We start from the raw sequence: 55,634 nt of genomic DNA on the forward strand, positions 1-55,634 counted from the left end.
ACGCAAGTAGGTTATTGATCGCTGCATTGTTGGCGGCTTGTTGTTGCTTAGAATCGACAGTGGTGGTCACAATCATACCTGATGTGTAAGCCTCTTCACCGTAGCGCTTAACCATCCACGCTCGGGCAATTTCAGCCACATAAAGTGCGTTTAGCTCGATTTCTGCACCGTGATATTTCGACATCAAAGGTTCATTACGCGCTTGCTCATATTGTGTTTGGGTGATGTATCGTTCATCGAGCATTCTCTGTAGTACAACGTTGCGGCGGTTGGTGGCTCGCTCAACAGAGTAAATAGGGTTCATGGTGGATGGGGCTTTTGGTAGACCTGCGATCAGTGCAATTTCACTCAGCGTCAAATCCTTCACTTCTTTACCAAAGTAAACCTGCGCAGCCGCGCCAATTCCATATGAACGGTAACCAAGGTAAATTTTATTAAGATAAAGCTCTAAAATTTCTTGTTTGCTCAGCAATTGCTCAATATGAATGGCAATAAAAATCTCTTTAATTTTTCGCATAATCTTCTTCTCATTTGAGAGATAGAAGTTGCGTGCAAGTTGTTGAGTAATCGTACTTGCCCCTTGCTTAGCACTGCCTGATGCGACAACGGCAATTGCGGCACGGGTGATACCTATTGGGTCGAAACCATAGTGTTCATAGAAACGACTGTCTTCGGTGGCAATGATTGCTTCGATAAGTTCGGGTGGCATCTCTTCAAGGCGCAATGGAATGCGGCGCTTTTCACCAAACTGAGATATGAGCTTGCCGTCTTGGCTATAGACTTGCATTGGAGTCTGTAATTGAACATCGCGCAAAGTCGCGACATCAGGAAGATCTGGCTTCACGTAAAAATAGAAGCCAAATATTGTAGTGACTCCAAGAATAATGCAAATCAATGACAGTATGAACAAACGCTTTATGAACTTCACCGGATAATCCCTGTTTAGTAGAGGTTGCCCTAATGCAAACCCTTGTACTCTAGGCTAAAAACTTAGCTCTAAAAATAAATTATTGCTTATTTAACCTCAAAATAAGCGCGTCGAGCCGAGCATAGTCACTGGAGCTAAGCCGCATGGGTAAATCATTAGTTACGGGTATAGATATTGGCCACCATAGTATTAAAGCGGTGGTCTTAAAGCCAGTGAGTGGGTCGTATGTACTGGTTGGGTACAACGAATTACCTATTACTGAAGACATTTTCTTCGATAACCACACACTGAATTATCAGAAAATTGTAAAGAAACTCAAAGAACTAAGAAAGGGGTTACCGTTATTTAGTCATAAAGTCGCAGTTTCAGTACCGGACAATGCAGTAATTAGCAAAGTATTACAAATAGATAGCTCTCTTGATGTTCGTGAAAAAGAGTTCGCCATTTATCAGGCATTTTCTCATCAATCTCCTTTTCCAATGCAAGAGTTAAGTCTCGATTTTGTCAAAGTAGCAGAAAAAAAACATTCTTGGGGTCCAACAGAGCATTATCAAGTATATGCAATCCGCAAAGAAGTGGTGGATTGCCGTGTTTTAGCTATGCAAAAAGCGGGCTTTACACCCATCAATATCGACATGCAAGCACACAGTTTATTACACATTTGGCAGTTAGCCAGTCAAACCAATCAGTGCAACGATTGGCTACTCATGGACGTGGGCTATACGCAAATAACGTTGTGTATCGACTTTAGTGATAAGGCTCCCTTTCATAAAACCATTGCACTTGGTTGTCAGTGGTTGGAACAGAATTCGGATGCGCATGGTGCTAACGCCAAACCAGTGGATAACGCAGAGCGATTTATTGATCAGTTAATTGAGCGCTTACAAAGACAGATTCAACTGTTTACGTCAATCAATGGCGCGGGTCGACTATCGGGGGTTTGGCTTTGCGGTGGAGGAGCAAGCACTCCAAAATTAGCCACTGAAATTACTTACCGTTTGAATCTTCAATGTGAAATTTTAAACCCCTTTTCTTTGTTTGATCTGCAAGCTTCTCCGAAAAAGGGAATGCCAACTGAAGGGGCGCATTTTAGTACAGCAGCTGGCATGGCACTGCGAGGCATTGAGTGGTGGGAGAATCGGCATGTTGCAGCGTATTAACTTATTGCCTTGGCGTGAACAACAAAGAGCTGCACATCAACGCCGCTTTATTGGACTGACGATGCTAGGAGTTATATGCGCGCTAGGTATTCAGTGGGGGATTGGTCTTTATCTTACGGATCAAGCGCTGTATCAGCAGTCGCGTTTAGATTACCTCAATCACTATATTCAAAAGCTCGATACACAAATTAATGCTCTAAAACTGACCGAACAAGAACACAAGGCATTATTGACTCGTTTGTCTGTGGTCGAGTCTTTACAGCGGCAGCGCAATACAACCACTCAGTTGATGAACCTGATGCCGCAGTTGATACCTGAAGGCGTTTATATTGATAAGCTCAAAATGCAGGGGCAAAAAATTGAAGTGATGGGTATTGGTGATAGTACAGCGCGCTTGGCCACTATGTTAGACAATTTAGAAAAATCACCGTTATTAGCTGAAGTGGAGATGCATTCGATAGTGCATGGTAAGCAACGATTTGGTAAAGCATTCCAGACATTTAGTCTCTCTTTTATGTTTCATGCTCCTACGCCGAATAGCCGCCCTCCAATGGAGATCACCAATGAGGGAGGTCAGCGTGGTTAGTTTTCAAGATTTAGATTTAGATGAGATAACAGAATGGCCTTTGTTACCTCAGTTACTTGTGATTGTACTGTTAATACTGGTTCTCCAAGGTATCGGTGCTTGGTTTTATTTGATGCCTAAAAATGATCAATTACAGCTTTTAAAGCAGCAAGAGCCGCTGCTAAAAACGACACTAAAGATAAAAGCAAGTAAAGCGGCAACTCTACCGTACTTGCAAGCTCAGCTTGATGAATTGGCTCTACGCTATGATTTTTTACTACGCCAGTTACCCGTGCAGCAGGAGTTAGCCAGTATGTTGGCTGCGGTTAATCAATTAGGGTTAGAAAGCTCACTAACATTTACTCGCATTGATTGGGGGGAAAAGCAAAATCAAGATTTCTTATACCGCTTGCCTTTGAATATCGAGTTGACTGGTGACTATCACGATATTGGTGAATTTTCACAAGCGATTGCCAAGTTGCCGCGCATCATCAATTTTGATGATGCTGATTGGCAGCGGGTTAGTCAGGAAAGTAGCACGCTGCATTTTAGGGTACGTGCCTATACCTATCAGTTTAAGCCTGAGGTTGACGATGGAATTCAATAGGTTTTGGGTGATGTTTTTTCTCATGTTCAGTGGGTTGGTTGGCTGTAAAGCCAATCAAGATTCGCTGAGTGATTATGTCTCGCAAGTGGAAGGTCAAGCGTTAAAAGAGACGGCAGAACTAAAACCGTTGATTCCATTGAACGTGGCACGCTATGAGCAGCGTGCAGGCCGCGAACCTTTTCTGTTGCCTCCTGAGGCTATAGTGGCGAACCATCCAACGACGAAAGCTGATTGTTGGCAACCGCCAAGTCGTCCAAGAAGTGGTTTGCTTGAGCGCTACACTTTGAGCGAACTGAGGCTAAAAGGATTGATGAGCCGCGATGGTTCGGTATCCGCTTTGATACAGACCCCACAAGGCAATGTGGTCATAATTAAAGCCGGGCAATATGTAGGTGAAAATCATGGCAAGGTGATCCGTGTCGACGCCAATTACTTACTCATTAATGAAATCGTGCCAGATGGTTTGGGCTGTTGGAATAAACGCAATGTCAAATTGGCTCTGTAATAGACAGTGAATCAAATCAATTAAAAATAAAGGATTATATACAGATGGTCATGGTCTTTCGGGGTCTTCTATGCAGCCTGCTTTTGAGTATGGTTAGCCTAAGTATTGCTGCGCAGGCTCAGTTGCATAATGAACTCAAGCATATCGATTTTCGAGTCAATAAAAACCAAGAGGCGGTATTGATTGTTGAGCTTGTCTCGCCATCGGTAGCGGTTAATGTGCAAAAAGCGACAAAAGGCCTAAGCATTGAATTACTAGAAACCAAGGTGCTAGACGAAAAGCTATCTGTATTGGATGTGCAAGATTTTGCAACGTTAGTGGAAAGCATAGAAGTCTTTCGTAAAGAATCGAACACACAGTTATTGGTTACCATCAATGGTCAATACCAGTACGATTACCGTTTAAAGGGAAAGTATCTTGAGGTGGTCATGAGTCCACTCACTCAAGAAGAACCGCCACAAAATAAACAACTATTGGCAGCCGAAGGAAAATTAATTTCGATTAACTTCCAAGACATTCCGGTGCGTAGTGTGTTGCAACTTATCGCGGACTATAACGAGTTCAATTTAGTGGTGTCTGACTCGGTTGTTGGCAACCTGACACTGCGCCTTGATGGTGTACCCTGGCAGCAAGTCCTTGATATTATTTTACAAGTGAAAGGGTTAGATAAGCGCGTTGAAGGCAATGTGATTATAGTGGCTCCTAAGCAGGAATTAGACAGTAGAGAAAAGCAGCAATTAGAAAAGGCACGTTTGGCTGAAGAGTTAGGGGATCTTCACTCTGAGATTATTAATATTAACTTTGCTAAAGCATCGGATATTGCCGAAATGATCGGTGGCGAAGGTCCCCTGAGCATGCTTTCTCAGCGCGGTTCAATTAGCGTTGATGAACGAACAAACTCGCTACTAATCCGCGAGCTTCCCGATAATATTAGTGTAATTCGGCACATTATCGCAGCACTTGATATTCCGGTGAAACAAGTGCAAATCGAAGCAAGAATTGTGGCCGTCAATGAAGGTAACTTAGATGAACTCGGCGTGCGTTGGGGTTTTACATCGACCAATGGTGACAACACGGTAGGAGGAAGTATTGAAAGTAATTTGTTCCAAGCTGGTTTGTTAAATGAAAATACATTGCCAGTTGATGATTTTTTGAATGTAAACCTTGCCGCAACATCAGCTAATGCCTCAAGTATCGCTTTTCAGGTGGCGAAGCTTGGGTCTGATTTGTTGTTGGATTTAGAGCTTTCAGCCCTACAGCGCGAATCAAAAGCAGAAATTATTTCGAGTCCTCGTTTGATCACTACCAATAAAAAACCGGCCTATATCGAACAAGGGACAGAAATTCCTTATCTCGAATCCTCCTCTAGCGGGGCAACCAGCGTTTCTTTTAAAAAAGCAGTGCTGAGCCTAAAAGTCACACCACAAATCACCCCAGACAACCGTTTAGTGTTGGATTTGAGTGTGACTCAAGATAGACCAGGGGAGGTGGTCAAAACGGGTACAGGAGAAGCGGTAGCCATCAACACACAGCGTATTGGCACACAAGTACTGGTTAATAATGGTGAAACCGTTGTTTTGGGTGGGATATTTCAACACAGTATTAGCAATACGGTCGATAAAGTCCCCTTGTTGGGGGACTTGCCTTTACTCGGTGTTTTATTCCGTCGTTCTTATGAACAGGTGGGCAAAAGTGAGCTACTTATTTTTGTGACTCCCAAGGTTGTCATTCAATAACTTACTGACGATATTGCCCTTGATTAAAAAATAAAGTTGCATTAGTGCCACCATATCTAGATAATTTCGGGTCTTATCACGAATTATCTGTGAGGAATAGGTGCCACAGACATAGTAACGGTTAGTATAATACTGGCCTATCTTGTGGCGATGTCATTGAATTAACGTTGTAAATTACTGCTAAACATGGCTGAGAAACGCAATATTTTCCTTGTTGGCCCGATGGGTGCCGGCAAAAGTACAATTGGTAGACACCTTGCTCAACAACTGCATATGGAGTTTTTAGACTCTGATACAGTCATTGAAGAGCGTACAGGCGCAGATATCGCTTGGGTATTTGACGTCGAAGGTGAAGAGGGCTTCCGTAAACGTGAGGAAGCTGTAATTAATGACCTAACCGAGAAACAAGGTATTGTACTCGCAACAGGCGGTGGCTCTGTTAAGAGTAAAGAGAACCGTAATCGTTTATCTGCTCGTGGTATTGTGGTCTACCTTGAAACGACGATTGAAAAACAACTTGCACGTACGAACCGTGACAAAAAACGTCCATTGCTTCAAACAGACAATCCACGTGAAGTCTTAGAATCTTTGGCCGGTGAGCGTAATGACCTTTACGACGAAGTCGCAGATTTCACCGTTCGTACCGACGATCAAAGTGCAAAAGTGGTAGCCAACGAGATCGTAAAAATGCTAGAAGAACGTTCTTAAGTTCTTTATTTTGGAGTGCAAACCATGGAACGGATTACGGTCAGTTTAGATGAGCGTAGCTACCCAATCTCAATTGGCGCCGGATTATTTAATGATCCGGCCCTCCTTTCTTTCCTCTCTGCAAAACAAAAAGTAGTCGTGATCAGCAATGTTACGGTTGCCCCTTTGTATGCAGCAAAAATTTTAGCGCTTCTTGAGCATTATGGTTGTCAGGCTTCTTTGCTTGAACTGCCAGATGGTGAGCAGTACAAAACCTTAGATACCTTTAACACTGTAATGAGTTACCTTTTAGAAGGTAATTACAGCCGAGACGTTGTGATTATTGCACTCGGTGGTGGAGTTATTGGTGACTTAGTCGGTTTTGCTTCCTCATGCTACCAACGCGGCGTTGATTTCATTCAGGTTCCAACCACGTTACTTTCTCAAGTTGATTCTTCTGTCGGTGGAAAAACCGCAGTCAATCATCCCTTGGGCAAGAATATGATTGGTGCTTTTTATCAACCTAAAGCGGTGATTATCGATACACAATGCTTATCCACTTTGCCTGAACGCGAATTTTCTGCGGGCATGGCTGAGGTGATCAAGTATGGCATTATTTACGATTATGATTTCTTTGTTTGGTTAGAAGAAAACCTAGACAAATTATACGCTTTAGATGAAAAAGCACTGGCGTATGCGATTGCTCGTTGTTGCCAAATTAAAGCGGATGTTGTGGCTCAAGATGAAAAAGAGTCAGGAATTCGTGCGTTATTGAACCTGGGTCATACATTTGGTCATGCGATCGAGGCTGAGCTGGGTTATGGTAATTGGCTGCACGGTGAAGCGGTATCTTCAGGTACGGTAATGGCGGCAAAAACGGCTCAACTGCAAGGTTTGATTGATGAGCAGCAAGTTGAGCGAATTATTTCTATACTCAAGAAAGCGAAGTTACCAGTGCATACACCGCAAAGCATGTCTTTTGCTGACTTTATGCGTCATATGATGCGTGATAAAAAAGTGCTTTCAGGTGAATTGCGTTTGGTGTTGCCGACGAGTATCGGTACTTCAGAAGTCGTGAAAGGTGTACCGGAAGCCATTATTGAACAAGCGATAGACTTCTGCCGCACGCTATAGATCTTCATTGATACAAATTTGATCATTGTTTGTCAGTAGGATGGCCTAATGAGTTTGGCGCATGAGTTACGAGTATTAGAATTAGATTCTCAAGTAGAGCTGCTAGAACGTTTGCAGCTTTTAACTAATTTTGGTTCTAATGTTATTACGGTTGGTGGTGGCCAAGGCTATGGTAAATCATGGCTTGCTCAGCGATATCTTGAAGCGTGGGCGGAAGATAAAAACCAATCACTGTTATCGTGCCATCCTAATCAAGATGAACAGCAGCGTCGCGCGACCATTCTCACTCAGATCGTCTCCGGTCCCTTATTTAATCCTCATGATTCACTTGCTGAGAGCCTGACTCATCTACTGGATGGTGGCGGCTGTGATGTGGTGATTGTTGTCGACGATGCTCATTTATTGTCGGAAGCGCTTATTTCTGAATTGTGGATGTTAGTGTTAGAAGCACAATCTAATCCACTATGGACGATTAACGTGGTCTTATTTGCACAAGCTAATAGCCTTGATGCACTTTTAACGCGTCTGAGCTATGGGCAAGAGCAAAAACCTGTCGAGCTTGAAATTGAACCGCTGACCAATGAAGAAGCGGATCGCCTATTCGAAAATTTGGTCATGCGCTACGTTGAAGACAATATGGAACGTCGTATTCGTAATGCTTACAAGAAAGTAAAACGAGTACCGGGGGAAATTATGGCATTAGGAGAACAGAAAATGGAAAGAAGGATTATTATCCGCTCTATTATTGGCTCTCCAGCCAAAATTGCCGCCTTGGTTGTGTTGCTATTACTTGTGATTGGCGGTGGTTATTGGTGGCTATTGAATCAACCGACTCCGGGGGACGAAGCGTTGCAAACCGCCAGTAACGTTGAACAAACGGTGATCCCAACCTTAGCCATTGCTGCAACCGATACGGACAATAAGATCGCGACAGAGCCGGCAGAGACAGCCTCGGGCAGTTCAGATACACCTACTGATCCTAGTTATGTTGGCGCAATCGATGATTCAAGTGCATTACCACCAGATGTAATGGACAGTATCGCAAGTGTTGGTGTGACAGAAGAAGATCAACAACGTGTAGTGATTGAATCGGATGTTGTCGATGCTTTACTTGAAGGTAATCAAACTAAGGTTGATACCTCGGTTATCGATAATGCGCTTGCCGATGCGCAGCGTCAAAATGAACAAGAGAACACAACACCTTCAGAACAGATTACACAAAATGTTGCTCCAGTTAAGATTACATTTTCTTTTGCAAGAGACGAACTAAAAGCGTTTTCTCCTCGCAGTTATACTTTGCAATTAGCGGCTGTCAATTCATTAGAAGAGGCGCAGAAGTTTATTGACCAGTACCAATTGAAAGAAAATATACGCATTTACCCAACATTACGTAATGACGTGGAATGGTACATCATTACTTACGATAACTACCCAACGATCCAGTTTGCTCGTGATGCGGTGGCTACGTTACCTAAGGCGCTGCAATCGGTAGGTCCTTGGGCTAAATCGCTAAGTCAGGTACACCGAGAGATTGAACGTGCGAAATAACGCTGAGCTTGGCGCAAAAATATGTTACATTCCGCAGCCTTATTTTGTGGTTGAAAGATAGAGCAGTAAATGAAGAAGCAGCGTGCCTTTCTTAAATGGGCTGGTGGTAAATATGGCCTAGTAGAAGATATTCAACGTCACCTGCCGCCTGCTCGTAAATTGGTCGAGCCATTTGTCGGCGCGGGTTCTATCTTCCTCAACACCGATTTCGAACAGTATTTGTTGGCTGATATCAACCCAGATCTGATCAACTTGTATAATCTTCTCAAAGAGCAGCCTGAGCTTTATATTACTGAATCGAAACGTTGGTTTACGGCTGAAAATAATCGCAAAGAAGCCTACCTCGATGTACGTAAAGAGTTTAATCAGAGCGATGATGTGCTATATCGATCTTTGGCATTTTTATACATGAACCGCTTTGGTTTTAATGGCCTATGCCGTTATAACAAAAAAGGCGGGTTTAATGTCCCATTTGGTTCTTACAAAAAACCCTATTTCCCAGAAGCAGAATTGGAGTTTTTTGCAGAAAAAGCCAAAAAAGCCACCTTTATTTGTGAAGGGTACGAAGAGACTTTTCGCCGAACTCGTAAGGGGTGTGTGGTGTATTGTGATCCTCCGTATGCTCCGCTTTCTAGCACCGCCAACTTTACCTCTTATGCTGGTAATGGATTTTCATTAGACGATCAAGCCGCATTGGCTGATGTTGCAGAAAAAGCCGCAGTACGTGGTGTGCCAGTACTCATTTCTAACCATGACACCAAGCTAACTCGTCGTTTGTATCACGGCGCTGAGCTTAACGTGGTCAAAGTCAAACGTACCATTAGCCGTAATGGGGCTGGGCGTAATAAAGTGGATGAACTGTTGGCATTATTTAATGCAAATGATAGCCACGACTAACATTTACATCCTAAATCATCCATCAAGCTAGGATCTCCCCGTCAGCTTAGGTAGAATTGCGGGCGAATTTTGCTCATCACGCATTTTGCTCTCACTAGCCTAAGAGGTCAGGTATGAAAGATTTCCTTATTGCCCCATCTATTCTCTCTGCAGATTTTGCGCGTCTTGGTGAAGACGTTGAAAAAGTGCTCGCAGCTGGGGCTGACGTAGTTCACTTTGATGTTATGGATAACCACTACGTGCCTAACCTGACATTTGGTGCGCCAATTTGTAAAGCACTGCGTGACTACGGCATTACCGCACCGATTGATGTGCATTTAATGGTAAAACCGGTTGATCGCATCATCCCTGATTTCGCGAAAGCGGGCGCTTCGATGATTACTTTCCACGTTGAAGCGTCTGATCATGTCGATCGCACTTTACAATTGATTAAAGAACACGGCTGTAAAGCGGGTGTGGTATTAAACCCTGCAACACCGCTTTCTCATCTCGAATTTATCATGGATAAAGTGGACATGATTTTGCTGATGTCGGTTAACCCTGGCTTTGGTGGTCAATCGTTCATTCCACATACGTTGGATAAACTGCGCGCGGTTCGTCAATTGATTGAACAGTCTGGCCGAGATATTCGCCTTGAAATCGATGGTGGCGTGAAGGTAGACAACATCAAAGAAATCGCTGAAGCGGGGGCTGATATGTTTGTGGCGGGTTCAGCCATTTTCGGTGAGCCTGATTACAAAGCCGTGATTGATAAGATGCGTGCAGAGCTAGCTAACGCAGGTTAAATTACACAATAATAACCATATTCAAAGGGGCTTGATGCCCCTTATCTATTACTGCCCTTGACCTATTTTCGGAAATAAAGATGTCTTTAAGCTCAATAAAATTAATTGCCTTTGATTTAGACGGCACACTGCTTGATAGCGTGCCAGATTTAGCCGTTGCTGCTGACCAAGCGGTGCAATCGTTAGGTTACCCGGCGGTGTCTGAGCTACAAGTTCGTGACTACGTTGGCAATGGCGCAGATGTGCTGATTGCTCGTTCATTAAGCCAAAGCTTAACCATCGATCCAGAATTGAGCGACAAAGTTAAAGCGACCGCTCGTGAGCGCTTTGATGATTTCTATGAACAAACGGGTCACAAGCTTAGCCATTTGTATCCACAGGTGAAAGAGACCTTAGCAGCGTTACACAAAGCTGGTTTCACACTGGCTTTGGTGACCAATAAACCGTCGAAATTTGTCCCTGATGTACTGGCGCAGCATGGTATAGCCGATTTTTTTGCCGATGTGATTGGTGGTGACACCTTCCCAATCAAAAAACCCGACCCAATGGCGCTTAACTGGTTGTTGAATAAACACCAAATGACTGCAAGCGATATGCTGATGGTGGGTGATTCTAAAAACGATATCTTGGCGGCGAAAAATGCAGGTTGTTTCTCGTTTGGTTTAACTTACGGTTACAACCACGGTGAGCCTATTTCTGACTCAAAGCCGGATTATGTCGCTGATTGTATTGATCAGTTGCTCGATTTAGTACCAGTTTCTGCATAAAAGTTAGCACAAGACGCTAGTAAAATACTCGTCAATGAGTACACTGCAATAACCGCGCAATTCTTTGATTGAATTGGCGCGGTTTTTTAACAGACTTTTTCAGTCCTATCTCATTTTAAGTAACAAGGAAATCATCCCATGAGCAAACCCATTGTATTGAGTGGTGTTCAACCGTCTGGTGAACTAAGTATCGGTAACTACTTGGGTGCTCTACGTCAATGGCAACAGATGCAAGATGACTATGATTGCCAATATTGCGTGGTTGACCTGCATGCTGTTACGGTTCGTCAAGACCCGAAAGCATTGCATGAAGCAACCTTAGACGCATTATCAATTTGTCTTGCTGTTGGTGTTGACCCTAAGAAGAGCACGCTATTTGTTCAGTCACATGTACCAGAGCATGCTCAATTGGGTTGGCTTCTTAACTGTTACACGCAAATGGGTGAACTGAGCCGTATGACTCAGTTTAAAGACAAATCAGCACGTTACGCGAATGATGTGAATGCGGGGCTATTTGGTTATCCAGTGCTGATGGCAGCAGATATTCTGCTGTACGGAGCGCATCAAGTGCCAGTAGGCAGTGACCAAAAGCAACACCTTGAGCTGGCACGCGATATCGCGACACGCTTTAATAATATCTACAGCCCAGAAAACCCAATCTTTACCATTCCTGAGCCATACATTCCACAAGTGAATGCACGCGTAATGAGCCTTCAAGACGCGACTAAGAAGATGTCGAAGTCGGATGATAACCGTAAGAACGTCATTACTCTGCTTGAAGATCCAAAATCGATCATTAAGAAGATCAATAAAGCGCAGACTGACACTGAAACACCGCCACGTATTGCTTTTGATACCGAAAGTAAAGCGGGTATTTCGAACTTAATGAGCTTGTACTCGGCGGCAACAGGTAAAACCTTTGCTGAAATTGAAGCGCAATATCAAGGCGTAGAAATGTACGGACCATTTAAGAAAGATGTGGGTGAAGCTCTGGTTGCGATGCTTGAACCAGTACAAGCTGAGTACGCACGTATTCGTGAAGATCGCGCTTACCTAGATTCAGTAATGAAAGCGGGCGCAGAAAAAGCATCAGCTCGTGCTGCAGTGACGTTGAAGAAAGCTTACCAAGCGGTAGGTTTCGTGACGCGCCCTTAAACTCAGTTTACCTCTTTTTAAGCCTCTAGTTTTCTAGGGGCTTTTTTGTTAGTTGCAACTTCTCTTTCCTTATTTTTCCTCTAAAAAATCAGCCAAATATTATATTAATTAATCTGTAATGATTCTGTAGGCAAATCTATTTACCTTCTCTGTTGAAAGTTTGCGTTCGGTTCAAGTATTTACTCTAACTATGAGAGTTTGATCTCGATATGAATTGTGAATGTTTTGTCATTTCATACAAAACAACAACACTGTACGCGCAAATTTATTAATCAAAACTTATAAACGTGATTTAAAACACCTTGCTTAATACTTTGGTTACATGGCAGGGAATAAAGAGGTGAACAATGGAATTGAAACGTACAGCCCCCTTGAGCCGTACTTTGCTAGCGTTGGCAATAGGGTCAACTTTCGTCGCTTCTGCTCATGCAGAAATCATTATTTCTCAATATGTTGAGGGTGGAAGCTTCAATAAAGCGATTGAGATAGCCAATACTGGTGATGTAGCGGTGAGCTTAGATAATTACATTCTGGCTAAGTCGAGTAATGGCGGTGGTAGTTGGGATACACAATTGCCACTGACTGGCCGAGTCATTGCCGCTAATTATGTATTAGTGATTTCACATGAAAGTGCCAGCAGCGCTATTCAAACAGTGAGCGATGAAAATAACGGTACGGTAGTTAATTTCAACGGAGATGACCCTGTAGCACTGCTTAATACCGATGGTAGTGTGCACGACATGTTGGGTGAAATGGGCGATGTTGATTGGGGTAAAGATAAAACCCTCGTTCGTAATGCTGATAGCCTGATGCCTTCTTCTACTTATCAAACTTCTCAATGGACATCACTGGCTAAAGATAATATCGACGGTTTAGGCGCATTAAATGCGGTTGAACCACCGGCAGCATTTGCCTGTACGCAAGACGGTGCAGACCCCGTATTTACTACTATCCAAGAAATCCAAGGTGAAGGGGCAGCGTCGCCTTTCATCAATGGTTATCCATACATTACAGAGCAAGACTACTTTGTGAAAGGCGTGGTCAGTGCGATAACGACAGGTTTAACCAAGGGCTTCTACCTACAAGCGCTAGACGATGACTACAACGCGAATACTTCGGAAGGCCTATTTGTGCACACCAACCAATCAAGCTCAGATTTAAAGCCGGGCGATGTGGTGTGTGTCAAAGGTAAAGTGCAAGAGTACTACAACCTTACTCAGCTTAAAGCTGAAAATAATCAATGGGTAAAGCAAGATCAACAAGCCGCTCCTCAAGCGACCGCAATAGAAATTCTGCCAAGTGACGCTAATTTTGAGCAAACTTTAGAGCGCTATGAGGGGATGTTAGTCAAAACGGATCGAGCGTTAGATATGCGCGTGACGCGTACATTTGGCTATGACTATGCTGGTCGTCGTAACAATATGGTGTTAGCTCAAGGGCGCATTAACATGCAGCCAAACCAACTGTTTGCTGCCGGTTCAGAGCAAGCTAAACAACAAAGTATCGAAAATGCTCAACGTCGCCTGTTTGTTGAATCAGACCAAAAAGCAGCAGATGGAAAAATCCCATACTATTCAGAGTTTGGTCGTAGTGATATTGATCAAAATGGCTCAACAGAAGATTACATTCGCATTGATGACACCATTGTCGGCTTAGAAGGTGTGTTGTCATACAGTTACAACGAATATCGCCTGTTGGTCACCAACCAAATCAATCAAGATAACTTCGTACGTAATGACCCACGCACAGATAAGCCTGATATGGATGAAGGTGATCTCCGTATCGCAACATTCAACGTGCTTAACTATTTCAATTCGCCATTTGGTGGTGATACGAATTTACACGGCGATAATCGTGGTGCGAATAATCTAGCTGAGTTTGAGATTCAACAAGAGAAAATCGTCAATGCTATTTTGCGTCTCGATGCTGATATCGTCGGTTTGATGGAAATTGAAAATAACGGTTTTGGTGAAGGTGCTGCGATTCGCCAGTTGGTTGAGCAATTAAACCAACGCATTGCGGATAAGAAGAAGCGCTACACTTTTGTCGCGGTTGACTCAAATAATGATGGGGTGACCGATGAGCTTGATTCTATTGGTACGGATGTGATCACTACTGGCGTGATATACCGTGAGAAAGTCGTGAAACTGCAGCAGAGCCGAGTTATCCCAATGCCTAGCCAACAAGCGCCACAAGTGTTGGATGATAAAGGGAAAGTGCTTGAAGATGGTAAAAACTACCAACGCGATACGCTTGCACCAACTTTCAAAGTGAAAGGGGGTCATGAGAAAATCACTGTTGCTGTTAACCACTTGAAATCAAAAGGCTCTAAATGTTGGGAAGATGCAGCACCGCTTGAACAAGGCGGACAAGGTGGCAACGATGCAGACTTCCAAGGTGCGTGTGAAAACTTCCGTGTCGCGGCAGCGGTTGCACTTGGTGAAGCACTTGAGAAAATCAACGGGCATAAAGTCATTTTGGGTGATATGAACTCTTACGACATGGAAGACCCTATGTTGGTTCTGACCGATTACAGTCCAGAGAAATATGGCAAAGAGATCAAAGCCGCTCGTAATACTTACATTGCTGGTGTTGCGCAGTTTGGTGATGACGGTGCCGTGATCACCAAGAGCTACGATTACATCAATGCTGTTGCGATGAAACATCCAGACAGTTGGAGTTATTCATTTAATGATGAAGTTGGCGCACTGGATCACTTATTGGTAAGTAAAAGCCTGAAAGGTAAAGTGGTAGACGTTACCGATTGGCACATCAATGGCGGTGAATCAACACTGTTTGATTACAACGATGAGTTCAAAGGTGACTTACCTAAATACAGTGATCACTTCCGTGCATCAGATCATGATCCAGCCGTTCTCGAACTGAATATCTACGGTGGTTCATTAGGCTTAGGTGTACTGATGTCCTTGCTTGGCTTCGGTGCATGGCGACGTCGTAAGTGATGAGCTAAAACTTGTAAATAGTAAGGCTGGCATTTGCTGGCCTTAATTTTTCCCCTTTACCGACTTAATACTTGCCTTTCGTTGGTGGTATTGCACAATACTGCCCCTAGTGATTTCCAACTTTGAGTGTGCTGATCCTACCATGCTACTTATCATCGATAACTACGATTCGTTTACCTACAACTTGTATCAATACTTCTGTGAATTGGGCGTTGAAGTAGAGGTAGTACGCAATGATGAAATTGATATTGCAGGTATTGAAGCACTTAATCCTACTCATCTAGTTATCTCCCCCGGGCCTTGTACACCGAATGAAGCCGGTATCTCTTTGCAAGCGATACAACACTTTGCTGGCAAGTTACCCATTTTAGGAGTGTGTCTTGGTCATCAAGCCATTGCGCAGGTGTTTGGGGGGCAGATCGTTCGCGCCAGAAAAGTGATGCATGGTAAAACCTCAGCTATTCGTCACACAGGGAATAGCGTATTTCATGGCCTCAATAATCCTTTGACGGTGACTCGTTACCATTCTTTAGTGGTAAAGTCCGACTCGCTTCCTGATTGCTTTGAGCTGACTGCATGGACCGAATTAGACAACGGGAGCATGGACGAAATTATGGGCTACCAACATAAAACCTTAGCCATCGATGCGGTACAATTTCATCCCGAATCAATCAAAACCGAACAGGGACATCAATTACTGGCTAATTTTTTGCGTCGTTAGTCCTCTCTCAACCTGACTGCGATCACCTTTCTTAACATTTTCTTCATCTTTTTTGTTGGCTGTGAGGCTTGCAAAATTATTCGCCATATATCCTATCGAATTTACTTTAAGCGCCATGCTTCAAGCCTTGTCTGTATTTATTCTCACTATTTGTAAAAAAGTACTTCATAAAAGAGTCTACTTAATGCATAAATAATCATACGTAGTGAGGATTATCGGCAAAATTGTTGTGATAAAAGAATAATCCACTATTGAAATGGTTAATAATTTGTAAATACAATGCTGCATTAGCTAAAAAGCAAAACAATATCTTCCACACAAGGTTTTTGTGGAAAGATCGCAATCTGCTAGGCATGCGGTATCGAGAGGGAATGTGCAATGACAGTGGAAATGAATGTAGAGCGCGGCTTATTTGATGAGGTAATGGTACCTTGCTATAACCCAATGGAAATGATCCCAGTAAAGGGACAAGGCTCTCGAGTATGGGATCAGCAAGGTAATGAATACATCGATTTTGCTGGTGGTATTGCCGTGAGTTGTTTAGGCCATTGTCACCCAGTGATGGTTGGTGCCTTAACTGAGCAAGCGAACAAGTTGTGGCATCTCAGCAACGTAATGACTAACGAACCCGCGTTGCGTCTCGCGAAAAAATTAACTGAAGTCTGCTTTGCGGAAAAGGTGTTTTTTGCCAATTCTGGTGCAGAAGCGAATGAGGCGGCTTTGAAGCTTGCTCGTCGTTGGGCTGCAGACGTTCATGGTGAGCAGAAATCAGAAATCATCGCCTTTAAACAAGGTTTCCACGGACGTACTTTCTTTACCGTTACTGTCGGTGGTCAAGCGGCTTATTCTGATGGATTTGGTCCAAAGCCTGGCGATGTGACCCACCTAGCTTATAACGATATTGAGGCACTACAAGCCCATATGTCAGACCGTACTTGTGCTGTCATGATGGAGCCATTGCAAGGTGAGGGTGGCATTGTGTCGCCAACGCCAGAGTTTGTTCAAGCGGTGCGTGAGTTGTGTGACAAACACAATGCTCTACTTATCTTTGATGAGGTACAGACCGGTAATGGTCGTACGGGAGATTTCTACGCATACCAAGGTTTAGGCATTACTCCTGATATTTTAAGTACTGCAAAATCACTCGGTGGTGGTTTTCCTATTGGCGCTATGCTCACCACCAATGAATTGGCTGCTCATCTAAAAGTCGGGACTCATGGTTCAACTTATGGCGGTAACCCATTAGCTTGCGCCGTCGCTGAAGCGGTCGTTAATTTCGTTAGTCAGCCAGAAACGTTAGCGGGTGTAAAAGAGCGCGAAGCACTATTTCGTCAAGGGTTAGCAGAAATTAATGCTAAGTACCAAATCTTCAGTGAAGTTCGTGGTAAAGGTTTATTACTTGGCGCTGCGCTGAATGAAGAGTGGCAAGGCCGTGCCCGTGACATTTTGGTTGCGGCAGGTAAACAAGGTTTGATGGTGTTGGTTGCTGGAACCAATGTGGTGCGTATGACGCCATCATTAGTGATTACAAAACAAGAAATAGAAGAAGGCTTAGCAAAACTCGATAAAGCTATTGCATCACTCATGTAGTGAAAAAGCCTAGCAGCCCAAGGTAGGAAGCCTTGGGCTACTTCAAGCATCTGGAGGGAAGTATTGATGCTAGTTGTTCGCCCTATCGCAATGTCGGACTATGACGCGCTGCACACTTGCGCTGTCGAATCAGGTCACGGATTCACATCTCTACCGGTTAATGAAGAACTTTTAACCAATCGTATTACCCATTCTGAATACAGCTTTACTAAACCCAACGTATCCGAGCCTGGAGACGAAGGTTATTTAATGGTGGGGTTTGATTCTGAAACTGGAGAGGTTGCTGGTACCACGGGTATTGAAGCTTCTATTGGTTGGGATGTGCCTTTCTACTCTTATCATATCAGCACGATTGTTCATTCATCGCCTAAATTGAAGGTGAACAATACGGTAAAACTGCTGACATTTGGCAATAACTACACCGGTTGTAGTGAGATTTGTACGCTCTTTCTGCGTCCTGATTTTCGTCAAGGGCTTAATGGCCGCTTAATGTCGAAATGCCGCTTTCTGATGATGGCCGAACATCCTCATCGATTCTCAAAAACCATTTTTGCGGAGATGCGTGGTGTTTCCGATGCCGAAGGTAACTCTCCGTTTTGGCAATGGTTGCAAGAGCATTTCTTTTCAATAGATTTCACGATGGCCGATTACCTCACAGGGATTGGTAAGAAAGGGTTTATCGCGGATCTGATGCCCAAGCTGCCTATTTACGTCAACTTGCTGAGCAAAGAAGCGCAAGCCGTCATCGGCCAAGTGCATGACAACACGCGCCCTGCGCTTAAGCTATTGGAACGTGAAGGGTTTACTTGCCGCAATTATGTCGACATTTTTGATGCCGGCCCAACCGTTGAGTGTGACTTACGTAATGTTGAGTCGGTACGTCATTCCATGCGCGCCAAGGTCGAAGTGGCAGAGCATTCTAGTTCGCAAGATTATTTGGTGTGTAATACCTCATTTGAAGATTTTCGCGCTACCGCAGCGAAAGGGGCTTATAACCGTGAAACCGAAACGGTGATTATCTCTCCTGAAGTAGCAAAAGCGCTTTTAGTAGAGAGTGGCGATTTAGTTCGAATTTTGGCGCAGTAAGCCAGGCTTTTTGATGTAAGGATAGAAATATGACTCAGTGGATTGCAGGTGAGTGGTTAGCTGGCCAAGGTGAGCCAATGGTATCGCTCAGCCCCTATAATGACCAAACGATTTGGCAAGGCGATAGCGCAACGCCTGCGCAAGTAGAAGACGCGGTGAGTGCAGCAAGAAGTGCCTTTGTTGAATGGAAAAAGCGCCCCTTTGCTGAACGTGAGCAATACGTGTTGGCCTTTGCTGAGAAAGTAAAAGAACACAGTGAAGAAATCGCACAGATCATCGCCAAAGAAACCGGTAAACCCATTTGGGAAACTCGTACTGAAGCGGCGGCGATGGCCGGTAAAATCGCTATTTCGATCCGTGCTTATCATGATCGTACGGGTGAAAGTGCGCGTGAGGCAGCGGGAAACCAAATTGTACTGCGTCACCGTCCACTTGGTGTAATGGCGGTATTTGGTCCCTATAATTTCCCAGCACATTTACCGAATGGTCATATTGTTCCGGCTCTTTTGGCGGGTAATACCGTGGTGTTTAAGCCTTCTGAGCAAACCCCGTGGACGGGCGAATTTGCCATGAAACTGTGGCAAGATGCAGGGTTACCAGCAGGTGTGCTCAACCTTGTACAAGGGGCGAAAGAAACAGGCATCGCTCTGGCCGAGTCAAAAGGTATTGATGGTTTGCTATTTACTGGCAGTGCTAACACTGGGCATTTACTGCATCGTCAGTTTGCCGGGCAACCTGGCAAAATGCTAGCGCTTGAAATGGGAGGGAACAACCCGATGGTGATCTCCGAGCAGTATGGTGACTTAGATGCAGCGGTATATACCATCATTCAATCGGCTTTCATTAGCGCAGGGCAGCGCTGCACTTGCGCGCGTCGCCTGTACGTTCCTGTCGGTGAAAAAGGTGATGTGCTATTAAGTAAATTGATCACCGCAACCAAAAAGCTACGAATTGATCAACCATTTGCCGATCCAGCGCCATTTATGGGGCCACAAATCTCGCAAGCTGCCGCGCAATTTATTCTCAATGCGCAGGCTAATTTGCAATTTTTAGGTGGTTATAGTTTGGTGGAAGCCAAACCGCTGCAAGCGGCATTTGTTACGCCAGGAATCATTGACGTAACCGCTATTAGTGAGTTGCCTGACGAAGAATACTTTGGCCCGTTATTACAAGTGGTGCGCTATCAGACTTTAGAGCAAGCGGTTGAGTTGGCCAATGCTACCCGTTTTGGTTTGTCTGCAGGTTTAGTATCAACTGATGATGCCGAGTGGGATTATTTTGTTGATCATATCCGCGCTGGTATCGTAAACCGTAATCGCCAATTAACTGGTGCGAGTGGTGATGCACCATTTGGTGGGCCGGGGGCATCGGGTAACTTGCGCCCGAGTGCTTATTACGCGGCTGATTACTGTGCATACCCTATGGCTTCAATGGAAGGGCAGGCAACAGAATTACCTGCCACTCTCAGCCCTGGGGTTGAGCTATAACCTACGGAATAATAAAAAGCCTCTCATAGAAGAGGCTTATCCCCTTTCTACTTGAAGTTGCAGCGGTGTTGGCTACGTTTGTTCACCCCAATTACATAGTTTATCTATGCTCATGGGGATTTACTCACTTGCCACCTACCTGCCACTTCAAGTGGTTTGGGTATAGATCCTGAAACCTGGATCAATACACAACTTAACGTCACAGGTTGAATTGCCGCTGGATGTATTTTCTGAATCGTTTCAATAAATATTAAGCGGCAATATTTATCCAATGACCTCATACTGAAACTAAGGCTTTATACATACTCAAGGTATATCGCTTGCTAGACACATTGCTGACAAGGAGGCGTTATGACGCCAACCGTTTTATTTCAATCGCTATGGAATGACTATATTCAACGTCTTTGTCCTTCGGCTGACAAAGTTCATCAATTGCTTCAAGAAGATGAAGCTTTGATCAATGATCATATCGCTTTACGAACCTTTAATGTTGCTCCCCTGGGGATTGAAACACTGGCTAAGCCTTTTTTAGCATTAGGTTATACAGCGTGTGGTGATTATCAATTTGAAAGTAAGAAGTTAGTCGCGAAGCACTATGAACATCCTGATCCAACGCAACCTAAGGTTTTCATTAGTGAGCTAAAAGTGGCAGAGTGCTCACCTGAGTTGCAAGCGATTGTAGCCAAACTGGTAGAGCAAGTAGATAGCGACAAACTCACCAGTAGCGACTTTTTGTATAGTGGTCGATTATGGCAGATAGCCCATAGCGATTACCTCACTTTGGCTCAGGAAAGTGAATACGCCGCATGGTTGGCAGCTCATGGCTATGGGGCCAATCATTTTACCGTTAGTGTTAACCAGTTGAATGCGTTTAATGAAGTCAAAGCGGTGAATGATCACCTTCGCCAAGCCGGCTTTGTCATTAATGAAAATGGCGGAGAAGTGAAAGGCACGCCAGAGGTGCTACTAGAACAATCTTCCACTATGGCAGATAAAGTACCGGTGCAATTTAGTGATGGTGTTGAGATGATTCCGGGCGGTTTTTACGAGTTTGCCAAACGCTATCCAATGGCAAACGGTGAGTTATATAGCGGGTTTGTTGCCGCTTCAGCTGACAAGATTTTTGAAAGCACTGATATGCAATAAAATTGTGCTGAGCCTTTGCCAACAAAAAGCCACCTGAGTTTCCCAAGGTGGCTTTATCGATTCAGTCTCTCAATTTCTGTTGAAATTAACGAGTTCCGTATACCACGATAGTTTTACCGTGTGCAGAAATTAGGTTCTGCTCTTCTAGCATTTTCAAGATACGACCAACTGTTTCACGAGAACAGCCAACGATTTGACCGATTTCTTGACGGGTGATCTTGATTTGCATGCCATCTGGGTGAGTCATTGCGTCAGGTTGTTTCGCTAGGTTTAGTAGCGTTTGAGCAATACGGCCCGTTACGTCAAGGAACGCAAGGTCACCTACTTTTTGACTAGTCACTTGTAAACGACGTGAAATCTGAGCAGATAGGCGCATTAGAATATCTGGATTCACCTGGATAAGTTGACGGAATTTCTTAAATGAAATTTCTGCCACTTCACAAGGAGATTTAGCACGAACCCAAGCGGTACGTTCTTGGTCTTCTTCGAATAGACCAAGTTCACCGATAAAGTCACCTTGGTTTAGGTAAGAAAGGATCATCTCCTTACCTTCTTCGTCTTTAATAAGAACCGCAACAGAACCTTTAACGATGTAGTACAACGTTTCAGCTTTCTCGCCCGCGTGGATCAGCGTGCTCTTTGATGGGTACTTATGAATATGACAGTGTGAAAGAAACCACTCTAGTGTTGGGTCGGTTTGAGGTTTACCTAGAACCATAATATCTCACTTCCTCTGCAGGGTACGCTTGCTGCTTTCCATATTTTAGCTAAGCCTTTAAATTGACTTACTAGGATAAGAGCACTTTACAAGTGCTGCAAGCTAACTTGTGTTTCGGTTAAGAATAGTATCCTTTTTCGGAAACGATTTCTTGATTTTAATCGTGTCGACTACACGATAATTTAAGCAAAAATGTGCACATGATCACGGTATGAAAAGTAACCGTAAAAAGTGCAAAAATATTATCCAATTTTCCCGGTTTCAATTAATTGTTGCAGGATAGGGCGAACAATCAGCTCCATGGCAAAACTCATCTTGCCACCAGGAACAACGATGGTGTTATGGCGCGACATAAATGAACCATCAATCATGGCCAGTAAATAGGGGAAATCGACATTCTTAATGCCACGTAGCCTTATCACCACGAAGCTTTCATCCAAACTGGGGATACCCTTTGCGTTGAGCGGGTTTGAGGTATCGACTGTGGGCACGCGCTGGAAGTTAATATGGGTGCGAGAAAACTGTGGGGTAATGTAATTGAGGTAGTCGTCCATCGAGCGAACAATCGAGTCCATTACAGCTTCGCGTGAATGACCACGATCGCGCGTATCACGTACGTATTTTTGGATCCACTCTAGGTTAACAATCGGCACCATGCCAATCAAAAAATCGACATGTTGAGCCACGTTGACATCACCATCGACCACACCACCATGTAACCCTTCGTAGAACATAACATCAGAATTTTCTGGCAAATCTTGCCATGGAGTAAACGTTCCTGGCATTTGGTTATAGGGAACGGCTTCATCAAATGAATGCAGGTAACGACGAACTTGCCCTGTTCCTAGTTTGCCGTATTGGCGAAAAAACTCTTCCAGTGCGCCAAAGTCATTAGCTTGGGGACCAAAATAACTGATGTGTTTGCCTTGCTCTCGTGCTTTACGGATCTCTACGTCCATTTCTGGACGTGTGAAACGGTGGAAGCTGTCGCCTTCAACCCAAGCAGGTTTAATGCTCATCATATTGAACATTTTGCGAAATGCTTCAGAGGTTGTGGTAGTACCGGCACCGGATGAGCCCGTGACGGCTATAATCGGATGTTTTGCTGACATGACAAACCCTGTCTTTATGTAACGTACTTGTTATTTATTGTCGCAATATAGCACGGAAAGACTAGATTGCGGTGCGCTAAAACGATTTACGCACTTGAATATCGACACTTTCGTGCAATTCAGAATAGACGATGGCAACTTCACCACTTGCTAACTGCTGCTTCACTTGTTCGATTTTTTGTTGCAAAGATATCTCTTGTTCACCGTAATCTGTTCCTTCACGTAAGACAAATTCTTGAATGAGATTATCGAGTGTATCAGGAGCAATTTGTTGCCAAGGAATAATCATGACGACCTCTTAACTGTCATGTTGAAGGTTGGCAGTTATACCCTAAATAGCATTGTGATGGCAGCTATTTCATGATGGTTTACACAGGCTTTCATAATAGGCAGGTAAGGCTTGTTCCAGCCAAAAAGTTGGTTTCAATGCACTGCCTGAAATAAAGCCGACATGTCCACCTTGGTTAAATAAGCGATAGTCGATATTTTCCGGTAAAACGAATTTTGGAATCACAGCATCGGTCATGAATGGGTCGTCTTTAGCGTGAATAATTTGTAAGGGTACATGGATCTGCTTGAGTTTATGTAGTCCAGAACATTGTTGATAATAGTCATGAGCATCTTTAAAACCATGCAAGGGGGCTGTGATTAAATCATCGAATTGATACAGCTTCTTAATGCTACTGATCTGACAAGAAGAGAGGTTAAGTGCATCTTGTAAAAGGTGATGTTTTTTCAGCGCGTTACTTTTTAGCGAGGAGAGTAAATAGTCACGGTAGACTTTTGAAAATCCCTGCTCAATGCGTTGTGAACAGGCGGCGAGATCAAGCGGTGCTGAAACGATTGTTGCGGCATCGACAATAGGGTCTTCGTGATATTCAGCCAGATAATTGGCCAGCATGTTACCACCAAGCGAAATACCTACAGCGACGATAGGTCGCCCTACATGTTGTTCGCGCAAATATTGCAAAACAAAACGCGCATCTTCTATTTCGCCGGAATGATAAGCCCGCGCAAGGTGATTGGGTTTACCGCTGCAGCCGCGAAAATGCATCATTACTGACAACCAACCACTTTCGGCGAATGCATGCATTAACCCGTTAGCGTAAGGGCTATAAAAGCTTCCTTCTAGCCCATGAAACAGAACGAATAAAGGTTTGTTTTTACTTTGCTCTGAATGCCTATCTTCGCTCCACGCCAAGTCAAGAAAATCACCATCATCGGTAGGCAAGGTTTGCCACAACGGTTCAAAACGTGCTTTTTTACGCAATAAGCGTGGTATGAGCGTTTGTAAATGAGGATTTTTAAGCCCAGTGGCCGCGATAAATTGAGTCATAGGCAATGAGGTTTATGTAGGATAAAAAAGAGTATACACGAAACAAATAATTCGCTGGGTTATGCTTTTCCAGATTGTGGTACCGGTTCAGCGAATGCACGATACAGATGTTCAGCAGCCAATAAGCGGCAGTAGCGCTGTGTGAGAGGTTGGCCAGTATTATTTGCTAATGGTAATGCGTTGATGCAGTCGACTAAATCAGACTGCTGCTGTTTTTCGAGCTGTAATTCGAATTGCAGTGCTTCACGATATAGGGTGTCTGGTAGGTTAGTTTTCAGCCGGCGACGTAAGTCTCGGTAGCTATGAAGCAAGGTTTCTGATCGGCTAAGGCAGTCTTGTACGGTTTGCCAATGGTGCTCAGCGAAAGAAACTTGTTGCTCATCGAGCCATTTCAAAAGAAGCAACAAGTTTACATTACCGTGGTAGTTATTCTGCAAGTTTAAGCACGCCTCTTTCACTTCGCGCACACTGTAATATTGCAAACTGAATTGCCACAGGCGCTCTAATGTGAGAGATATTCGTACGTGCTCTTTACTCATGTTAACTACTGAATTCCTGTTCTAGCTGTTCAAGGGTTTCTTGTTCTGCCATCCATTCCATTTCGACCTCTTCAAGTGCCGACTTACTGCTCGCTTGAAGGGCGAGAACTTCTGTAAGTTTAGCCTTATTTTCAGCTTCATACAGTGAAGTGTCGGATAATTGTTCTTCAGCTTGTGCCAGCGAAGCGTTCAACTTATCCATTTTGTCTTCAAGTTGTGTCAGTTTTTTGCGAATTGGCGCGGTTTGTTTACGAAATTCCGCTTCACGGCGTTTTTGATCTTTCTTCGCTGCGGCGCTATTGCTGCTATCTTTGGCGGGCTGCTGAGATTGTGCTTCTCTTCGCTCTGCTTTTTGCTGCTCGGTTAACCATTTGTAGTAGTCTGATAAGTCACCATCAAAAGGTGCAACTTGGCGATCATGTACTAGGTACAAATCATCGGTTGTGGCGCGCAGTAAGTAGCGATCATGGCTGACGATAACCATGGCTCCTTCAAAAGTTTGCAGGGCAAAAGTCAACGCTTGGCGCATATCTAAATCTAGGTGGTTGGTTGGTTCATCAAGCAGTAATAGATTAGGCTTTTGCCATACGATCAACGCTAAAACCAAGCGCGCTTTTTCACCACCAGAGAAAGGCGCAACTTTTTCCAGTGCTTTATCACCTTGAAAGCCAAAACTGCCGAGGTAGTTACGCAACTCCAATTCATTTTTGTCTGGCGCAATTTGCATCATATGCTGCAACGGTGTTTCTTGTGGATGCAGGGTTTCCAGTTGATGCTGAGCAAAGTAGCCTATTTTTACCCCTTGCGAATAGGTGAGATCGCCACCTTGTGGTTTTAGCTCCCCTGACAGCAATTTGATCAGGGTTGATTTACCAGCACCATTGCGCCCAAGTAGCCCGATGCGACTGCCAGGTACTAGGTTGAGGCGAATTTTCTCAAGAATTAAATTATCCCCATAACCAGCATAAACCTCATCCATCATCATAATTGGGTTTGGTAGGGCTGACGGTTCTCGAAATTCGAAACTGAATGGGTTATCAAACTGTGCAGGTAGCACTTTTTCCATTCGCTCTAATGCTTTAATACGACTTTGCGCTTGACGAGCTTTCGAGGCTTTATAACGGAAGCGATCAATATAGCTTTGCATATGCGCCATTTGCTTTTGCTGCTTTTGGAACATGGCTTGTTGCAAGATCAATTTCTGCGCACGCTGATTTTCAAACGATGAATAGTTACCGGTGTATTCGTTCATGGTTTGATTTTCGATATGGATAATGCGCCCTACGATAGGATCCAAAAAGTCTCGGTCGTGGGAAATCAAAACTAATGTGCCTGGGTAGCTTTGTAACCAGCGTTCTAGCCACATTACAGCGTCTAAATCTAAGTGGTTGGTTGGTTCGTCGAGTAGCAGTAAATCAGAGCGGCACAATAGCGCTTGCGCTAAGTTTAGACGCATACGCCAGCCACCGGAAAATTGGGTTAAATCCCAGCCCATTTGCTCTTGGCTAAAACCGAGACCATCAAGTAATTCAGAGGCGCGGGCACGAATGCTATAGCCGCCAATGGTTTCAATTTTGCCGTGTAATTCGGCGACTAAAGTGCCTTTATCCGCCAGCTCTGCTTCGATGAGTTGTTTTTCTAGCGCGCGATATTCACGATCACCATCGATCACATATTCAATGGCATTACGCTCAAGAGCCGGCGTTTCCTGCGCGACCCATGCCAGTTCCCAATAAGCAGGTTTACTGAATGAGCCTGCATCAATCGATAGCTCATCTTTAAGCAGGGCAAATAATGTGGACTTACCACAGCCATTTTTTCCGACCAAGCCAACTTTATCACCGGGATGAATAGTAGCCGAAGCTTGCTCAAGCAACGGTTTTCCGCCGCGTAGTAATTGAATATCAGAGAAGGTAATCATAAAAATCTATTTTTCATATCGAAATGTTATCGCGTGGAATAGTAAGGGTGATAAGGATAAATGTCGATCATTATGCAAATTGCGTTATGATGCTTAGTAACATGTTGATAACTATCGGGGCACAGCAAAGGAATGACTGAGACAATACCCTCTTGCCACTCAACACCCAAAGTCTTGGTGATTTACGCACACCCTGAGCCGCTCAATTCGATCGCCAACCAAACCATGCTGCATGGTATCTCTTCATTGCAACACGTTACCGTGCATGATTTGTATGCAACGTATCCAGATTTTTTTATTGATGTCACAGCTGAGCAGCAACGGTTGCTTGGCCATGACGTAATTGTCTTTCAGCATCCTCTTTATATGTATTCGTGTCCTGCTTTATTAAAGGAATGGTTTGACCGTGTCTTAACCAAAGGATTTGCTTTCGGCAACAAGACAGCACTGCATGGTAAATATTGGCGCAGTGTCATTACCACTGGCGGTAAACAAGATGCGTTTGATGAGAAAGGGTACAACAAATATCCACTTGACCAGATTCTGCAACCCTTCGAGTTAACCGCAGCGTTATGCTGCATGAATTGGATGGAGCCGCTGGTGCTTTACTGGGCTCGTAATGTGAGTGATACAGAGCGCTATCAACATGCACAAGAGTACCGTAACTGGTTGCTAAACCCTTTAAGCACACAAGGAGAGTTGGATGGCAGCACTCACCAGTGATTTTTTACAAAGCAGTGTGGTATTTCTCACAGCAGCCGTTGTTGCCGTTCCTATCGCTCAAAGAGCAGGGCTAGGTTCCGTATTGGGCTATTTGTTAGCCGGTGTCGCCATTGGGCCGTGGGGCCTTGGGCTAATCAATGATGTGGAGGCGATTTTGCACTTCGCTGAATTTGGCGTAGTGCTACTGCTGTTTCTTATTGGCTTAGAGCTGAATCCTAAAAAATTATGGCAAATGCGCGGGCCAATTCTAGGGCTTGGTGGGGCGCAGGTTGTGGTTAGCACTTTGTTCATTGCTTGTATCGCGTATGCATTTGATGTGGGATGGCAAAGCAGTTTAGTGATCGGTATGGGGTTGGCACTCTCTTCTACCGCTATTGCATTGCGGGTGATTGATGAACAAGGCCTCGCGCGCAGCGAAACCGGGCAATCTGGTTTTGCAGTACTGTTATTCCAAGATATTGCCGTAATCCCGATGCTAGCGTTGTTACCTGTACTTGCCGGTAATGGTGCTGGCAGTTGGCTTGATGTGGCGTGGATGTTTGGCGGTATTGCTGGTTTGCTGGTTGGCGGCCATTTTCTGCTCAGTCCTTTATTTCGATACATTGTTGCCAGTGGTGTACGAGAGCTATTCACTGTTGCTGCGCTATTGCTGGTAATTGGTATTGCGCTGTTGATGCAGCAATTAGGGCTTTCAATGGCGTTAGGTACTTTCCTTGCGGGTGTGCTGCTCGCTGAAAGTGAGTTTCGTCATGAACTGGAAATTGCGATTGAGCCATTTAAAGGCTTGCTGCTTGGGTTGTTCTTTATTGCTGTTGGTATGGCGGTCAATCTAGGGTTGTTGGCGCTTGAACCCGTTAAAATTCTACTTGCGGTAGTGGGGTTGGTTACAGCTAAAGGATTGATTTTGTATCTGTTGGCGCGTTTGTCGGGAACTCGAGCTAAAGCGCGCAGTAAAATGGCGGCGATTCTTAGCCAAGGTGGTGAGTTTGCTTTTGTTATTTTTACGGCGGCAAGTGCTGAAGGCTTGTTGCAGTCAGATCAGTCTGCATTTTTATTGGTCGTAGTGAGTTTGTCTATGGTGACGACGCCTTTATTACTGAGCGCACAAAAACGTTGGTTTGCAAGAAAACTCAATACGACCAGTGAGGTGGAGATGACATCTGATGTGGTGAATAAAGAGCCTCGTGTCATCATCGCTGGTTTTGGACGTTTTGGGCAAATAGTTGGGCGTTTAATGTATGCCAACAAAATCAAAATTACCGTGTTAGAAAGCGATGCGAGCCAAATAAAGTTGCTGCGAAAATACGGTTATAAGGTGTTTTACGGTGATGCAACTCAGCTCGAGCTGTTACGTGCAGCTGGTGCAGATGAAGCCGAAGCGATAGTTATTTGTACTGATGCGCCTGATGAAGTGGTGAAAATCGTCGAGCTGTGCCAACAACATTTTCCCAAGTTAAAAATATTGGCGAGGGCTCGCAGCCGAGTGGAAGCCTATCAACTGCTCAGCCATGGTGTGGACAAATATTCTCGCGAAACCTTCTTGGGCGCACTGGATTTAGGGCGACAAGCTTTGATTGATTTAGGTATGCATCCTTATCAAGCCAAGCGTGCGGAAGCGCATTTTCGAAAACTTGATAGCGCTATGCTCAAAGATCTATTACCGCAACATAATGAAGATAAACAACTTGCATTACGGGCCAAAGAAGCGCGTAAAGAACTGGAAGAAATTTTCGGTCGAGAAATGGATAATGACCGGCAGTCTCGCCATTATTGGGAACAATAACTCAAAGTATTATAAGTCGTAGGATTTAACGTGAAACAGAAAAAACGCTTCATCGCTGGGGCTAGTTGCCCAAAATGCCAGTCGCAAGACACACTTCGCTGGTGGGTAGATAACAATATAGAGTTGGTGGAATGTGTTGAATGTGACTATCACGAGCAGCGCAAACCCAAGTCTGTAGAAAAAAGTGAACATGCCAAGCAAGAGATGATTGGTATTTTTAAACCAGAATAATTGAGTTTCTGTAATAGATCCCCATAATACCGTCATACTGAACGTATTCTTAGGTTAAGTCATACAACCTAGGAACCAAAATCCTTGGAGCTGTTATGAAAATTGAAAAGAACGTAGTTGTAAGCCTTGCCTACCAAGTCAAACTTGAAGACGGTATTGTTGTTGACCAATCTACTGTTGAGGCACCGCTTGACTACCTTCATGGTCACAACAACCTGATCACAGGTCTTGAAAACCAATTGGAAGGCAAAGTAGTCGGCGATAAATTCACGGCAACTATCGCTCCTGAAGATGCATACGGTGAGCACAACGATGACTTAGTTCAACGTGTGCCTGCTGAAGTATTCCAAGGTGTTGAGCAAATTGAAGTTGGCATGCGTTTCCTTGCCGATACCGACCAAGGTCCGATCCCTGTTGAAGTAACAGAAGTTGATGGCGATGAAGTAGTGGTTGACGGTAATCACATGCTGGCTGGCCAAACTCTAACCTTTGATGTTGAAGTGGTTGCGATGCGCGCAGCAACAGAAGAGGAAGTTGAACATGGTCACCTTCATCAAGAAGAAGGCGGTTGCTGTGGTGGACACGACCATGACCACGATCATGACCACGATCATGACCATGAAGGTGGTTGTTGTGGCGGCGAAGGCCATGGTCACAACCACGGTGAGAAAAAAGAAGGCTGCTGTGGTGGCGGTGGTTGCGGTTCACACTAATATTTGATCGGTTTACATCGCACTACTTTCGTTGAGAAAGCGTAAATATGCTCTAGTTAATATTTTTTGAATGTAAGGCGTTAATCGTGTTAGCGATTAGCGCTTTTTTTTCATCTATAGCTTGTCTATATTGATACTCAGTTTCGTGTTAGAACGCTTACCATCAGAAAAGGAATTATCATGTCACAACCTTTTGCTATCGCTATCCACGGTGGCGCTGGAACAATACTTCGTGAACAAATGAGTGAATCATTAAAATGCGAGATTTTAGCAACGCTTGAAGCTTCTGTTCGTGCTGGGTATCGAGTGTTAGCTGAAGGTGGTGATGCACTGGATGCGACGGTTGAAGCAGTGAAAGTGCTTGAAGACTCACCGCTGTTTAATGCGGGTAAAGGTGCCGTTTTAACCAATAAAGAGATGGTTGAAATGGATGCTTCAGTGATGCACGGTCAACATATGGATGCGGGGGCGGTTGCTGGTATTCGTCATATCAAAAACCCTATAGAGTTGGCTCGTGATGTGATGAAAGCAAGTGAACACGTATTTTTAATTGGTGATGGGGCGGAAGAGTTTGCCTTTGCCAATGGTTATCAATATATCGAACAAGACTACTTTTTTACCGAGCGGCGCTATGAACAATTGGTCGCGATGAAAGACAATGATCAATTTGCACTGTCGGAATCTAAATACCCTGACGACAAAAAATTTGGCACAGTAGGAGCCGTCGCTTTAGATAAGCAAGGTAACCTCGCTGCAGCGACAAGTACGGGGGGTATTACTAATAAGAAATTTGGCCGCGTTGGTGATTCCCCTATCATCGGTGCCGGAACAATGGCTGAAAATGGCAATGTGGCAGTTTCAACCACTGGCATGGGAGAATACTTTATCCGTAAAATGGTTGCCGGTGATGTGGCAGCGAGGATGCGTTATTTAAAAGAAGACGTTCATACCGCGTGTGAAACCATCATCCAAGGCGAGTTAAAAACGATGGGAGGCGAGGGTGGTTTGATCGCTATCGATGGGCAAGGTGATATCCATTTTGCAATGAACAGTTCAGGAATGTACCGAGCTTGTATTGATGTCAATGGTGAATTAACCGTAAAAATCTATTCAGATGAATAAGTTAGATGCCTAAATAACTGAATGATTTATAAAGTCATTTTTTATGACATTTTTATGCTTAAAAAATGACTGCAAGGAAAGTGATTCGGTGCTAGAATCCTTTTTTAACTAGCAATCAGACTTGGAAAGATGGGAAATAACGTAGTCGTTCTAGGCACCCAATGGGGTGACGAAGGTAAAGGTAAAATCGTAGACCTTTTAACTGAAGATGCAAAATATGTTGTTCGCTATCAAGGCGGCCATAATGCGGGTCACACTCTTGTAATCGACGGTGAAAAAACCGTTCTTCATTTAATTCCATCCGGCATCCTTCGCAATAAAGTGAAATGCATCATCGGTAACGGTGTTGTTCTTTCTCCAGATGCACTAATCAAAGAAATGAAGCCTTTAGAAGAGCGTGGTATTCCAGTCCGCGAACGTCTTTTCATTTCTGAAGCTTGTCCTCTAATTCTTCCTTACCACATCGCACTTGACCAAGCGCGTGAAACCGCTCGTGGTAAAAAAGCAATTGGTACGACTGGTCGTGGTATCGGCCCTGCTTATGAAGATAAAGTTGCTCGTCGCGGTCTGCGCGTTGGTGACCTATTCGACATGGCTGCATTCGCTGAAAAACTAAAAGAAGTTATGGAATACCACAACTTCGCACTAGTTAATTACTACAAGGCAGAAGCAGTAAGCTACGAAGAAGTACTTGAGCAAGCTAAAGGTTATGCTGATCTACTGACTTCGATGGTTATCGACGTTACTGACGAACTAGACGCTGCTCGTAAGCGCGGCGACAAGATCATGTTTGAAGGTGCGCAAGGTACACTTCTTGATATCGACCATGGTACTTACCCGTACGTAACGTCTTCGAACACGACGGCTGGTGGTGTTGCTGCAGGTTCTGGTTTTGGTCCTCGTCACCTAGGTTATATCCTAGGTATTGCAAAAGCATACTGCACACGTGTTGGTGCTGGTCCATTCCCAACAGAACTATACGATGGTCTAGATAAGCAAGACCCAGTTGGTAAGCATCTAGGTACGGTTGGTCACGAGTTTGGTGCAACTACTGGTCGTCTACGTCGTACTGGTTGGTTTGATGCTGTCGCTATGCGTCGTGCAATTCAAATCAACTCTGTAACTGGTTTCTGTCTAACTAAGCTAGATGTGCTAGATGGACTAGAAGAGCTAAAAATCTGTACTGGTTACCAGATGGAAGATGGCTCTGTACTAGAAGTTTCGCCAATGGCTGCTGATGCATACGAAAAAGTAACGCCAATTTACGAAACAATGCCTGGTTGGTCTGAAAATACTTTCGGTGCTAAATCAATTGATGCCCTTCCTCAAGCGGCTCTTGATTACATCAAACGTATTGAAGAACTGACTGGTGTGCCAATTGATATCATTTCAACGGGTCCTGATCGTAACGAAACCATTATCAAAGTTCACCCATTTTTAGTTTAATGGTTGATAGATAAACGTTTTTAAAACCGACTTTTAAAGTCGGTTTTTTTATGTCGGTAATGATGATATTTTGAACTCGATATGGCAGAAAATTGCCGACTAACGGCAAATTTTGTCTAAAGAGTTTGCCGTTATCGCCGATAAAGTTATCAAGCCCCGCCCTATAACGATTAGTGGCTATAATTTTAAGGCTATCGACATAAATAAAGAGTGCAGGTATGAAGCTACGAATGGTAGCAGCTTCATTGTTTTTGGCGCTGAACTCATCCTTGAGTCATGCAAATGTGGCGGAAGTGGGTGAGCCAGTCCCTATTTACACCGAAGCTGAGTTAATCAAGTTAATTGAGCAAAATAAACATTTAGAACAAGTTAAAGCTGATAACTGCCAGTTAGTGGAAGATATCGTGGCACGTGCCACTCGCATTAACCTGCCATCTTACGAATTTTTGTATGGTGATATGTTGGCGTGGGGAGTGTGTGTTGACCAAGATGTTGAGCTTGGCTTGTACTATATGGAAAATGCTGCCCACCAAGGCTTACCCGTAGCGCTAGAGCAGCTAGGGCGCTACTATTCTCGTGGAACACTTGTTCAACAAGATAAAGAACGGGCGATCCCGTACCTGCGCGAAGCAGCAGCCATGGGCAATATCAATGCGCGAATTCATTTGGCAGAATTACTGCTGCGTGATTATGGCAGCCCATTAGATTACGAAGATGCGTATCGCTGGCTATATAACTCTGTCACGGCCGATCAAAGAACTCATACCCGCATTTCAATGCTTCGCCAAGGGCTTGAGCTGCGTATGCCTGATAATATTATTGCACGCGCTAAGCGGCGCGATACATTCTGGTAGCGCTCATTCTTCTCTAATATCGCCCAACGTAATGCTTGGGCAATATTGTTTAATAATCAATACGCTGCTGTGCCTTCTTTCCTGAGTCAGTTATACTCTTGTTATCTCTTCCTTGCTTTAGCAGGTCTGCCTATGTCTGAAATTATCAATAACGATCCCTTTGCTGATCGAGAATCTAGCAATTACGAAAATCCAATCCCCAGCCGAGAATTTATTCTCGAGTTCCTGACGAAAGCTAATGTACCGATGAACCGTAACGATCTTTTTGAAGCGTTAGGTTTGTCTGGAGAAGAGCAGTACGAAGGATTACGCCGCCGTTTGCGTGCTATGGAGCGTGATGGTCAGTTGGTATTTACTCGTCGCCAATGCTACGCCTTACCTGACAAACTAGAAATGATAAAAGGTTATGTGATCGGGCATAAAGATGGACATGGCTGGATTCGTCCGGATGGCAGCACTGGTAAAGATAACGACATTCTGTTGCCCCACCACCAGATGCGCACCATCATCCACGGCGATTATGTATTGGTTCAGCCAACGGGTACTGACAAGCGTGGTAGAAAAGAAGGGCGTTTGGTTCGCGTGTTGGAAGAACGTAAATCTCAGCTTGTAGGACGTTTTTTCCTAGAGCACGGTTATGCGTATGTAGTTCCTGATGATTCTCGCATCACACAAGATATTCTTATTCCCAATGAGCACAGAGGCGGAGCTCGTATGGGGAATGTTGTTGTGATGGAGATTACTGACCGCGGTGCACGTACACGTGGAATGACAGGTAAAGTGGTTGAAGTGTTAGGCGAAAATATGGCACCTGGTATGGAAACGCAAATTGCGATCCGCACCCACCAAATTCCACACGAATGGCCTACCGAAGTATTGAAGCAAGTAGAGCACCTTGGTGAAGAAGTACCAGAAAAAGCCAAACAAGGTCGGGTTGATGTCCGTCAATTACCGCTAGTGACAATTGATGGCGAAGATGCGCGTGACTTTGATGACGCCGTATATTGTGAAGCGAAAAAAGGCGGTGGATGGCGTTTATGGGTGGCCATTGCAGATGTCAGTTATTATGTACGCCCAGATACAGCGTTAGATAAAGAAGCAATCAACCGTGGTAACTCAGTTTATTTCCCATCACAAGTCGTCCCAATGTTGCCTGAAGTGCTATCTAATGGTCTGTGTTCATTGAATCCACAAGTAGACCGCTTATGTATGGTGTGTGAAATGACCATCTCTGCAAGTGGTAAAATTTCCGGCTATAAACATTATGAAGCGGTGATGAACTCTCATGCTCGCCTGACTTACAACAAAGTGAGTGCGATTTTAGAGGGGGATGAAGAACTTCGTGAACGCTACCAACCTCTCATTCCGCATCTTGAAGAGCTACACACTATGTATAAAGTGTTGAAGCAGGCTCGCGATGAACGAGGTGGTATTGAATTTGAAACGGTTGAAACGAAATTCATCTTCAACGCGGAGCGTAAAATTGAAAGCATCGAACCGGTTATCCGTAACGATGCTCATAAGATCATTGAAGAATGTATGATCTTAGCCAATATTGCTTCTGCGACTTTGGTTGAAAAAGCCAAAGAGCCTGCGTTGTACCGTATTCATGAATCCCCAGGAGAAGAGCGTTTGATGGGGTTCCGTGATTTCTTAGGTGAGTTGGGCCTTAGCCTTGAGGGTGGGTTGACTCCATCTCCAACCGATTATGCCAATTTAATGAAACAGATTGGTGAGCGGCAAGATAAAGAACTTATCCAAACCATGCTTCTTCGCTCAATGAAGCAAGCGGTCTATAATGCTGATAACTGTGGTCACTTTGGTTTAGCGTTAAAACGTTATGCACACTTTACGTCACCAATTCGCCGTTACCCTGATCTATTGCTGCACCGAGCGATTAAATATCTAATTGCGAAAGAATCGGGCACTCATACCGATCGCTGGACACCAACTGGTGGTTTCCATTATTCATTTGATGATATGGATTATTATGGTGAGCAATGTTCTACGACCGAACGTCGTGCCGATGATGCGACCCGCGAAGTCTCTGATTGGCTAAAATGCGAATACATGCAAGACCATGTGGGTGAAGAACTTGATGGGGTAATTGCTAATGTAACTGGCTTTGGTTTCTTTGTGCGTTTGACTGAACTGCATATTGATGGTTTGGTTCATATTTCAAGTTTAGCGAATGACTACTATCAATTTGACCCGATGGGACAACGATTAATCGGTGAAAGCTTCGGTAATATCTACCGTTTAGGCGATGCTGTTAAAGTGAAAGTGTTGTCGGTGAACCTTGATGATCGTCAAATCGACTTTGAATTAGTTGGAACTAGCCGTAAGCTACGCGGTGAAGGTAAAACGGCGAAGAAACGGGCAACAGAAGCACGTGAAAAGGCTAGAGGCAAAAAAGCAGCCTCAACCAAAGGCGCAAAAGCGGTTCCATTAGTCGAGCCAACCAAGCGCCCTGATGACAAAGTAAGCCCAAGCAACAAGCCAAAGCGCAAGAAGGCAAAAACAGATAAAGCGCGTAAAGATAAACCACGAGCCAAAACGACCAAGACTCGCGCCAAAAAATAATGATTGATAGGTAGACCATGAGTAACGAATTTATTTACGGGATTCACGCCGTAAGTGCAGTGCTGGAAAATGATCCAGCACGTCTAATTGAAGCGTTTGTGCTGAAAGGGCGTCAAGATGACCGCCTCCTTCCTTTGCTCAATGAATTGCAACATTGCGGTGTTTCTATTCAGCAAATGGGACGCAAAGCGTTAGATGACAAAGCACATGGAGCAAACCATCAAGGATTGATCGCTCGAGTAAAACCAGCGAAACAGTTGAATGAACATGATCTGGATGAAATTCTTTCCAAACATGAGCAACCATTGATCTTAGTGCTAGATGGCGTGACTGACCCACATAACCTTGGTGCCTGTTTGCGAAATGCTGACGCTGCAGGTGTGGCTGCGGTTATTGTGCCAAAAGATAGGTCAGCCCCAATGACTGCGACAGTCAGTAAAGTCGCGTGTGGGGCAGCAGAAACCGTACCACTAGTACGCGTGACAAACTTAGCGAGAACCATGCGAGCCTTGCAAGAACAAGGGGTTTGGTTTGTGGGGACTGCTGGTGAAGCCACGCATGATATTTATCAGGCAAAGCTTACTGGTCCGCTAGCTATCGTTATGGGGGCGGAAGGAGATGGCATGCGTCGTTTAACCCGTGAAACCTGTGATGATTTGATTAAAATCCCAATGTCGGGCAGTGTTTCAAGCTTAAATGTTTCGGTGGCTTCAGGTATTTGTCTATTTGAAGCTGTCAGACAGAGACAAACCGCATAACCTTACCCATAGTATCGGTAAGAAGGCATCGACTGTGGTGCCTTTTTATTGGTCAAAAAATAATCACGGATAATTTTCACACAGTACTTGCATGTGAAACTGTGATCTGTATAATGCACCGCACTGGTTAAATCCGGTTGTGAACCAATGAGCAGTGAGGAGTAAACTGACCTAGCTGTTAGTTTAGTAACGTATACTCAGCTTATGTTCGCAGTTAATACAATTAGCTCCTGTTGCGTTATCGTAATGGAATAAAGTTAATAGAAAATTAGCTGACAATGTGCCTAATTTTGGCACTACGGTTTCACATAAATCAATCGGCATTCTCTCGTTTTAACGAGTTTGAGTGGCGATATTGTTTGTGTAATTTTTAATTATTGGAGCTCTGTCTCATGCAGAACCAACGTATCCGTATCCGCCTAAAAGCTTTCGATTACAAACTAATCGATGCTTCTACAGCGGAAATCGTTGAAACAGCAAAACGTACCGGCGCACAGGTTCGTGGTCCTATTCCACTACCTACTCGTAAAGAGCGTTTCACTGTTCTTATCTCTCCACACGTCAACAAAGATGCTCGTGACCAGTACGAAATCCGTACTCACAAACGTCTAATCGACATCGTTGAGCCAACAGATAAAACTGTTGACGCATTGATGCGTCTAGATCTAGCTGCTGGCGTTGATGTACAAATCAGCCTAGGTTAAGGGAGATTAGAATAATGATTGGTCTAGTCGGACGTAAAGTGGGTATGACCCGCGTATTTACTGAAGAAGGCGTTTCTATCCCAGTAACTGTTGTTGAGGTTGAAGCGAACCGTATTTCTCAAGTTAAAACTCTTGAGACAGACGGCTACGCAGCAATCCAGATCACTACTGGTGCTAAGAAAGCTAACCGTGTAACTAAACCTGAAGCTGGTCACTTTGCGAAAGCTGGTGTTGAAGCAGGTCGCGGTCTTTGGGAATTCCGTTTAGAAAACGGTGAAGAGTTTGAAGTGGGCGCTGAGCTAACTGTAGAACTTTTCAATGAAGTTAAAAAAGTAGACGTTACTGGTACATCTAAGGGTAAAGGCTTCCAAGGTGCTGTTAAGCGCTGGAACTTCCGTACTCAAGATATGACTCACGGTAACTCTTTGTCTCACCGTGCACCGGGTTCAATTGGCCAATGTCAAACTCCAGGTCGCGTGTTTAAAGGCAAGAAAATGGCGGGTCACATGGGTGCTGAGCGTGTAACGACTCAAAACCTAGAGATCGTACGTGTTGACGCTGAGCGTAATCTGCTTCTTATTAAAGGTGCAGTACCAGGCTCAACAGGCGCTAACGTGATCGTCAAACCAGCTGTTAAAGCATAACGTCTAGGAGTAAGTAATGGAATTGATGGTTAAAGGTGCTAACGCACTAACTGTTTCCGAAACTACTTTCGGACGTGAGTTCAACGAAGCCCTTGTACACCAAGTAGTTGTTGCGTATGCAGCAGGTGCTCGTCAAGGTACTCGTGCTCAAAAGACACGTTCAGAAGTTTCTGGCGGTGGCGCTAAGCCATGGCGTCAAAAAGGTACTGGCCGTGCACGTGCTGGTACTATTCGTAGCCCAATCTGGCGTACAGGTGGTGTTACTTTTGCTGCGAAACCACAAGATCACAGCCAAAAAGTAAACAAAAAAATGTACCGTGGTGCTATGAAGAGCATTCTTTCTGAGCTAGTTCGTCAAGAGCGTCTAATCGTTGTTGATAACTTCTCAGTAGAAGCACCAAAAACTAAAGAGCTAGTAGCTAAGCTTCAAGAGCTTGAGCTTAACGATGTACTTATCGTTACTGGCGAAGTAGACGAGAATCTATTCTTAGCTGCTCGTAACCTATACAAAGTTGACGCACGTGACGTAGCGGGTCTTGACCCAGTAAGCCTAATCGCGTTTGACAAGGTTCTAATGACTGCAGAAGCAGTTAAGCAAGTTGAGGAGATGCTGGCATGATCAGTGAAGAGCGTCTACTAAAAGTTCTACGTGCACCGCACATCTCTGAAAAAGCAACGATGACTGCTGAGAAAGCGAACACTATCGTTTTCAAAGTATCAAAAGATGCTACTAAAAAAGAGATCAAAGCAGCTGTAGAAAAGCTATTTGAAGTTGAAGTTAAGTCTGTAAATACTCTTATCATTAAGGGTAAGACCAAACGTCAAGGTCTACGCCAAGGTCGCCGCAGCGACGTTAAGAAAGCGTATGTGACTTTGAAAGAAGGTCAAGATCTTGACTTTGTTGGCGGCGCGGAATAACAGGAGTAGTTGAATAATGGCTATTGTTAAATGTAAGCCGACTTCCCCTGGTCGTCGTCACGTTGTTAAAGTTGTTAACGCTGACCTACACAAGGGCAAGCCGTACGCACCTCTTTTAGAGAAAAACTCTAAAAATGGTGGTCGTAACAACAACGGTCGTATCACAGTACGTCACATCGGTGGTGGTCACAAGCAACACTACCGTTTGATCGATTTCAAACGTACTAAAGATGGCATCCCAGCGAAAGTTGAGCGCCTAGAATACGATCCAAACCGTAGCGCAAATATCGCTCTAGTTCTGTACGCAGACGGTGAGCGTCGTTACATCATTGCACCTAAAGGTGTTCAAGCCGGTGACCAGATCCAATCTGGTGTTGATGCGCCAATTAAAGCAGGTAACACTCTGCCAATGCGCAACATCCCAGTAGGTTCTACTATTCACTGTGTTGAACTTAAACCTGGTAAAGGTGCACAGCTAGCTCGTTCGGCTGGTGCTTATGCTCAACTTGTCGCTCGCGACGGTGCATACGTAACTATCCGTCTACGTTCTGGCGAAATGCGCAAAGTACTTTCTGAAGGCCGTGCAACAATCGGTGAAGTTGGTAACTCTGAGCATATGCTACGTGAACTTGGTAAAGCTGGTGCTTCACGCTGGCGCGGCGTACGTCCAACCGTACGTGGTGTAGTAATGAACCCGGTGGATCACCCACACGGTGGTGGTGAAGGCCGCACATCTGGTGGTCGTCACCCAGTTTCTCCTTGGGGCATGCCTACTAAGGGCTTCAAGACTCGTAAGAACAAACGCACCGACAAGTACATCGTACGTCGTCGTAATAAGTAATCTATATAAGAGGATAAGCCATGCCACGTTCTCTCAAGAAAGGTCCATTTATTGACCTACACTTGCTGAAGAAGGTAGAGAAAGCGGTGGAAAGCGGAGACAAAAAGCCTATTAAGACTTGGTCCCGTCGTTCAATGATCATTCCATCAATGATTGGTTTGACCATCGCTGTCCATAATGGTCGTCAGCACGTACCAGTATTTGTAACTGATGAAATGATCGGTCACAAACTGGGCGAATTCGCACCAACTCGTACTTACCGTGGTCACGCTGCGGATAAGAAAGCTAAGAAGCGCTAAGGAGTAAATAATGGAAGCTATTGCTAAACATAACTTTGCTCGCATTTCGCCTCAGAAAGCTCGCTTAGTTGCAGATCTAATCCGTGGTAAGTCTGTGGATCAAGCTCTAGAAATTCTAACGTTCAGCAACAAAAAAGCTGCTGTACTAGTGAAGAAAGTTCTAGAGTCAGCTATCGCTAACGCAGAACACAACGAAGGTGCAGATATCGACGATCTTAATGTCGCTAAAATCTTCGTAGATGAGGGCCCTACCATGAAGCGTATTATGCCTCGTGCTAAAGGTCGTGCGGATCGTATCTTGAAGCGTTCAAGCCACATCACTGTTGTTGTAGCAGACGCTTGAGACTAGGAGAGTAAGCAATGGGTCAGAAAGTACATCCTAATGGTATTCGTCTTGGCATCGTTAAGCCTTGGAATGCTACATGGTTTGCTAACACCAAAGATTTCGCTGACAACCTAGACGGCGACTTCAAGGTACGTCAGTTCCTAACGAAGGAACTTTCAAAAGCGTCTCTATCACGCATCGTTATCGAGCGTCCTGCTAAGAGCATTCGTGTGACTATTCACACTGCTCGTCCAGGCGTTGTTATCGGTAAGAAAGGTGAAGACGTTGAGAAGCTACGCACTGCTGTAGCTAAAATCGCAGGTGTACCAGCGCAAATTAATATCGCTGAAGTACGTAAGCCTGAGCTAGACGGTCAATTAGTGGCTGATAGCATCGCGTCTCAACTAGAGCGTCGCGTTATGTTCCGTCGTGCTATGAAGCGCGCAGTACAAAACGCTATGCGTCTAGGCGCTAAAGGTATCAAAGTGGAAGTAAGCGGTCGTCTAGGCGGCGCTGAAATTGCACGTTCAGAGTGGTATCGTGAAGGCCGTGTGCCTCTACACACTCTACGTGCTGACATTGATTACGCAACTTCTTCGGCTCACACTCAATACGGTGTGATCGGCGTTAAAGTTTGGATCTTCAAGGGCGAAATCCTTGGTGGTATGCCAGCTGCAAACGCTGTTGAGCCAAAGGCTGACAAGCCTAAGAAGCAGCGTAAAGGCCGTAAGTAAGGAGTCGACTGATGCTACAACCTAAACGCACTAAGTTCCGTAAGGTTCATACTGGTCGCAACCGCGGTCTAGCTAAAGGTACTGACGTAAGCTTCGGTACATTTGGTCTTAAAGCCGTTGGACGTGGTCGTCTAACTGCTCGTCAGATCGAAGCGGCACGTCGTGCAATGACACGTCACGTTAAGCGTCAAGGTAAAATCTGGATCCGTGTGTTCCCAGATAAGCCAATCACAGAAAAACCACTAGAAGTTCGTCAAGGTAAGGGTAAAGGTAACGTTGAGTACTGGGTAGCCCAAATCCAACCTGGTAAGGTTATGTACGAAATGGACGGTGTACCTGAAGAATTGGCACGTGAAGCGTTCCGCCTAGCGGCTCGCAAACTGCCATTCAAAACTACATTCGTAATTAAACAGGTGATGTGATGAAAGCACTAGATCTACGCGCAAAAAGCGCTGAAGAGCTTAACGCTGAGCTATTGAATTTGCTACGTGAACAGTTCAACTTGCGCATGCAAGCTGCAACTGGTCAACTACAGCAAACTCATACTTTGAAAGCTGTACGCCGTGATATCGCACGTGTGAAAACTGTTTTGACTGAGAAGGCAGGCGAATAATGAGCGACAAATCTCGTACTCAACTAGGTCGTGTTGTTAGCGACAAGATGGATAAGTCTATCGTTGTTGCTATCGAGCGCATGGTGAAACACCCAATTTACGGTAAATTCGTAAAGCGCACGACTAAAGTACACGCACATGACGAAAACAACGAGTGTGGCCTAGGCGATACTGTTGAAATTCGTGAGTGTCGTCCATTGTCTAAGACTAAATCTTGGACTTTGGTTAAAGTCGTAGAAAAAGCGAAGATGTAATCATCGTAATACTATGATTTTAAACGGCTCCAAAGTTTTTTTGGAGCCGTTTATTTTTTGTCTACCCAATTGAAAAAAAGGGTGGTACAATTCGCGTCCCTTTTAAAGAGGCAGCCCGACCCGAGAGGGTCTAGTTTTAATATTTAGCGGAGCACTAACAATGATCCAAATGCAAAGTACACTTGATGCAGCTGATAACTCAGGCGCGCGCAAGGTAATGTGTATTAAGGTTCTGGGTGGCTCTCACCGCCGTTACGCACATATCGGTGACATCATCAAAGTTACAGTGAAGGAAGCAATTCCTCGCGGTAAAGTTAAAAAAGGTGATGTACTGAAGGCGGTGGTAGTTCGCACCCGTAAAGGCGTACGTCGTCCAGACGGTTCTGTCATTCGCTTCGACCGTAATGCTTGCGTATTGTTGAACAACACGTCAGAGCAACCTATCGGTACACGTATCTTTGGTCCAGTGACTCGTGAACTTCGTAATGCGAAATTCATGAAAATCGTGTCACTAGCACCTGAAGTTCTGTAAGGAGCGGCACACATGGCAGCTAAAATCCGTCGTAACGACGAAGTAATCGTTCTTGCTGGTAAAGATAAAGGCAAGAAAGGTAAAGTAACTAAGGTTCTCGTAACTGGTAAAGTTATCGTAGAAGGTATCAACCTTGTTAAGAAACACCAAAAGCCGGTTCCGGCTCTAGGTCAACAAGGTGGCATCGTTGAACAAGAAGCAGCTATTGATGCTTCTAACGTTGCAATCTTCAATGAAGCAACTGGTAAAGCGGACCGTATCGGTTTCCGTTTTGAAGAAGGCAAAAAAGTGCGTTTCTTCAAGTCTAACGGTGAAACAATTAAGTAATTTGGAGTTCTACTATGGCGAAACTGCATGATTACTACAAGTCGTCTGTAGTCGCTGAGCTTACCAAAGAGTTCAGCTACACAAGCGTCATGCAAGTCCCTAGGATTGAGAAAATCACCCTAAACATGGGCGTTGGTGAAGCAATCAACGATAAGAAACTATTAGAAAATGCAGCATCTGATATGGCTACGATCTCTGGTCAAAAACCACTGATCACTAAAGCTCGTAAATCTGTTGCAGGTTTCAAAATTCGTGAAGGCTACCCAATTGGTTGTAAAGTAACCTTGCGTGGCGAACGTATGTGGGATTTCTTAGAGCGTTTAATCTCTATTGCACTTCCACGTGTACGTGATTTCCGTGGCGTTAGCGCGAAGTCTTTTGACGGTCGTGGTAACTACAGCATGGGCGTTCGTGAGCAAATCATCTTCCCAGAAATCGACTACGATAAAGTAGATCGTGTACGTGGTCTTGATATTACTATCACGACTTCTGCTGGTACTGATGAGGAAGGCCGTGCTCTGCTGGCTGCCTTTAACTTCCCATTCCGTAAGTAAGGTGAAGGGTTACTGTTATGGCTAAACAATCAATGAAAGCACGTGAAGTTAAACGTGCAAAGCTAGTAGCTAAGTTCGCTGAAAAGCGTTCTGCGTTAAAAGCTATCATCAGCGATGTAAACGCATCTGAAGAAGATCGTTGGAATGCAGTTCTTAAGCTGCAAGCTCTTCCACGTGATTCAAGTGCTTCACGTCAGCGCAACCGTTGCAACCAAACTGGTCGTCCACACGGTTACCTACGTAAGTTCGGTCTAAGCCGCATCAAAGTTCGCGAAGCTTGCATGAAAGGCGAGATTCCTGGACTTCGTAAGGCTAGCTGGTAATTGCCACTTAATCATTTGGAGTAAATCTTATGAGCATGCAAGATCCGATTTCGGATATGCTGACCCGCATTCGTAACGGTCAGGCAGCAAACAAAGTTGCTGTAAAAATGCCTTCTTCAAAGCTTAAAGTTGCAATTGCTGCACTGCTTAAAGCTGAAGGTTATATCGCTGATTTCGCTGTTGAAGGCGAAGCAAAACCTGAGCTAGAAGTTACTCTTAAGTACTTCCAAGCTAAACCAGTAATCGAGCAAATCCAACGTGTTTCACGTCCTGGTCTACGCGTTTATAAGAAAAATAACGCGTTACCATCAGTGATGGGCGGTATGGGTGTTGCTGTAGTGTCCACTTCCAAGGGTCTGATGTCTGACCGTGCTGCTCGCAAAGCAGGTCTTGGTGGTGAAATCATCTGCTACGTAGCTTAAGGAGTAGGATATGTCTCGTGTTGCTAAAGCACCTGTCGCTATTCCAGCTGGCGTAGAGGTGAAACTAAACGGCCAAGAAATCACTGTAAAAGGTGTTCAAGGTGAGCTGACTCGCGTTCTACACAACGGCGTAGTTATTGCACAAGAAGAAAACAACCTTACTTTCGGTCCTCGTGAAGGTGTTGCTAACGCTTGGGCACAAGCAGGTACTGCTCGTGCACTAGTAAACAACATGGTTGTGGGTGTTACTGCAGGCTTTACTAAAAAGCTTGTTCTTAAAGGTGTTGGTTACCGTGCTGCTATCAAAGGCAACGCAGTTGGCCTAACTTTAGGTTTCTCACACCCTGTTGAGCATGAACTCCCAGCGGGTATTAAAGCTGAATGTCCTAGCCAAACTGAAATTGTTCTAACTGGTTGTGATAAGCAATTAGTTGGTCAAGTTGCGGCTGACATTCGTTCTTACCGTGAGCCTGAGCCTTATAAAGGTAAAGGTGTTCGTTACGCAGATGAAAATGTGCGTACTAAAGAAGCTAAGAAGAAGTAAGGTAACACTATGGATAAGAAAGCATCTCGCATCCGTCGTGCTACACGCGCACGTCGTAAGATTGCTGAACTGGGTGCAACTCGCCTAGTAGTACACCGTACTCCTCGTCACGTGTACGCTCAGGTTATCGCATCAAACGGCTCTGAGGTTATCGCAGCAGCTTCTACTGTAGAAAAAGCGATCCGTGAGCAAGTTAAGAACACCGGTAACGTAGACGCAGCTAAAGCAGTAGGTAAAGCTATTGCAGAACGTGCTCTTGAAAAAGGCGTGTCAGCAGTTGCGTTTGATCGTTCTGGTTTCCAATACCACGGTCGAGTAGCGGCGCTAGCAGAATCTGCTCGCGAAGCTGGTCTGAAATTCTAAGGTAGGGTTGGAAGATGGCTAAAGAACAACAACAAGCTAGTGATTTGCAAGAAAAGCTAATCGCTGTTAACCGTGTATCTAAGACGGTTAAAGGTGGTCGAATCATGAGCTTTACTGCGCTAACTGTAGTTGGTGACGGTAATGGTCGCGTAGGTTTCGGTTACGGTAAAGCCCGTGAAGTACCTGCTGCGATTCAAAAAGCAATGGAAAAAGCGCGTCGTAACATGGTTACTATCGCTCTTAACGAAGGCACTCTTCACCACGCGGTGAAAGGTCGTCACTCGGGCTCTAAAGTTTACATGCAGCCAGCTGCAGAAGGTACAGGTGTTATCGCCGGTGGTGCGATGCGTGCTGTACTTGAAGTTGCCGGTGTACATAACGTACTTGCGAAAGCGTACGGTTCTACAAACCCAATCAACGTTGTTCGCGCAACAGTTGCTGGTCTAGTAGATGTGAAGTCGCCAGAAATGGTTGCTGCTAAACGTGGTCTAACTGTTGAATCTATTTCGGAGTAAGCACACGATGGCAACTATTAAAGTAACTCAAACTAAAAGCTCAATTGGCCGTCTACCAAAGCATAAAGCAACTTTGCGTGGTTTAGGTCTTCGTCGTATCAACCATACAGTAGAACTTGAAGATACTCCGTGTGTACGCGGTATGATCAACAAGGTTTACTACATGGTTAAAGTTGAGGAGTAATCAGAATGCGTTTGAATACTCTATCACCGGCTGCGGGTTCTAAGCCTTCTAAGAAGCGTTTAGGCCGTGGTATCGGTTCAGGCCTAGGTAAAACTGGTGGCCGTGGCCATAAAGGTCAAAAGTCACGTTCTGGCGGTAAAGTTCGTCCAGGTTTTGAAGGCGGTCAGATGCCTCTAAAACAACGTCTACCAAAATTCGGTTTCACTTCTCGTAAGAGCCTAGTGTCTGCTGAAATTCGTCTAGCTGAGCTAGCGAAAGTAACTGGTGACGTAGTAGATCTAAACAGCCTTAAAGCTGCTAACCTAATCACTAAGAACATCGAGAACGTTAAAGTTGTTCTTTCTGGTGAAATTAGCAAAGCTGTGACTGTTAAAGGTCTGCGCGTGACAAAAGGCGCTAAAGCTGCAATCGAAGCTGCAGGCGGTAAAATCGAGGAATAATCTCGAGGAACGAGGTACAGATGGCTAAGAAACCAGGACAAGATTTTCGTAGTGCTCAGAGCGGCTTAAGTGAACTAAAGTCGCGCTTATTATTCGTAATTGGTGCACTTTTAGTATTCCGAGCCGGCTCTTTTGTGCCGATTCCTGGTATTGACGCAGCTGTACTTGCCGATTTGTTCGAACAGCAAAAAGGTACCATCGTTGAAATGTTTAACATGTTCTCCGGTGGTGCTCTTTCGCGTGCATCTATCTTAGCATTGGGCATCATGCCGTATATTTCGGCGTCAATTGTTGTCCAATTGCTAACTGTAGTTCATCCAGCGTTAGCGGAACTCAAGAAAGAGGGTGAAGCAGGCCGTCGTAAGATAAGCCAATATACACGCTATGGCACGCTTGTACTTGCAACATTCCAAGCTATTGGTATTGCAACAGGCTTACCAAACATGGTCGACAATCTGGTTGTTATCAACCAAACCATGTTTACGCTTATTGCTACCGTAAGTTTAGTAACTGGTACCATGTTCCTAATGTGGTTAGGTGAACAAATTACAGAGCGAGGAATTGGTAATGGCATTTCATTGCTAATTTTTGCAGGTATTGTTGCTGGATTGCCACAGGCAGTCGGACAAACAATCGAGCAAGCGCGTCAAGGTGAATTGCATGTACTTCTTCTGTTGTTAATCGCAGTAATTGCTTTTGCTGTTATCTACTTCGTAGTTTTCATGGAGCGTGGTCAGCGTCGAATCGTCGTTAACTATGCGAAGCGTCAACAAGGTCGTAAGGTTTTTGCAGCGCAAAGTACACACCTACCATTGAAAATTAATATGGCGGGTGTAATACCAGCGATTTTTGCATCAAGCATTATTTTGTTCCCAGGAACATTAGCACAATGGTTTGGTCAAAATGGTGAGAGCAGCACATTCGGTTGGCTAACTGATGTGTCTTTGGCTCTTAGCCCAGGTCAGCCTTTGTATGTTATGCTTTATGCAGCAGCAATAATTTTCTTCTGTTTCTTTTATACAGCGTTGGTGTTTAATCCTCGTGAAACAGCAGATAATCTGAAGAAGTCCGGTGCATTCGTACCCGGCATCCGCCCAGGTGAGCAGACAGCGAGATACATTGATAAAGTAATGACTAGGTTAACCCTAGCGGGTGCACTATACATTACCTTTATCTGTCTGATTCCCGAGTTCATGATGGTCGCTTGGAACGTACGTTTCTACTTTGGCGGCACATCACTACTGATTGTAGTAGTGGTTATTATGGACTTTATGGCACAGGTACAGACTCATATGATGTCCCAACAGTATGATTCTGTGTTGAAAAAAGCGAACCTGAAAGGCTACGGTCGTTAATATCAGGTTCAATTACGGAGTTTAGCAATGAAAGTTCGTGCTTCCGTTAAAAAAATCTGTCGTAACTGTAAAGTAATCAAGCGTAACGGTGTCGTTCGTGTGATTTGCAGTGAGCCAAAGCATAAACAGCGCCAAGGCTAATTAGCAGAAATTTTTACTTGAAATCTAAAGGTTGGTCGAGTATATTCCTCGGCCTACCTTTTGCGTGCAAAAGAAGTAGTATGCCGCAGCGTATCCTCGACGGGCTCTGCTGCGGATAATTTCTTATATAAGTACTAGGAGTGAATAGTGGCCCGTATAGCAGGCATTAACATTCCTGATCAAAAGCATGCTGTGATTGCATTAACTGCAATCTACGGTATCGGTAAAACCCGTTCTCAAGCTATCCTAGCTGATTTGGGTATTGCTGAAAGTGTTAAGATCAGTGAACTAACTGAAGAGCAGATCGATCAACTGCGTGATGGTGTAGCTAAATACACTGTAGAGGGTGATCTTCGTCGTGAAGTTTCCATGAACATCAAGCGTCTTATGGACCTTGGTTGTTACCGTGGTCTTCGTCATCGTCGCAGTCTACCACTACGTGGACAGCGTACTAAAACCAACGCTCGCACCCGTAAGGGTCCGCGTAAGCCGATCAAGAAATAGTCGGAAGGGTAGAGTACAATGGCAAAACAACCAACTCGCGCACGTAAGCGTGTACGCAAGCAAGTTGCTGATGGCGTAGCGCACATCCATGCATCTTTCAATAACACAATCGTAACTATCACAGACCGTCAAGGTAATGCTCTAGCATGGGCTACTGCTGGTGGTTCTGGTTTCCGCGGTTCTCGTAAGTCTACTCCGTTCGCTGCACAGGTTGCTGCAGAACGTTGTGCTGAAATGGCTAAAGAATACGGCCTAAAGAACCTAGAGGTTATGGTTAAGGGTCCAGGTCCAGGTCGTGAATCTACTGTTCGCGCACTGAACGCTGCTGGTTTCCGTATCACTAACATTGTTGATGCGACACCAATCCCTCATAACGGTTGTCGTCCACCTAAGAAACGTCGCGTATAACGTTTCTAGGAAGATTGGAGAAAGATCATGGCAAGATATTTGGGTCCTAAGCTAAAGCTTAGCCGCCGCGAAGGTACTGACTTGTTCCTTAAGTCTGGCATTCGTGCGATTGATACCAAGTGTAAAATTGACAACGCACCAGGTGTACACGGCGCTCGTCGCGGTCGTCTATCTGAGTACGGTGTTCAGCTTCGTGAGAAGCAAAAAGTTCGTCGTATCTACGGCGTTCTAGAAAAACAATTCCGTAACTACTACAAAGAAGCTGCACGCCTTAAAGGCAACACAGGTGAAAACCTGCTTCAGCTTCTTGAAGGTCGTCTTGATAACGTAGTTTACCGCATGGGCTTTGGCGCAACTCGCGCAGAAGCACGTCAGCTAGTTAGCCATAAAGCTATCGTAGTAAACGGTAAAGTTGTAAACGTTCCTTCTTTCAATGTTACGGCTAACGACGTTGTTGCAATCCGTGAGAAAGCTAAAAAGCAATCTCGCATCAAAGCGGCTCTAGAAGTTGCTGAACAACGCGAAAAACCAACTTGGATTGAAGTAGATGCTGGCCAGATGGAAGGTACATTCAAGCGTATGCCTGAGCGTTCTGATCTATCAGCTGATATCAACGAACAATTGATCGTCGAGCTTTACTCTAAGTAAGGTTAAACTAAAGAGAGGACACAATGCAGGGTTCTGTAACAGAATTTCTTAAGCCACGTCTTGTTGATATCGAACAGATCAGCACGACACACGCAAAAGTAACTCTTGAGCCGTTAGAGCGTGGTTTCGGCCATACTCTGGGTAATGCACTTCGCCGTATTCTATTATCTTCAATGCCAGGTTGTGCTGTCACTGAAGTAGAGATTGAAGGCGTACTACACGAGTACAGCACTAAAGAAGGCGTTCAAGAAGATATCCTTGAGATCCTTTTAAACCTTAAGGGTTTAGCTGTACGCGTTGCCGAAGGCAAAGATGAAGTGTTCATTACGCTGAACAAATCAGGCTCGGGCCCTGTTGTTGCAGGTGACATCACCCATGATGGTGATGTAGAGATCACTAACCCTGAGCACGTGATTTGTCACCTAACGGATGACAATGCTGAGATCGCTATGCGTATCAAAGTAGAGCGTGGTCGTGGTTATGTTCCAGCTTCAGCTCGTATCCATACTGAAGAAGATGAGCGTCCAATCGGTCGTCTACTTGTAGATGCAACTTACAGCCCAGTAGACAAAATTGCCTACTCTGTAGATGCAGCTCGTGTAGAACAGCGCACTGATTTAGACAAGCTTGTTATCGATATGGAAACGAACGGTACTCTAGAACCTGAGGAAGCTATCCGTCGCGCAGCAACTATTCTTGCTGAGCAATTGGATGCGTTCGTAGATCTTCGTGATGTACGTGTACCTGAGGAGAAGGAAGAGAAGCCAGAATTCGATCCAATCCTACTGCGTCCTGTAGACGATCTTGAACTAACAGTTCGCTCTGCTAACTGTCTGAAAGCAGAAGCGATTCACTACATCGGTGATCTAGTACAGCGCACTGAGGTTGAGCTACTTAAAACGCCAAACCTTGGTAAGAAATCTCTTACAGAGATTAAAGACGTGCTTGCATCACGTGGTCTATCTTTAGGTATGCGCCTAGAGAACTGGCCGCCAGCGTCTATCGCTGAAGATTAATCGATACTAGTTAGAAGGATTAGGTCATGCGCCATCGTAAGAGTGGTCGTCAACTCAACCGCAACAGCAGTCATCGCAAAGCGATGTTCAGCAACATGGCTAGCTCTCTAGTACGTCATGAAGTTATCAAGACTACTTTGCCAAAAGCAAAAGAGCTACGTCGCGTCGTTGAGCCTTTGATTACACTAGCTAAGACTGACAGCGTTGCAAACCGTCGTCTAGCATTTGCTCGCACTCGTGATAACGAAGTTGTAGCAAAACTATTTAACGAACTAGGTCCACGTTTCGCTGCCCGTCAAGGCGGTTACACACGTATCCTTAAAGCCGGTTTCCGTACTGGTGATAAAGCTCCAATGGCTTACATTGAGCTTGTAGATCGCCCAGAAGTAGCTGTAGAAGCTGCTGCTGAGTAATCAGTTCGTATATAATAAAAAAGCCGAGCAGCAATGCTCGGCTTTTTTGTATCTGAAATAAAGCAAATTACAGCTTATACCAAGCCCAGTAAGTAAATGTTCAGAAATAGCGTAGGAAAGATGCTTGATAAAACGGTGGAATTTTTCGATAAGTAGTTATTCTACAATTAAAAGTTCTAATGCAGTTATTGGGTATTTTAACAAGCTAGGGTGACCAGTTATTTACTACGATTGGTATTATATTGCCGATATAAAAAAGGCTGGCAATTGCCAACCTTTGGTCATCCGTTATAAGACTATCTTATAGGATATCAAGTAGTTCTACTTCGAATACTAGTGCTGCGAATGGAGGAATTGCTGCACCTGCACCGCGCTCGCCGTAGGCAAGATCTTGTGGAATGTATAATTTCCATTTAGAACCAACAGGCATTAGTTGAAGAGCTTCTACCCAACCTTTAATTACACCTGTAACAGGGAATTCAGCTGGTTGTCCACGAGATACTGAGCTGTCAAATACAGTACCATCTGTTAATTCACCGTGGTAATGTACGCGTACTTGTTTGTCAGATGTTGGGATCTCACCAGTACCTTCAGTGATGATTTCGTACTGTAGACCAGACTCAAGAACAGTCACTTCAGAGCGTAATGCATTATCTGCTAAGAATACTTCACCATCAGCAGCTGCAGCTTTTGCTGCTTCTTGACGTGCAGATTCAGCACGTGTGTGTAATTCTTGCAGTGCGTTATTGATTTCATCAATCTCAATTGATGGCATTTCGCCTACTAGTGCCGTTGCAATGCCAGCTGCGATAGCGTCAACATTTAGACCGTCTAGGCCGCTACCAGCAAGCTGTTGACCCATTTGTAGACCAATACCGTAACTTGCTTTTTGCTCTACAGTTTCAAATTTTACTTCAGACATAAACTGTCACTCTTTTATCTAAATAAACAAAGGCCAAAGAATAGCAGTTTCAGCCAACGGATGAAACGGTAACACGTGATATCTGAATTCAATCGTTCAGGTTGTGACAAATCGCAGATCACCCAGAAAAATGTTTAAGTTTGTGTCAACGTTTACGATATCACGCGTATAGCTCTATACTGTTCGTTCTTGAGTTTTTATACTGTAGGTTGAAATTAAAGGAGACGGGTAGAGATGAATCGTCGTTATAAAAAGAAACCGCAAACAGATTATTTAGCTCTTATCCAACAAAAGTGGCACTCGTTTGAATGGCGGATATGGGGAGGGCGTGTACGTACCTATTGGCAAGCTTTACCTAAATTGCATCGACGAGCTTTAGCTGTATTAACGCCTGTTGTTGTGCTGCTGTTGATCATTCCTATGCCAAGTAGTGAATCATTAAAAGCACCAAAGAAGAGCAATGAACGGGTAAATATTAATATTGATACCACAGGTTTGAGCCAACAAAAAAGTGCTCAACAATCTTCTTTGAAATCAGAAAATTGGCAAGAATACACTGTTAAAAGTGGTGATACTTTATCGCAAGTTTTCCGTGCCAATGATTTACCGATGTCCGATCTCAATGCGTTGGTCAAGATTGAAGGAGGTGATAAACCACTCAGTCAGATAACGCAAGGACAGCTTGTTCGTTTTAAACTCGCCGCCAATGGCCAACTTGATATCCTTCAGCTTGAAAAGAATAACCAGTCAGTGATGTTTTTTAGGCTCTCTGATGGTGGGTTTGGCCGCAGTAAATAAATGATGGCGTAGTGGTGATGTTCATACTCGTTACCGAGACAGCTTCATATCAATATGCGGGATATCATCTTCTAGATACATATCAGATGTTTGATCAAATCCATAGGATTGGTAAAACTTAGCTAAATACTGCTGGGCACCAATTTCAATATCTTGGTTTGGCCATAATGCTTGGCAATTATCTAACGCTTGTTGGAGCAGTTGGTGGCCGAGTCCTGTTCCTCTTGCTTCTGCTTTTGTCGCCACGCGCCCAATACTGACACTGGGGTAGCTAATACCCGCGGGCAATAATCTTGCACATGCAACGATCTGTTGTTGTTGATAACCGATTAAATGGAAGACACCCGCTTGAGTATCTTTATCGTCCAGCTCTGGATATGGGCAATTTTGCTCAACCACAAAAACATTTACTCTTAGTTTGAGCAAGTCGTAGAGTTGTTGGATGGTTAGTTGTGAAAAGGAAAGACATTGCCAGGTGATCATTTGTAGACTCCTCGGTTTATTAATATCTGCAATGTAGCAAGCTTAAGTGCATGATTCATTAACAAAGGTTAAGTTAAGTTGAGTAACTTGTGCGATGCTCGGCAAAGATTCGCTAGCCACAAGGGGTTAAATAACGATAATAGGCGTTTAATTTTCGTCTAACCAAAGGACGTCCCCTTGAGCAATACCACTTTTTCGGCTGTTAGTTTAAAGCCAGAACTTCTTTCAAACCTCGACACATTGGGTTATACCAAGATGACGCCGATTCAGGCGCTAAGCTTGCCAACCATTTTGGCGGGTAAGGACGTGATTGGCCAAGGAAAAACCGGCTCAGGTAAAACCGCGGCTTTTGGTTTGGGCGTCTTATCTAATTTGAATGTAAAACGCTTTCGCGTGCAGTCGCTCGTACTATGCCCAACTCGTGAGCTGGCTGATCAGGTGGCGACTGAAATCCGTACTTTAGGCCGAGCGATTCATAACATCAAGGTACTCACTTTATGTGGTGGTATGCCGATGGGACCACAAATTGGCTCCCTAGAGCATGGTGCACATATTTTAGTTGGTACACCTGGTCGTATTTTGGATCACCTTGAAAAAGGGCGTATCGACCTATCTGAGCTCAATACCCTGGTGCTGGATGAAGCGGATAGAATGCTCGAAATGGGTTTCCAAGACGCGCTAGATGCGATCATTAGTGAAACTCCTGTTTCACGCCAAACGTTGCTATTTAGTGCAACATTCCCTGCTCAAATTAAGCAGATTGCTCAGCGTATTATGCGTGAACCTGAAATGGTTAAAGTTGAATCGACGCACGATACGTCCAGCATTCAACAATATTTTTATAAAGTCGAAGGGACAGAAGCTCGCGACCAAGCACTCGAGTTACTGCTTTTACATCATCAGCCAGAATCTGCAGTTGTGTTCTGTAATACAAAGAAAGAAGTGCAAAACGTTGCTGATGAACTACATCATAAAGGTTTTAGCGTGATTGAACTGCATGGTGATTTAGAGCAGCGCGACCGCGATCAAGCGTTAGTTCAATTCGCTAACAAGAGTATCTCTATTCTGGTTGCGACGGATGTGGCCGCGCGTGGTTTAGACGTGGATAACTTAGATGCAGTATTCAACTTTGAGCTTTCACGTGATCCTGAAGTGCACGTACACCGTATTGGTCGTACTGGCCGAGCGGGTAGCAAAGGTTTAGCGTTCAGCTTCTTTAGTGATAATGAAATGCATCGTGTAGCCATGATTGATGAATACATGGATATGCCTATCGAGCCGGCGAAACTACCAGATTCAAGTGCGATGAATCGACAGCCATATCAAGCTAATATGGTGACGATTCAGATTGATGGCGGCAAAAAGCAGAAAGTACGTCCAGGCGATATTTTGGGTGCTTTAACCAGTGATGGTGGTATTGATGGCCAATATGTTGGCAAGATTAACCTATTTGCGATGCGTGCTTATGTGGCCGTACATAAGTCAGTTGCTAAAAAAGCACTGAAAAAGATGGAGTCTGGCAAAATGAAAGGTCGTCAATTCCGAGCGCGTCTACTTAAGTAGTCAGGTTAGGTTTAATTGAGCCAGCGCTAATTTGCGCTGGCTTTTGCGTTTATGCGTGCTTTGATTCTGCTAAGGCTGATGGGGGTAATACCAAGATAAGCCGCAATATGTTGTTCATTAATACGCTCACATAGCTCAGGAAAGTGTTGGCACAACAGTTGATAACGCTGTTGTGGCGAATGCAGCAGCATGAACCGTTCTTTGTTTTCTTTATACCTCAATTGTGTTTCCAACAGCTTAAGATAAATGGGATGAGCATTGTCACGCCATTTCTGCAATGTCTGCATCGGAATACATAACAGTTGTACCGGAGTGAGTGTCTCTAATAAATAAGGGGAGGGTTGATGATTGATCAAACTCTCGAATCCTATCACCCAGTCTTTTTCCCAATAAAATTCTTTGCTGAATTGTTTGCCTTGCTCGGTGAGATAGCAGGCATGACAAACACCTTGTAGTACAAAGTAGAATTCGTCAGCGTATTCGCCTTGATTGACTAGTATATGTCTTGTTGGTAGCTCTAATGGTTTGGCAATAGTGAGTA

Annotated in this window: 68 protein-coding genes (2 of these 68 cut by a window edge); 57 read left to right on the plus strand and 11 right to left on the minus strand. The window is 44.4% G+C overall.

Annotation, left to right across the window (positions count from 1 at the left end; genetic code table 11):
* Positions 1-928, minus strand: the start of a protein-coding gene (locus EYW48_RS02100; protein WP_277431812.1) for a PBP1A family penicillin-binding protein. 1,592 nt of this gene lie to the left of the window's left edge; 928 of the gene's 2,520 nt are visible here — the first part of the coding sequence; the start codon lies at positions 926-928; the stop codon falls past the left edge of the window.
* 143 nt (positions 929-1,071) lie between these two features.
* Here EYW48_RS02100 and pilM point away from each other — a divergent pair, with 143 nt between their 5' ends.
* The 14 genes from pilM to EYW48_RS02170 all read left to right on the plus strand — a co-directional run bounded on the left by pilM (position 1,072) and on the right by EYW48_RS02170 (position 16,158).
* Complete coding sequence (gene pilM / locus EYW48_RS02105) at positions 1,072-2,088, plus strand: type IV pilus assembly protein PilM (protein ID WP_274674429.1); 1,017 nt, start codon at positions 1,072-1,074, stop codon at positions 2,086-2,088.
* Complete coding sequence (locus tag EYW48_RS02110; protein ID WP_176246035.1) at positions 2,072-2,674, plus strand: PilN domain-containing protein; 603 nt, start codon at positions 2,072-2,074, stop codon at positions 2,672-2,674. Before pilM ends, EYW48_RS02110 begins: the two co-directional genes overlap by 17 nt.
* The gene (pilO, locus tag EYW48_RS02115; RefSeq protein ID WP_176246036.1) at positions 2,667-3,260 is read left to right on the plus strand and encodes a type 4a pilus biogenesis protein PilO; all 594 of its coding nucleotides are present in this window, start codon (positions 2,667-2,669) and stop codon (positions 3,258-3,260) included. The genes EYW48_RS02110 and pilO overlap by 8 nt, the downstream gene beginning before the upstream one ends.
* Entirely contained in the window at positions 3,247-3,765 is a 519-nt protein-coding gene (locus tag EYW48_RS02120; RefSeq protein WP_176312884.1) for a pilus assembly protein PilP, read from the plus strand. Before pilO ends, EYW48_RS02120 begins: the two co-directional genes overlap by 14 nt.
* Before the next feature lie 44 nt (positions 3,766-3,809).
* On the plus strand, positions 3,810-5,501 hold the full coding sequence (gene pilQ, locus EYW48_RS02125; protein ID WP_168520839.1) for a type IV pilus secretin PilQ: 1,692 nt from the start codon (positions 3,810-3,812) through the stop codon (positions 5,499-5,501).
* A gap of 186 nt (positions 5,502-5,687) precedes the next feature.
* Positions 5,688-6,209 carry a shikimate kinase AroK gene (gene aroK, locus EYW48_RS02130; RefSeq protein WP_053309563.1) on the plus strand — a complete coding sequence of 174 codons (522 nt, stop codon included), beginning with the start codon at positions 5,688-5,690 and terminating at the stop codon, positions 6,207-6,209.
* A 24-nt stretch (positions 6,210-6,233) separates the two neighbouring features.
* On the plus strand, positions 6,234-7,322 hold the full coding sequence (aroB, locus tag EYW48_RS02135) for a 3-dehydroquinate synthase (protein WP_053309562.1): 1,089 nt from the start codon (positions 6,234-6,236) through the stop codon (positions 7,320-7,322).
* A gap of 48 nt (positions 7,323-7,370) precedes the next feature.
* On the plus strand, positions 7,371-8,870 hold the full coding sequence (locus EYW48_RS02140; protein WP_277431813.1) for an AAA family ATPase: 1,500 nt from the start codon (positions 7,371-7,373) through the stop codon (positions 8,868-8,870).
* Positions 8,871-8,939: 69 nt separating this feature from the next.
* Positions 8,940-9,767 carry a Dam family site-specific DNA-(adenine-N6)-methyltransferase gene (locus tag EYW48_RS02145; RefSeq protein WP_053309560.1) on the plus strand — a complete coding sequence of 276 codons (828 nt, stop codon included), beginning with the start codon at positions 8,940-8,942 and terminating at the stop codon, positions 9,765-9,767.
* Positions 9,768-9,880: 113 nt separating this feature from the next.
* Positions 9,881-10,552: a ribulose-phosphate 3-epimerase gene (gene rpe / locus EYW48_RS02150; RefSeq protein WP_053309559.1), complete on the plus strand. Its 672-nt coding sequence runs from the start codon at positions 9,881-9,883 to the stop codon at positions 10,550-10,552.
* Between the two features lie 80 nt (positions 10,553-10,632).
* Positions 10,633-11,319: a phosphoglycolate phosphatase gene (locus EYW48_RS02155; protein ID WP_277431814.1), complete on the plus strand. Its 687-nt coding sequence runs from the start codon at positions 10,633-10,635 to the stop codon at positions 11,317-11,319.
* Between the two features lie 138 nt (positions 11,320-11,457).
* On the plus strand, positions 11,458-12,474 hold the full coding sequence (trpS, locus tag EYW48_RS02160; RefSeq protein ID WP_053309557.1) for a tryptophan--tRNA ligase: 1,017 nt from the start codon (positions 11,458-11,460) through the stop codon (positions 12,472-12,474).
* A gap of 347 nt (positions 12,475-12,821) precedes the next feature.
* Positions 12,822-15,437 (plus strand): ExeM/NucH family extracellular endonuclease, encoded by a 2,616-nt coding sequence (locus EYW48_RS02165; protein ID WP_277431815.1) that lies wholly within the window; start codon positions 12,822-12,824, stop codon positions 15,435-15,437.
* A 142-nt stretch (positions 15,438-15,579) separates the two neighbouring features.
* Positions 15,580-16,158: an aminodeoxychorismate/anthranilate synthase component II gene (locus EYW48_RS02170; protein WP_053309546.1), complete on the plus strand. Its 579-nt coding sequence runs from the start codon at positions 15,580-15,582 to the stop codon at positions 16,156-16,158.
* On the opposite strand, the gene EYW48_RS02175 is transcribed toward EYW48_RS02170, so the two are convergent.
* A complete protein-coding gene (locus EYW48_RS02175; RefSeq protein WP_172531869.1) occupies positions 16,132-16,275 on the minus strand; it encodes a hypothetical protein in 144 nt (47 codons plus the stop codon). The genes EYW48_RS02170 and EYW48_RS02175 overlap by 27 nt on opposite strands.
* A 261-nt stretch (positions 16,276-16,536) precedes the next feature.
* Here EYW48_RS02175 and EYW48_RS02180 point away from each other — a divergent pair, with 261 nt between their 5' ends.
* The 4 genes from EYW48_RS02180 to EYW48_RS02195 all read left to right on the plus strand — a co-directional run bounded on the left by EYW48_RS02180 (position 16,537) and on the right by EYW48_RS02195 (position 21,467).
* Positions 16,537-17,748: an aspartate aminotransferase family protein gene (locus EYW48_RS02180; RefSeq protein ID WP_168520847.1), complete on the plus strand. Its 1,212-nt coding sequence runs from the start codon at positions 16,537-16,539 to the stop codon at positions 17,746-17,748.
* A 66-nt stretch (positions 17,749-17,814) separates the two neighbouring features.
* On the plus strand, positions 17,815-18,834 hold the full coding sequence (gene astA, locus EYW48_RS02185) for an arginine N-succinyltransferase (protein WP_053309544.1): 1,020 nt from the start codon (positions 17,815-17,817) through the stop codon (positions 18,832-18,834).
* A 29-nt stretch (positions 18,835-18,863) separates the two neighbouring features.
* Entirely contained in the window at positions 18,864-20,321 is a 1,458-nt protein-coding gene (astD, locus tag EYW48_RS02190) for a succinylglutamate-semialdehyde dehydrogenase (RefSeq protein ID WP_277431816.1), read from the plus strand.
* 351 nt (positions 20,322-20,672) lie between these two features.
* Complete coding sequence (locus EYW48_RS02195; RefSeq protein WP_168786515.1) at positions 20,673-21,467, plus strand: DUF1338 domain-containing protein; 795 nt, start codon at positions 20,673-20,675, stop codon at positions 21,465-21,467.
* 85 nt (positions 21,468-21,552) lie between these two features.
* On the opposite strand, the gene crp is transcribed toward EYW48_RS02195, so the two are convergent.
* The 6 genes from crp to EYW48_RS02225 all read right to left on the minus strand — a co-directional run bounded on the left by crp (position 21,553) and on the right by EYW48_RS02225 (position 27,093).
* A complete protein-coding gene (gene crp / locus EYW48_RS02200; protein ID WP_010318741.1) occupies positions 21,553-22,185 on the minus strand; it encodes a cAMP-activated global transcriptional regulator CRP in 633 nt (210 codons plus the stop codon).
* 242 nt (positions 22,186-22,427) lie between these two features.
* Positions 22,428-23,297 (minus strand): phosphoribulokinase, encoded by an 870-nt coding sequence (locus EYW48_RS02205; RefSeq protein ID WP_053309541.1) that lies wholly within the window; start codon positions 23,295-23,297, stop codon positions 22,428-22,430.
* Between the two features lie 76 nt (positions 23,298-23,373).
* Positions 23,374-23,586 (minus strand): YheU family protein, encoded by a 213-nt coding sequence (locus EYW48_RS02210; RefSeq protein ID WP_053309540.1) that lies wholly within the window; start codon positions 23,584-23,586, stop codon positions 23,374-23,376.
* A gap of 69 nt (positions 23,587-23,655) precedes the next feature.
* Positions 23,656-24,633, minus strand: coding sequence for a hydrolase (locus tag EYW48_RS02215; protein WP_171979786.1), 978 nt, complete (start codon positions 24,631-24,633; stop codon positions 23,656-23,658).
* A 59-nt stretch (positions 24,634-24,692) separates the two neighbouring features.
* Positions 24,693-25,172 carry a TIGR02444 family protein gene (locus EYW48_RS02220; protein WP_277431817.1) on the minus strand — a complete coding sequence of 160 codons (480 nt, stop codon included), beginning with the start codon at positions 25,170-25,172 and terminating at the stop codon, positions 24,693-24,695.
* A 1-nt stretch (position 25,173) separates the two neighbouring features.
* Positions 25,174-27,093 (minus strand): ABC transporter ATP-binding protein, encoded by a 1,920-nt coding sequence (locus tag EYW48_RS02225; RefSeq protein WP_277431818.1) that lies wholly within the window; start codon positions 27,091-27,093, stop codon positions 25,174-25,176.
* A 132-nt stretch (positions 27,094-27,225) separates the two neighbouring features.
* Here EYW48_RS02225 and kefG point away from each other — a divergent pair, with 132 nt between their 5' ends.
* From kefG to rplQ, 37 genes are all read left to right on the plus strand, one after another.
* Positions 27,226-27,816 carry a glutathione-regulated potassium-efflux system ancillary protein KefG gene (gene kefG / locus EYW48_RS02230; RefSeq protein WP_171979789.1) on the plus strand — a complete coding sequence of 197 codons (591 nt, stop codon included), beginning with the start codon at positions 27,226-27,228 and terminating at the stop codon, positions 27,814-27,816.
* Complete coding sequence (kefB, locus tag EYW48_RS02235) at positions 27,797-29,599, plus strand: glutathione-regulated potassium-efflux system protein KefB (RefSeq protein WP_176312871.1); 1,803 nt, start codon at positions 27,797-27,799, stop codon at positions 29,597-29,599. Before kefG ends, kefB begins: the two co-directional genes overlap by 20 nt.
* 30 nt (positions 29,600-29,629) lie before the next feature.
* Complete coding sequence (locus EYW48_RS02240; RefSeq protein ID WP_053309534.1) at positions 29,630-29,830, plus strand: YheV family putative zinc ribbon protein; 201 nt, start codon at positions 29,630-29,632, stop codon at positions 29,828-29,830.
* Between the two features lie 95 nt (positions 29,831-29,925).
* Entirely contained in the window at positions 29,926-30,543 is a 618-nt protein-coding gene (gene slyD, locus EYW48_RS02245) for a peptidylprolyl isomerase (RefSeq protein ID WP_277431819.1), read from the plus strand.
* 180 nt (positions 30,544-30,723) lie between these two features.
* The gene (locus tag EYW48_RS02250) at positions 30,724-31,665 is read left to right on the plus strand and encodes an isoaspartyl peptidase/L-asparaginase (protein ID WP_274671445.1); all 942 of its coding nucleotides are present in this window, start codon (positions 30,724-30,726) and stop codon (positions 31,663-31,665) included.
* 129 nt (positions 31,666-31,794) lie between these two features.
* Complete coding sequence (locus EYW48_RS02255) at positions 31,795-33,111, plus strand: adenylosuccinate synthase (protein ID WP_277431820.1); 1,317 nt, start codon at positions 31,795-31,797, stop codon at positions 33,109-33,111.
* 218 nt (positions 33,112-33,329) lie between these two features.
* Positions 33,330-33,965, plus strand: a complete 636-nt coding sequence (locus EYW48_RS02260; RefSeq protein ID WP_053309530.1) for a tetratricopeptide repeat protein — start codon at positions 33,330-33,332, stop codon at positions 33,963-33,965.
* A 132-nt stretch (positions 33,966-34,097) separates the two neighbouring features.
* Complete coding sequence (rnr, locus tag EYW48_RS02265; protein WP_053309529.1) at positions 34,098-36,548, plus strand: ribonuclease R; 2,451 nt, start codon at positions 34,098-34,100, stop codon at positions 36,546-36,548.
* Positions 36,549-36,565: 17 nt separating this feature from the next.
* On the plus strand, positions 36,566-37,306 hold the full coding sequence (rlmB, locus tag EYW48_RS02270; RefSeq protein WP_053309528.1) for a 23S rRNA (guanosine(2251)-2'-O)-methyltransferase RlmB: 741 nt from the start codon (positions 36,566-36,568) through the stop codon (positions 37,304-37,306).
* A 392-nt stretch (positions 37,307-37,698) separates the two neighbouring features.
* Complete coding sequence (gene rpsJ, locus EYW48_RS02275; RefSeq protein WP_001181007.1) at positions 37,699-38,010, plus strand: 30S ribosomal protein S10; 312 nt, start codon at positions 37,699-37,701, stop codon at positions 38,008-38,010.
* Positions 38,011-38,024: 14 nt separating this feature from the next.
* Positions 38,025-38,654, plus strand: coding sequence for a 50S ribosomal protein L3 (gene rplC, locus EYW48_RS02280; RefSeq protein WP_053309527.1), 630 nt, complete (start codon positions 38,025-38,027; stop codon positions 38,652-38,654).
* A 16-nt stretch (positions 38,655-38,670) separates the two neighbouring features.
* Complete coding sequence (gene rplD, locus EYW48_RS02285; RefSeq protein ID WP_053309526.1) at positions 38,671-39,273, plus strand: 50S ribosomal protein L4; 603 nt, start codon at positions 38,671-38,673, stop codon at positions 39,271-39,273.
* Positions 39,270-39,572 (plus strand): 50S ribosomal protein L23, encoded by a 303-nt coding sequence (rplW, locus tag EYW48_RS02290; protein ID WP_277431821.1) that lies wholly within the window; start codon positions 39,270-39,272, stop codon positions 39,570-39,572. The genes rplD and rplW overlap by 4 nt, the downstream gene beginning before the upstream one ends.
* 16 nt (positions 39,573-39,588) lie before the next feature.
* Positions 39,589-40,413 (plus strand): 50S ribosomal protein L2, encoded by an 825-nt coding sequence (gene rplB, locus EYW48_RS02295; RefSeq protein WP_053309524.1) that lies wholly within the window; start codon positions 39,589-39,591, stop codon positions 40,411-40,413.
* Positions 40,414-40,433: 20 nt separating this feature from the next.
* Complete coding sequence (gene rpsS, locus EYW48_RS02300) at positions 40,434-40,712, plus strand: 30S ribosomal protein S19 (RefSeq protein WP_010318762.1); 279 nt, start codon at positions 40,434-40,436, stop codon at positions 40,710-40,712.
* Between the two features lie 10 nt (positions 40,713-40,722).
* Positions 40,723-41,055 carry a 50S ribosomal protein L22 gene (rplV, locus tag EYW48_RS02305; protein ID WP_053309522.1) on the plus strand — a complete coding sequence of 111 codons (333 nt, stop codon included), beginning with the start codon at positions 40,723-40,725 and terminating at the stop codon, positions 41,053-41,055.
* A 17-nt stretch (positions 41,056-41,072) separates the two neighbouring features.
* Entirely contained in the window at positions 41,073-41,771 is a 699-nt protein-coding gene (gene rpsC / locus EYW48_RS02310) for a 30S ribosomal protein S3 (RefSeq protein WP_053309521.1), read from the plus strand.
* 11 nt (positions 41,772-41,782) lie between these two features.
* The gene (rplP, locus tag EYW48_RS02315; RefSeq protein WP_010318765.1) at positions 41,783-42,193 is read left to right on the plus strand and encodes a 50S ribosomal protein L16; all 411 of its coding nucleotides are present in this window, start codon (positions 41,783-41,785) and stop codon (positions 42,191-42,193) included.
* A complete protein-coding gene (gene rpmC / locus EYW48_RS02320; RefSeq protein WP_010318766.1) occupies positions 42,193-42,384 on the plus strand; it encodes a 50S ribosomal protein L29 in 192 nt (63 codons plus the stop codon). Before rplP ends, rpmC begins: the two co-directional genes overlap by 1 nt.
* Complete coding sequence (rpsQ, locus tag EYW48_RS02325) at positions 42,384-42,638, plus strand: 30S ribosomal protein S17 (RefSeq protein ID WP_053309520.1); 255 nt, start codon at positions 42,384-42,386, stop codon at positions 42,636-42,638. Before rpmC ends, rpsQ begins: the two co-directional genes overlap by 1 nt.
* Positions 42,639-42,798: 160 nt before the next feature.
* Positions 42,799-43,170, plus strand: a complete 372-nt coding sequence (rplN, locus tag EYW48_RS02330) for a 50S ribosomal protein L14 (RefSeq protein ID WP_053309519.1) — start codon at positions 42,799-42,801, stop codon at positions 43,168-43,170.
* A gap of 12 nt (positions 43,171-43,182) precedes the next feature.
* Entirely contained in the window at positions 43,183-43,497 is a 315-nt protein-coding gene (rplX, locus tag EYW48_RS02335) for a 50S ribosomal protein L24 (RefSeq protein WP_053309518.1), read from the plus strand.
* A 14-nt stretch (positions 43,498-43,511) separates the two neighbouring features.
* Complete coding sequence (rplE, locus tag EYW48_RS02340; protein ID WP_053309517.1) at positions 43,512-44,051, plus strand: 50S ribosomal protein L5; 540 nt, start codon at positions 43,512-43,514, stop codon at positions 44,049-44,051.
* 17 nt (positions 44,052-44,068) lie between these two features.
* Complete coding sequence (rpsN, locus tag EYW48_RS02345; protein WP_053309516.1) at positions 44,069-44,374, plus strand: 30S ribosomal protein S14; 306 nt, start codon at positions 44,069-44,071, stop codon at positions 44,372-44,374.
* A gap of 29 nt (positions 44,375-44,403) precedes the next feature.
* Positions 44,404-44,796 carry a 30S ribosomal protein S8 gene (gene rpsH, locus EYW48_RS02350; protein ID WP_053309515.1) on the plus strand — a complete coding sequence of 131 codons (393 nt, stop codon included), beginning with the start codon at positions 44,404-44,406 and terminating at the stop codon, positions 44,794-44,796.
* 10 nt (positions 44,797-44,806) lie between these two features.
* Positions 44,807-45,340, plus strand: coding sequence for a 50S ribosomal protein L6 (gene rplF / locus EYW48_RS02355; protein ID WP_053309514.1), 534 nt, complete (start codon positions 44,807-44,809; stop codon positions 45,338-45,340).
* A gap of 9 nt (positions 45,341-45,349) precedes the next feature.
* Positions 45,350-45,703, plus strand: a complete 354-nt coding sequence (gene rplR, locus EYW48_RS02360) for a 50S ribosomal protein L18 (RefSeq protein WP_053309513.1) — start codon at positions 45,350-45,352, stop codon at positions 45,701-45,703.
* 14 nt (positions 45,704-45,717) lie between these two features.
* Positions 45,718-46,218, plus strand: coding sequence for a 30S ribosomal protein S5 (rpsE, locus tag EYW48_RS02365; protein WP_053309512.1), 501 nt, complete (start codon positions 45,718-45,720; stop codon positions 46,216-46,218).
* Between the two features lie 7 nt (positions 46,219-46,225).
* Positions 46,226-46,402, plus strand: a complete 177-nt coding sequence (rpmD, locus tag EYW48_RS02370; RefSeq protein ID WP_004398455.1) for a 50S ribosomal protein L30 — start codon at positions 46,226-46,228, stop codon at positions 46,400-46,402.
* A 5-nt stretch (positions 46,403-46,407) separates the two neighbouring features.
* Positions 46,408-46,842 carry a 50S ribosomal protein L15 gene (rplO, locus tag EYW48_RS02375; protein ID WP_053309511.1) on the plus strand — a complete coding sequence of 145 codons (435 nt, stop codon included), beginning with the start codon at positions 46,408-46,410 and terminating at the stop codon, positions 46,840-46,842.
* Between the two features lie 20 nt (positions 46,843-46,862).
* Positions 46,863-48,197: a preprotein translocase subunit SecY gene (secY, locus tag EYW48_RS02380; protein WP_053309510.1), complete on the plus strand. Its 1,335-nt coding sequence runs from the start codon at positions 46,863-46,865 to the stop codon at positions 48,195-48,197.
* 27 nt (positions 48,198-48,224) lie between these two features.
* The gene (gene rpmJ / locus EYW48_RS02385) at positions 48,225-48,338 is read left to right on the plus strand and encodes a 50S ribosomal protein L36 (RefSeq protein WP_000868186.1); all 114 of its coding nucleotides are present in this window, start codon (positions 48,225-48,227) and stop codon (positions 48,336-48,338) included.
* Between the two features lie 147 nt (positions 48,339-48,485).
* The gene (gene rpsM / locus EYW48_RS02390) at positions 48,486-48,842 is read left to right on the plus strand and encodes a 30S ribosomal protein S13 (RefSeq protein ID WP_053309509.1); all 357 of its coding nucleotides are present in this window, start codon (positions 48,486-48,488) and stop codon (positions 48,840-48,842) included.
* Positions 48,843-48,860: 18 nt separating this feature from the next.
* Positions 48,861-49,250 carry a 30S ribosomal protein S11 gene (gene rpsK, locus EYW48_RS02395; RefSeq protein ID WP_001118870.1) on the plus strand — a complete coding sequence of 130 codons (390 nt, stop codon included), beginning with the start codon at positions 48,861-48,863 and terminating at the stop codon, positions 49,248-49,250.
* Between the two features lie 27 nt (positions 49,251-49,277).
* On the plus strand, positions 49,278-49,898 hold the full coding sequence (gene rpsD / locus EYW48_RS02400; RefSeq protein ID WP_053309508.1) for a 30S ribosomal protein S4: 621 nt from the start codon (positions 49,278-49,280) through the stop codon (positions 49,896-49,898).
* A gap of 23 nt (positions 49,899-49,921) precedes the next feature.
* Positions 49,922-50,914: a DNA-directed RNA polymerase subunit alpha gene (gene rpoA, locus EYW48_RS02405; protein WP_053309507.1), complete on the plus strand. Its 993-nt coding sequence runs from the start codon at positions 49,922-49,924 to the stop codon at positions 50,912-50,914.
* A 26-nt stretch (positions 50,915-50,940) separates the two neighbouring features.
* Entirely contained in the window at positions 50,941-51,327 is a 387-nt protein-coding gene (gene rplQ / locus EYW48_RS02410) for a 50S ribosomal protein L17 (RefSeq protein WP_053309506.1), read from the plus strand.
* Positions 51,328-51,628: 301 nt separating this feature from the next.
* Here the strand turns inward: rplQ and EYW48_RS02415 are convergent, their stop codons facing one another.
* Complete coding sequence (locus EYW48_RS02415; protein ID WP_053309505.1) at positions 51,629-52,249, minus strand: FKBP-type peptidyl-prolyl cis-trans isomerase; 621 nt, start codon at positions 52,247-52,249, stop codon at positions 51,629-51,631.
* A gap of 234 nt (positions 52,250-52,483) precedes the next feature.
* On the opposite strand from EYW48_RS02415, the gene EYW48_RS02420 reads away from it, so the two are divergent.
* Positions 52,484-53,047 carry a LysM-like peptidoglycan-binding domain-containing protein gene (locus EYW48_RS02420; protein WP_053309504.1) on the plus strand — a complete coding sequence of 188 codons (564 nt, stop codon included), beginning with the start codon at positions 52,484-52,486 and terminating at the stop codon, positions 53,045-53,047.
* Positions 53,048-53,077: 30 nt separating this feature from the next.
* Here EYW48_RS02420 and EYW48_RS02425 read toward each other — a convergent pair whose 3' ends face one another.
* Positions 53,078-53,530, minus strand: coding sequence for a GNAT family N-acetyltransferase (locus tag EYW48_RS02425; RefSeq protein WP_172531855.1), 453 nt, complete (start codon positions 53,528-53,530; stop codon positions 53,078-53,080).
* 177 nt (positions 53,531-53,707) lie between these two features.
* On the opposite strand from EYW48_RS02425, the gene dbpA reads away from it, so the two are divergent.
* A complete protein-coding gene (gene dbpA, locus EYW48_RS02430) occupies positions 53,708-55,093 on the plus strand; it encodes an ATP-dependent RNA helicase DbpA (protein ID WP_053309502.1) in 1,386 nt (461 codons plus the stop codon).
* A gap of 26 nt (positions 55,094-55,119) precedes the next feature.
* On the opposite strand, the gene EYW48_RS02435 is transcribed toward dbpA, so the two are convergent.
* Positions 55,120-55,634, minus strand: the 3' portion of a protein-coding gene (locus EYW48_RS02435) for a Crp/Fnr family transcriptional regulator (protein ID WP_053309501.1). 64 nt of this gene lie beyond the right edge of the window; only the last 515 of its 579 coding nucleotides appear in the window; its start codon lies off the right edge, out of view; it ends in the stop codon at positions 55,120-55,122.

Source organism: Vibrio sp. 1180_3 (assembly GCF_029478545.1).
GTDB classification, from domain to species: Bacteria; Pseudomonadota; Gammaproteobacteria; order Enterobacterales; family Vibrionaceae; genus Vibrio; species Vibrio aestuarianus.

Bases quoted from the DNA above. Each gene is read 5' to 3' on its own strand.
- crp (WP_010318741.1), bottom strand. From the start codon at position 22,185: ATGGTTCTAGGTAAACCTCAAACCGACCCAACACTAGAGTGGTTTCTT.
- EYW48_RS02220 (WP_277431817.1), bottom strand. From the start codon at position 25,172: ATGAGTAAAGAGCACGTACGAATATCTCTCACATTAGAGCGCCTGTGG.
- EYW48_RS02210 (WP_053309540.1), bottom strand. From the start codon at position 23,586: ATGATTATTCCTTGGCAACAAATTGCTCCTGATACACTCGATAATCTC.
- EYW48_RS02155 (WP_277431814.1), top strand. From the start codon at position 10,633: ATGTCTTTAAGCTCAATAAAATTAATTGCCTTTGATTTAGACGGCACA.
- EYW48_RS02145 (WP_053309560.1), top strand. From the start codon at position 8,940: ATGAAGAAGCAGCGTGCCTTTCTTAAATGGGCTGGTGGTAAATATGGC.
- EYW48_RS02415 (WP_053309505.1), bottom strand. From the start codon at position 52,249: ATGTCTGAAGTAAAATTTGAAACTGTAGAGCAAAAAGCAAGTTACGGT.
- rplQ (WP_053309506.1), top strand. From the start codon at position 50,941: ATGCGCCATCGTAAGAGTGGTCGTCAACTCAACCGCAACAGCAGTCAT.
- EYW48_RS02120 (WP_176312884.1), top strand. From the start codon at position 3,247: ATGGAATTCAATAGGTTTTGGGTGATGTTTTTTCTCATGTTCAGTGGG.
- rpsJ (WP_001181007.1), top strand. From the start codon at position 37,699: ATGCAGAACCAACGTATCCGTATCCGCCTAAAAGCTTTCGATTACAAA.
- rpsE (WP_053309512.1), top strand. From the start codon at position 45,718: ATGGCTAAAGAACAACAACAAGCTAGTGATTTGCAAGAAAAGCTAATC.
- rpsN (WP_053309516.1), top strand. From the start codon at position 44,069: ATGGCTAAACAATCAATGAAAGCACGTGAAGTTAAACGTGCAAAGCTA.
- rplB (WP_053309524.1), top strand. From the start codon at position 39,589: ATGGCTATTGTTAAATGTAAGCCGACTTCCCCTGGTCGTCGTCACGTT.
- kefB (WP_176312871.1), top strand. From the start codon at position 27,797: ATGGCAGCACTCACCAGTGATTTTTTACAAAGCAGTGTGGTATTTCTC.
- rpsH (WP_053309515.1), top strand. From the start codon at position 44,404: ATGAGCATGCAAGATCCGATTTCGGATATGCTGACCCGCATTCGTAAC.
- kefG (WP_171979789.1), top strand. From the start codon at position 27,226: ATGACTGAGACAATACCCTCTTGCCACTCAACACCCAAAGTCTTGGTG.
- EYW48_RS02165 (WP_277431815.1), top strand. From the start codon at position 12,822: ATGGAATTGAAACGTACAGCCCCCTTGAGCCGTACTTTGCTAGCGTTG.
- rpsS (WP_010318762.1), top strand. From the start codon at position 40,434: ATGCCACGTTCTCTCAAGAAAGGTCCATTTATTGACCTACACTTGCTG.
- slyD (WP_277431819.1), top strand. From the start codon at position 29,926: ATGAAAATTGAAAAGAACGTAGTTGTAAGCCTTGCCTACCAAGTCAAA.
- pilM (WP_274674429.1), top strand. From the start codon at position 1,072: ATGGGTAAATCATTAGTTACGGGTATAGATATTGGCCACCATAGTATT.
- rplO (WP_053309511.1), top strand. From the start codon at position 46,408: ATGCGTTTGAATACTCTATCACCGGCTGCGGGTTCTAAGCCTTCTAAG.
- rpmJ (WP_000868186.1), top strand. From the start codon at position 48,225: ATGAAAGTTCGTGCTTCCGTTAAAAAAATCTGTCGTAACTGTAAAGTA.
- EYW48_RS02110 (WP_176246035.1), top strand. From the start codon at position 2,072: ATGTTGCAGCGTATTAACTTATTGCCTTGGCGTGAACAACAAAGAGCT.
- rplD (WP_053309526.1), top strand. From the start codon at position 38,671: ATGGAATTGATGGTTAAAGGTGCTAACGCACTAACTGTTTCCGAAACT.
- EYW48_RS02255 (WP_277431820.1), top strand. From the start codon at position 31,795: ATGGGAAATAACGTAGTCGTTCTAGGCACCCAATGGGGTGACGAAGGT.
- rpsD (WP_053309508.1), top strand. From the start codon at position 49,278: ATGGCAAGATATTTGGGTCCTAAGCTAAAGCTTAGCCGCCGCGAAGGT.
- pilQ (WP_168520839.1), top strand. From the start codon at position 3,810: ATGGTCATGGTCTTTCGGGGTCTTCTATGCAGCCTGCTTTTGAGTATG.
- rpsK (WP_001118870.1), top strand. From the start codon at position 48,861: ATGGCAAAACAACCAACTCGCGCACGTAAGCGTGTACGCAAGCAAGTT.
- aroB (WP_053309562.1), top strand. From the start codon at position 6,234: ATGGAACGGATTACGGTCAGTTTAGATGAGCGTAGCTACCCAATCTCA.
- EYW48_RS02215 (WP_171979786.1), bottom strand. From the start codon at position 24,633: ATGACTCAATTTATCGCGGCCACTGGGCTTAAAAATCCTCATTTACAA.
- EYW48_RS02425 (WP_172531855.1), bottom strand. From the start codon at position 53,530: ATGATCACCTGGCAATGTCTTTCCTTTTCACAACTAACCATCCAACAA.
- EYW48_RS02170 (WP_053309546.1), top strand. From the start codon at position 15,580: ATGCTACTTATCATCGATAACTACGATTCGTTTACCTACAACTTGTAT.
- EYW48_RS02225 (WP_277431818.1), bottom strand. From the start codon at position 27,093: ATGATTACCTTCTCTGATATTCAATTACTACGCGGCGGAAAACCGTTG.
- rplV (WP_053309522.1), top strand. From the start codon at position 40,723: ATGGAAGCTATTGCTAAACATAACTTTGCTCGCATTTCGCCTCAGAAA.
- rplX (WP_053309518.1), top strand. From the start codon at position 43,183: ATGGCAGCTAAAATCCGTCGTAACGACGAAGTAATCGTTCTTGCTGGT.
- rplF (WP_053309514.1), top strand. From the start codon at position 44,807: ATGTCTCGTGTTGCTAAAGCACCTGTCGCTATTCCAGCTGGCGTAGAG.
- rplC (WP_053309527.1), top strand. From the start codon at position 38,025: ATGATTGGTCTAGTCGGACGTAAAGTGGGTATGACCCGCGTATTTACT.
- rplW (WP_277431821.1), top strand. From the start codon at position 39,270: ATGATCAGTGAAGAGCGTCTACTAAAAGTTCTACGTGCACCGCACATC.
- EYW48_RS02420 (WP_053309504.1), top strand. From the start codon at position 52,484: ATGAATCGTCGTTATAAAAAGAAACCGCAAACAGATTATTTAGCTCTT.
- secY (WP_053309510.1), top strand. From the start codon at position 46,863: ATGGCTAAGAAACCAGGACAAGATTTTCGTAGTGCTCAGAGCGGCTTA.
- rlmB (WP_053309528.1), top strand. From the start codon at position 36,566: ATGAGTAACGAATTTATTTACGGGATTCACGCCGTAAGTGCAGTGCTG.
- rpmD (WP_004398455.1), top strand. From the start codon at position 46,226: ATGGCAACTATTAAAGTAACTCAAACTAAAAGCTCAATTGGCCGTCTA.
- EYW48_RS02195 (WP_168786515.1), top strand. From the start codon at position 20,673: ATGACGCCAACCGTTTTATTTCAATCGCTATGGAATGACTATATTCAA.
- astD (WP_277431816.1), top strand. From the start codon at position 18,864: ATGACTCAGTGGATTGCAGGTGAGTGGTTAGCTGGCCAAGGTGAGCCA.
- rnr (WP_053309529.1), top strand. From the start codon at position 34,098: ATGTCTGAAATTATCAATAACGATCCCTTTGCTGATCGAGAATCTAGC.
- rplP (WP_010318765.1), top strand. From the start codon at position 41,783: ATGCTACAACCTAAACGCACTAAGTTCCGTAAGGTTCATACTGGTCGC.
- rpe (WP_053309559.1), top strand. From the start codon at position 9,881: ATGAAAGATTTCCTTATTGCCCCATCTATTCTCTCTGCAGATTTTGCG.
- rpsC (WP_053309521.1), top strand. From the start codon at position 41,073: ATGGGTCAGAAAGTACATCCTAATGGTATTCGTCTTGGCATCGTTAAG.
- EYW48_RS02250 (WP_274671445.1), top strand. From the start codon at position 30,724: ATGTCACAACCTTTTGCTATCGCTATCCACGGTGGCGCTGGAACAATA.
- astA (WP_053309544.1), top strand. From the start codon at position 17,815: ATGCTAGTTGTTCGCCCTATCGCAATGTCGGACTATGACGCGCTGCAC.
- trpS (WP_053309557.1), top strand. From the start codon at position 11,458: ATGAGCAAACCCATTGTATTGAGTGGTGTTCAACCGTCTGGTGAACTA.
- rpoA (WP_053309507.1), top strand. From the start codon at position 49,922: ATGCAGGGTTCTGTAACAGAATTTCTTAAGCCACGTCTTGTTGATATC.
- EYW48_RS02180 (WP_168520847.1), top strand. From the start codon at position 16,537: ATGACAGTGGAAATGAATGTAGAGCGCGGCTTATTTGATGAGGTAATG.
- rplE (WP_053309517.1), top strand. From the start codon at position 43,512: ATGGCGAAACTGCATGATTACTACAAGTCGTCTGTAGTCGCTGAGCTT.
- aroK (WP_053309563.1), top strand. From the start codon at position 5,688: ATGGCTGAGAAACGCAATATTTTCCTTGTTGGCCCGATGGGTGCCGGC.
- rplN (WP_053309519.1), top strand. From the start codon at position 42,799: ATGATCCAAATGCAAAGTACACTTGATGCAGCTGATAACTCAGGCGCG.
- rpmC (WP_010318766.1), top strand. From the start codon at position 42,193: ATGAAAGCACTAGATCTACGCGCAAAAAGCGCTGAAGAGCTTAACGCT.
- EYW48_RS02175 (WP_172531869.1), bottom strand. From the start codon at position 16,275: ATGGCGCTTAAAGTAAATTCGATAGGATATATGGCGAATAATTTTGCA.
- EYW48_RS02140 (WP_277431813.1), top strand. From the start codon at position 7,371: ATGAGTTTGGCGCATGAGTTACGAGTATTAGAATTAGATTCTCAAGTA.
- rpsQ (WP_053309520.1), top strand. From the start codon at position 42,384: ATGAGCGACAAATCTCGTACTCAACTAGGTCGTGTTGTTAGCGACAAG.
- EYW48_RS02205 (WP_053309541.1), bottom strand. From the start codon at position 23,297: ATGTCAGCAAAACATCCGATTATAGCCGTCACGGGCTCATCCGGTGCC.
- rplR (WP_053309513.1), top strand. From the start codon at position 45,350: ATGGATAAGAAAGCATCTCGCATCCGTCGTGCTACACGCGCACGTCGT.
- EYW48_RS02260 (WP_053309530.1), top strand. From the start codon at position 33,330: ATGAAGCTACGAATGGTAGCAGCTTCATTGTTTTTGGCGCTGAACTCA.